The following is a 52,977-nucleotide window of genomic DNA, read 5'->3' as shown; positions in this document are numbered from 1 at the left end:
GCCGCCGTGGTGGGCAGCCCCGCCGTATAGATGTTGTCTTTGACGGCGAACGGAATGCCGTCCAGGGGCCCCAGGCGCCGTCCTGCCCGGGCACGCGTGTCCGCCGCCCGCGCCGCCGCCATGGCCGCGTCGCGATCGTGGCGCAGATACGAATGAATAACCCCGTCAACCGCCCGGATACGTTCGAATACCGCCTGCAGCAAATCGACCGACTGCCATTCGCCCGCCTCCAGCCCGCGGCTGGCGTCGGCCGCCGACAGCGATGCCAGGCCGGCGAATGTATTACTGACCAAAGTCATATATTTGTATAAAACATCAGTTTGAAATGATTGTTTTAATTATGATGTCGGGTATCGTGCGGACGCAAGCCGTATTTCGTCCGTGAAAACCCGCAACCGGCGGGCCCACCATTACGCCGCAGGGCACGATGCCAGCACTCGAAGACAGCGACACGCGCAACAGTCCCCGCCGCCAGGCCATCCTGGCCGCCGCCAAAGAACTGGTGGCGCGCAAGGGCCCCAACGGCACCACCGTGCGCGACATCACTGCGGCGTCGGGCGCCAACGGCGCGGCGGTGAACTATTACTTCCAGTCCAAAGACGGCCTGGTCGACCTGGCCCATCGCGAAATCACCGGCAACGTCAACCAGGAACGCCTGGCCCGGCTCGACGCGCTGGAACTCCGGGCCAAGGGCAAGCCCCTGAAGCCCCGCAGCATCCTGGCCGCACTGATCGAACCCATACTGACCATGTCGCGCTCGGCCGACGGCGGCAGCCTGTATGTACGCAGCGTGTTCCAGATGCGCATCGACACCCGCGCCGGCTACGACACCTTCGGCCTGAACCAGCACGTGCCGCGCCGTTTCGTCGACGCCATCGCCAAGGCCTTTCCCGGCCTCACCCGCGAAGAGGCCATCTGGCACTACGAGTTCGCGCGCGGCTCCGCCATCCACATGCTGGCCAACCTGGATCCTCTTTCGCGCCGCTTCGAATTGCTGGGCCGCGAACCCGGGCAGGCCTTGCCCGACTCGCCCGCTTATGAACTGGACCAGGCCCAGATCGACCGCGTCATTACCATGATCATGCCCGGCTTCGGCAAGCGCTCGGGGAAGGCTTGATGCCGGCGGCTCCCGGCCTTCCCGCCTTTTCCGCCCCGTCCCGCGCCATGCACAGGCGGCTTGTCCTGCTGTTTGCCGCGCTGGCCGGCCTGCTGCTGTGCCTGGCCAGCCATGCGCAGCACTCCGTCGAATCCGTGCCCAACCCCAAAAACCAGGGCAACGCGCATTACGTCAGCGATCCCGACGGCAACCTGGCCAGCGACACCCGCGCCCAGCTGGACGCCATCAGCGCCGCCATCGAACAGGCCAACGGCAGCGAGTTCGCCGTGGTGGTGGTCAACGACTACCAGGGCGACAGCGACTTCGATTTCGCGCTGGACCTGTTCAACCACTGGGGCATAGGCAAGCAAGGCAGCGACAACGGGCTGCTGCTGTTCCTGAGCATGGACAGGCGCGAATACCGGTACATCAGCGGCTACGGCGTTGAAGGCATCTTCCCCGATGCCCTACTGAAGCAGATAGGCGAAACCTACCTCGTGCCTCACCTGAAGGCCGGCAACACCGACATGGCCGTGCTGGCCGCCGCCAAGGCGGTGCAAAGCGTGTTCCTGTCGCCCACGCATCAGCTTGAGTTGGCCAATCTGCAGGCCTATCGGCCCACCTTCTGGAACCGTCACGCCGCCACGCTAGAACAAGGCCTGTCCGTGCTGGCACTGTATGGCTTCGCCATGGGCTGGATGACCATGGCGCGCAGGCGCGTACTGAAAAAGTACAAAGCCCGGCGCACCCCATACAAGTCGCATTCATTCTGGTTTGCCCTGTTCACCTACCTATTCCTGTTGTTTCTGACCCTGTTCGTGTTCGTTTTCCTGGAAGTGGTCGACCAGGTCTACCGGTTCAAGAACCTGCCCTACTTCATTGCCGCGTTCGGCACGCTGCTGCTGCTGTTCCACTACCACGGCTGCAGCCAGTACCTGAAGAAAAGCACCCGCGACCGGAAAACCGGCCTGGACATGCTAGTGGCGTACGCGCGCCTGAGCCTGGTGCCGCTGCTGTTGTCGCCGGTGGCCTACAAGGCCTATTACAACTTGGCCAGGCACCGCAAGAATGCCCGCCTGCGGGAAATCCCCCCCGCCGCGCCTGGCAACTGGTCGCGGGTCAATCGCGACAGCATCAAGCGCGCCGACGTGAAGCGGTACCTGACGGAACTGCAGATGCGCGAAGAAAAACTGGGCGCCAGATCGTATGAAATCTGGCTGGACAAGGCCGCGGGCCGTGTCCAGCTCATCGATTTCCCCGGTGAAAACACCAAGCGCTACAGCGTTTGCCCCCAGTGCCATGGGCAAACCCTGCAGAAACCGGACATCAAGGTGCGCAAGCGCGCCACCCGCAGCCAGGAAGGCGTGGGCGAGCGCATGCAGGAATGCGCCTTCTGCGACTACACCCTATCGCTGGGCATGGTGGCCTTGGCCAAGCTGCAAAGCAAATCCAGTTCCAGCAGCTCGGGCGGCGGCGGGGGCAGCAGCAGTTCCGGAGGCAGCTTTGGCGGAGGTTCCAGCGGCGGCGGCGGGGCCGGGGGAAGGTGGTGATAGAAGCCGCGCGCTTCACCGCCGCCGCATCGTCTCCACGTTCCCGCACACGCCCAGCGACTGCCCGCTGATGTGCCGGCCGCGCGGCGATGCAATGAATAGCACCAGATCTGCGATTTCCTCTTCGCTGGCTTTCTCACCCAGCGAGATCGTGTCCAGATAGCGTGCGTTCATGGCATCTTCGCTGATCCCCAGGCGCACGGCCTGCGCGGCAAGCTGGACGCGGTGCCGTTCCGTATCCACAATGCCGGGCAGAATGGCGTTCACCCGTATGCCGTATTCGCCCAGCTCCATCGCCAGTGTTTGGGTCAGCCCGACAATGCCCCACTTGGACGCGGCGTAGCTGCTGCGCAAGGGATAGCCCAGCCGCCCCGCCACGGACGACATGTTCACCAGGCTGCCGCCCCCGGCCGCCTTCAGCAGCGGCACCCCAAAGTGAGCGCAATTGAACTGGCCGACCAGGTTGACCGAGACTGCCCGGCTCCATTCGACGGGATCATTCTCGTCGACCGGACCGAAAGGCCCCGTGACGGCGGCGTTATTGACCAGCACGTCCAGCCCGCCCAGCGCCAGGCCCGCCCGCGAGAACAGCGCCGCCACCGAGGCTGGGTCCGCAACGTCCGCCTGAAACCCGATCAAGCCAGGATCGCTCTCCGAAAGCGGTGCCAGCGCGTCTTGGTCGTTGTCGCATACCGCAACCCGTGCGCCGTCGGCTGCAAATGCGCGGGCAATGGCCAGGCCGATGCCGCGCGCCGCCCCGGTCACGAGCACGCGCTGTCGTACCGGGACGGAAGCGGGGTTCATCATTGCTTCTTAAGGCCCAGGGTTTTGACCAGGTCGCCCAGCTCCGCGTATTCCTTGCGGATGTGCTGGGTGAATTCCTTGCGCCGCAGAATCTTCTTTTCCACTCCGGCGGTTTCAAAGAACTTGGCCATCTCCGGCGAATCGGCGGCTTTTTCGAAGGCATCGGCAATGCGCTCCACGGCCGCGTCCGGCGTGCCCGCGGGCACCACGATGCCATGCCACAGCAGCGTTTCTTTTTCGGGAATGCCGAGTTCTGTCAGGGTGGTGGCGCGCGGCAGGGCCTTGACCGGGTCGGCCCCGGTGGCCAGCAGGCACTTGATGTCGCCCTTCTTGTCCAACCCGGCAGCCGGCGGCACCGAGCCCACGTAAATATCCACCACCTTACCCAGCAGGGCCGGCATGGTTTCCCCCGCGCCCCGGTAGGGAATATCGCGCGCCTTCACCCCAAACGCCTGGAACACGCGCTCGGCGGCCAGTTGGCCGGGGCCGGCCACACCGTCGGTGCCGAAGGTGTAATGCCCGGGCTTGGCCTTCAACTGGTCCAGCAGCTCTTTGCCGTTATTCGCTGGAAAATCACTGCGCACGCACAGCACGTAAGGCGCGGCATCCAGCTGGATTACCGGTATGTAATCATCCAGCCCGTAAGTGGTGTCGATGGAATGCGGCGCCACGGTAATCGGCCCCATCCATACCCCCGCCATCGTCAGGCCGTCGGGCTTGGCGCGCGCCAGCTGGCCCACTCCGATGGCGCCGCCCGCGCCCCCTGCGTTCTGCACCACCAACGTGGCGTCCAGGTAAGGTTCGGCGTAGCGCGCAATTGCGCGGAACAGCGAGTCGGTGCCGCCCCCTGGAGCGGTGGGGATGATCATTTTCACCACATCGCTGGCCGCCGATACATTGGCCAGACCCGTCAGTGCCGCAAACAGCGCCGCGCCCAGAAGCTTATGCTTTCTCATAATGTTGTCTCCTAACCCACTTGGTGGATACTGAAAAATCGGCGGGCCCGGCAGGGCCCGCCTTGCTATGCGCCGAATCCGAACGCTTCGTAGGCGTTCTTTGTCAGGACCCGGTTGCGCATCTGCTCATCCGGCACGCATTCGAACAGCGACTCGATGCACTGCCGGTAGGTGATCTTGTCTTCATGGCCCACCCAGGGCCAATCCGTTGCCCACACCGCGCGCTCGCCGTTCGATTGCTGGATGATTTTTTCCGCCAACGCCGGCGCACGGCTGCCGCGCAGGCGGAACGGCGCCGACAGCTTCACCCAGGTATTGCCCGCCTGCAGCGCATCCAGCAGGGCCAGGAACCCCGCGCTTTGTATCCCATCGCTGCCGCCCGGGTTGCCGAAATGATCAACCACCGCGCGCGCGCCGCTGGCATTAATGGCGGCAAGAACCGGCGGCAAGTGTTCGCCTTCCAGATACAGCTCGATATGCAGCCCCAGGTTCCGCGCCTTCGCCAGCAGGCCCTGGTATTCGCTGGATCGGATGTCCGGCAATGTCTGCCGCTTCACCCAGTTCAGGCGGATGCCGCATACGCCTTGCGCCTGCATGCCGGCCAGCGATGCTTCACTGACATCGGGCTCCACGATCGCGGTACCCCGCAACCGGCCCCCGGACGCCTGCAGTGCCTCCAGCAGCACCTGGTTATTGGCGCCATAGAAGCTGGGGGCCGTCAGCAAGCCGTACGCCACCCCATGCGCCGTGAGCGTGTCCAGATAGTCCTGCATGGTGGCATCGCGGGCCGGCTGCGAATGCCTGTCGCTGACCAACTGCACCTGCTTCTTGATCACGTGCGCATGGCAATCGACCGATCCCGAAGGCAGTGCGAAAGGCGCATTGGCCGGACTACCCATGCGCCGCTCCCGCGGCGGCATGCACGGCACCCACCGGCCCGCGCCCGTACTTGGCGGCCTTCTGGGCATCGGTAAGAAACCGCTCTTCCAGGTCCTTCACTTCCGCCATGCCCATGATGTCGTTCAGTTCTTCGAAACTCAGCGCCGCGTCGGGGCGGTCCTCGGGCTTCCCGCTGGCCAGCGACTGGCCCAGAATCTCCAAGCCTTTCTTCATGCCGGCCAGGGCGCAGGCCGTGAGCAGGCGCGGGTAAATCACCACCGCCACCCCCAGGTCCTGCAACTGCGCGGCCGACAATAGCGGCGTGGTCGAACGCTGGCGTATCCCGAAACCCATGTTCACGCACAGCGGCTTGGGGACATTGGCCGCCACCGTGCGGATCTGTTCGGCATCCAGCAGCGCATCGGCGAACAGCAGGTCGGCTCCCGCCTCTGCGTAGGCATTCAGGCGCCGGATGACCTCGTCCAGGCCGTGGGTGGCCAGTGTGTCGGTGCGCGACTTGATCACGAAATCCTGGTCGGCGCGCGCCTCGCACGCGGCGCGCAGCTTCTGCACCATCTCGTCCTGCGGAATGACTTCCTTGCCGCGCATATGGCCGCAGCGCTTGGGCCACACCTGGTCTTCCAGCATGATGCCCGCCGCGCCCGCCTGCTCGAACGCGCGCACCGTGTGATACACGTTCACCGCATTGCCGTAGCCGGTATCCGCATCCGCCAATAACGCAAGATCGGAACATGCCGCAATGCTGCGCACCGCGGCCACGTTCTCTTCCATGCCCATGATGCCCACGTCCACCTGGCCCAGGCGGGTTTCACTGACCCCGCTGCCCGTGATGAACGCGCTGGTGTAGCCCATATGCTCTACCAGGCGCGTGCTGAACCCATCGAACACGCCCAGCTGCACCAATATTTCCGGCGCATGAATCGCATCCCGCAACCGCTTGGTCTTTGTCATCGTTGTCTCCGTAAGAAGCCGGATATGGGTATCCTAGCAACGCGCCGCCTATTAAACTAATTAAACTTTTTCGGCGAAATGCATAGGAAATACTGATGCGTCGATATTCCCTGGCACAGATCGAAGCGCTGGCGGCCATCGCCAAACTGGGCTCGTTCCAGGCCGCCGCGCGGCACATGAACATCACCCAGCCCACCGTGTCGCTGCGCGTGCGTGAACTGGAAGATGCGCTGGGCACCAAGCTATTCGAACGCGACGGGCGAGCCGCCAAGCTGAACGCCGAAGGCGCGGTGGCCCTGCACTACACCGACGAAGTGTTGAAGCTGCTGGATGAACTGGAAACCCGGCTGCGCACCGGCGACCCGCTACAGGGCACGCTGCGGGTGGGATCGTCCGAGACCGTCGCCATCGCCGTGCTGCCCCGCATCATCACCCTGCTGGGTGAACGCTACCCGCGCCTGAAAGTGGAACTTACCGTCAGCAATAGCTTTGTGCTGCTGGACGGGCTGGCCAGCAATCAGTTGGACCTGGCCATACTGGCCGATCCGGGCCACCTGGCCAACACCCAGGTCGAACCCCTGGCCCTGGCACCTGTGGCCTGGATGGGCAGCCGCGCCACCCAGCTGCCCACCCCGCTGGTCGACCCGCTGGCCCTGTCTGAATCCACCATTCTGTGCATGCCCGAGCCATCGCCGCTATACGAGATGATGGCCAACTGGTGGGACAAGGAAGGCGGCGTGGCGCTGAGGGTCAGCACCTGCAACAGCCTGGCCATGCTGGCGCGGCTGGTCACCGCGGGCGTGGGAATAGGCGTGCTGCCCACCTGCATCTTGCGCAACGAAATACAACGCGGTTCCGTCGTAAGCTACCGGCAGCAGTCGCCATTCCGGCCGCTGCAGATCTGCGCCGCATACCGCAACGCCTCCCGGTCGGAAGGGGTCGAGGCACTGGTTGGCATCGCGCGGCGGGTGATGCTGGATTCGCGGTATTTTGCGCCGTTGAAGTAATCAAGCCGCGGTCGGACGGGACGCTCGGCCGCGCCACCAGTGGAAAGCCAGCGCAATCAGCACCAGGCCGAACCCCGCGACATCGACCATCGCGCCCGGATACACCAGGGCGAATCCCGCAATGCAGAACACGATGCGCTCGAACACCGAGGCGCGCGCCAGCAGCCACCCCTGGAAGCCCACCGCCAGCGCAAAGATGCCCGCGGCGGCCGTGACGGTCACTTCCGCAATCGACCACCAGTTCGCCGCCGCCAGCGCCTTGGTCGAGCCCATCAGCAACAACCCTTGGCCGGTGGGGTCCAGCACGAAAATGAACGGCACCAGGAATGCCGGCATGGTGTACTTCCAGCATTGCATGGTGGTCTTGTAGGGGTCTCCGCCGGTAATCGCCGACGCCGCGAACGGCGACAACGCGGTGGGCGGCGACACTTCCGACAGCACCGCGTAGTAGAAAATGAACATGTGCGCGGCAAAGTCGGGCACGCCCAGCTTGATCAGCGCGGGCGCGGCAATCACGGCGCAAATAATGTACGAGGCCGTGACCGGAACCGCCAGCCCTATTACCCATACCACCAGTGCCGTATAGATGGCCGTCAGCAACAGCGAGCCGCCCGCGTAGTCGATGACGATGCCGCTGAACTTCAGGCCCAGGCCCGTCAGCGTCACCACGCCCACGATAATGCCGGCGCCCGCGCAGGTGGCGCCTACCCCCAGCATACCGACCGACCCGGCTTTCAGCGCCTGGATCAATGGCGACTGGAAGAAAAGCCTCGATACCGTCCCCCTGCCGCGAAACAGGTCATAGGAAATCATGGCCGTGTCGGCGCGCAGGAAGCTGGCCAGGAAGGCCACGACAATGGCCCAGAACACCGACAGCACAGGCGAAAACCCCAACATCATGAACGCCACGATAGAGATCAGCGACAGGAAGTGGAACCAATAATGCCGCGTCAGGTTCCACACCGTGTCCACCTTCTCGAACACGATGTTGCTCATGCCGTACTTGCGCACATCTATCTCTACCATCAGGAACAGCGCAAGATAAAACAGCGCGGTCGGGATCACCGCCATCAGCAGCACGTCCAGGTACGACATCTTCAAGAATTCAGCAATGATGAACGCCGCCGCGCCCATGACCGGCGGGGAAATGATCGCGCCCAGGCCGCCCGCCGCCAGCAGCCCCCCGGCGGCGTTGCGTTCGTAGCCCACCTTGGCCAGCATCGGCCACGCTACCGTGCCCAGCGTAACGGTGGTGGCCACGCCCGACCCGGACGGCCCGCCGAGCAGGAACGACGCCAGCACCACCGTGCGCCCCGCGCCGGCAGGCTTGCCGCCCATGGCCGAAAACGAAAAATCGATATAGAACTTGCCGGCGCCGGAATGCTGCAGGAATGCCCCAAAGATGGTGAACAGGATGATCAGCGACGACGACACATCCACCGCCACGCCATATATGCCCTCCAGCGTCATGTACATGAAACCGACGATACGGTCGACGCCGTAGCCCTTGTGCGTCCAGGGGTGCGGCAGGTATTCGCCCAGTACCGCATACGCCAGGAAGCAAATCGAGATAACGGGCAGTATCCATCCTATGGTGCGGCGCATGCACTCCAGCACCATCAGGATCAGCGCCACGCCGAACACGATGTCCCAGGTATTGGGGCTGGTGTTGCGGTCGGTGAAATCGTCGCCGCCCACGATCAGGTACACCGCCACGGCAATCGCCATCAGCGCGGCCGCCCAGTCCCACCACATGATGCGGTGCCGCAGCCGCTTGCAGACCGGAAACATCAGAAACGACAGGAACAGCACGAATGCCACGTGTATGGGGCGCAGCGTCTGCGTCGGCACGATGGCATAGGCGGAATACAGGTGGAACAGCGACATGACCACCGCCGCGGCGGCCAGGAATATGCCGCGCCAGCCGTCCATTCTGTTGGCCGCGCCCTCTTCTTCTTCGATGTACTGCTCGGCCTTGCGCAAGGCCTCGTCGCTGACGACGGCCGTGGAAGTCGGTTCGGCAGGTAGGTTCATACTGGATTTCCCCGAGATGAGTCCGGCATCTGCGTGCCTTGGCGTTGTCGTTGGCGAGCCGCGCCATGCCCCAACCGCGCGGGTTGGGGCATGATGAAACCCGGATCAATCGAGCTTGACGCCTTTCTCGGTGAAATACTTGATGGCGCCCGGGTGGAACGGAATCGGCGAGGCCGTGGCCTTCTGCTTTTCCAGCTTGAATTCCGCCGTGTCCTTGTGCACCGCGATCAGTTCGTCGCGGCTTTCGAAGATGGTCTTGACGATGTTGTACGCGGTCTGGTCGCTCATCTTTTCGTTGGCAACCAGAATGTTCATGACCGTGGCCTGCTTGTTGTCCTGCTCCATGCCGCGGTACGTGGCCTTCGGAATCGTGTCTTCCACGTACAGATTTCCGTACTTCTTGTTCATGGCCGCGACCAGGTCCGCGTTATCGATCATTTTTATCTTCGTGCCCGGCGTATTGGCAAGATCTGTCACGGCCGCGGTGGGCAGGCCGCCCACCCAGAAGAAGGCGTCGATCTTGTTGTCCTTCATGGCGTTTACTGATTCGGCAACGCCCAGCCGCTCGCGCTCGACATCGTCGTCTTTGTCCAGCCCGGCCGCCTCCAGCATCCGAAAGGCCATGACCTCGGTCGCGCTGCCGGGCGATCCGGTGGAAATGCGCTTGCCCTTCAGATCGGCCATTTTCTCGATGCCGCGCCCTTCCACCGTTACCACGTGCATCCGGTTCGGATACAGAATCATCAGGGTGCGCAAAGGCACCTTCTTGCCCTTGAATTTTCCTTCGCCCTTGAAGGCATCCGTCGCGGCATCGGACATGGTCAGCCCGATATAGGAAACATCGCCGTCGATCAGCTTCAGGTTGTCCACCGACCCGCCGGTAACCTCGGCGGTGGCCTCCATGCCGGGCACCTTTTTCGATAGCATCGACGCAATGCCGCCGCCTATCGGGTAATAAACACCCCCGGTACCGCCAGTGGCGATCGAGATATTCTCGGCCGCCGCGGCCTGGGCCAACCCCAGGCACACACACAGCAGGAACGCGAAACGTCGTATTGAAGTAGTCATCTTGTCTCCTGGCATTTTTGATGTTGCGCTGCGACTGCTACTGCGAAGCACTTTTTCTTTGATGCGGTCAGGTCGATGCTGCGTATACCTCGTCACGGTGTAACCGGTGAGCGTGGATACGTCAATCAGAGTTCCTGCTAGTATTCTTCGCCAGCCCGCACCCGCTGCACAGGCACGCCGTGGCCTTGGCCTTGCCCGGGAACGCTACGGCCTTCGCGCGAAAGGCAGGACGCGCGACAGGCTGATGCTGCTGCCCACTACCGCCAGGATCGTGCCGAACCATATCGCGGCTTCGATTCCCTCTTCCGGCCACGCCGACAGACAAAAAGCCACCGCCGCCGCGCCCACCGATTGCCCCAGCAGGCGGGAAGCAGCCAGGATCCCGCCCGCGCCTCCGCTGCGGTCACGCGGCGCGCTGCTCATCATGGCCACCATGTTGGGAGACTGGAAGAACCCGAACCCCACCCCGCACAGCACCAGGCGCCACGCGATATCGAAGGGGCCCGCGGCGTCCGGTATGGTGGCCAGCGACACCAGGCCCGCCGCGACGATAAGCAGCCCCAGGCCTCCCAGGACACCGGGAGTGATCCGCTCGGAAAGCGGCGCGGCCACCAAGGTCATGATGGCCAGCGTAACCGGCCACGGCGTTATCAGGAACCCGGCTTCCACCTGGCTATAACCCAGCTTGAACTGGAACAGAAAGGGCAGCACCACGAATACCAGGCCCTGGATGGCGAACGCACAGACGGCGGTGGCCGACGACAGCGTGAACAGCCGGATACGGAACAGATCGACGGCAAGAATGGGCGCGGCCAGCCCCGATTCACGCCGCCGCAGCCAGTACGCGCATGCCGCGGCGGCGATGAAGGCCGGAATCACATGCCGCCATCCCAAATGCGCCATGCCGGCAATGCCGTACAACAGGCACGCGAACATCCCGGCGCAAAGCAGCGCGGAAACCGCATCAAAAGACCGGACATTGCGCTCGGTGGGAGGCAGCCGCTTGAAGGCCAGCACAACCGCCAGCAATGCCACGGGAGCATTCAACAGGAATAGCCAACGCCATTCCACCGCCGACAGAATGGCCGAAGCGGCCGTGGGCCCCAAGGCAAATGCAATGCCGACGATCATCGCGTACAGGCCCAGCCCGCGCCCCAGCTTCGCCGCCGGATACAAGTGCTTGATCAGCGCCGGGGTCGTCGCCGATATCGCCGCCGACCCCAGCCCCAGCAAGCCCCTGCCCGCCATCAAGGTCGGCAGGGAAGATGCCAGCCCGCTAGCCAGGGAACCCAGGGCGAAGACGGCCAGCCCCGCCAGGAACACCCGCCGATGGCCGTAGATCTCGCCCAGCGCGGCCAATGGCAGCAGCGCCGCGATCACGGCCAGGTAGTAGATATTGATGATCCATATCGTGCTTGCGGCGGTCGAACCGATTCCCTGGGCGATGGCCGGCACCGCGGTGCTGGTCAGCGAAATGTCCAGGGTGATGACGGCCACGCCCAGCAGCACCGAAAAAAGTGCCGGCAGGTTGAATGGGGTTTGATGTGCCGTGGTTCCTGCTTGGGTCATGCCAGTGCTACCGGATCTTGGCGACGAACGCGATATCTTATCCGGTGATGGGTGGTGCGGTATCGGCCAACGCTTCCAGCCAGCGCTGGGCATCCAGCGCCGCCATGCACCCCGTTCCCGCGCTGGTGATGGCCTGCCGGTACACATGGTCCTGCACATCCCCGGCGGCAAAAACCCCGGGCACGGACGTCTGCGTGGCAAACCCCTGCGCGCCGCCCTGGGTCTGGAGATATCCATCCCGCATGGCCAACTGGCCTTCGAAAATGCCGGTGTTCGGCCGGTGCCCGATGGCAATGAACACCCCGTCGACATCCAGCGATTCCCGCGCTTCCGTCTGCGTGTGGCGCAAGCGCACGCCGGTCACGCCCGACGCATCCCCCAATACCTCGTCCAATTCGTGGAACACCTTCAGCCGGACCGTGCCCGCCGCCTGCTGCGCCATCAACCGGTCCACCAGGACAGGCTCGGCGCGGAACTTGTCGCGCCGGTGCACCAGCGTCACGCTGCGGCACAGGCCGGCCAGGTACAGCGCTTCTTCCACCGCCGTATTGCCGCCGCCCACCACCGCCACATCCTTGTTGCGATAGAAGAACCCATCGCACACCGCGCAGCCCGACACGCCGCGCCCCATGAACGCCTGTTCGGACGGCAGGCCCAGGTACTGGGCCGCCGCGCCGGTGGCAATGATCAGTGCATCGCAGGTATACACGGCCCCGCCATCGCCCTTCAGAACGAATGGCCGCCCCGACACATCGACCTGGACGATGTGGTCCAGGATGATCTCGGTATCCAGGCGTTCGGCATGGGCTTGCAGGCGCTGCATCAATTCGGGCCCCGGTATGCCTTCGCCATGGCCGGGCCAGTTCTCGACGTCCGTCGTCGTCATCAACTGCCCGCCCTGGGCCATGCCCGTAACCAGCACCGGCCGCAGGTTGGCCCGCGCCGCATAGACGGCGGCGCTGTAACCGGCCGGCCCCGAACCCAGAATCAAGACTTTGGCATGCTTGCCCACGCGTTTTTCCCCTGTTGTCAGGCCTGCGGCTGAATGTGCGCGGCCTTCACGATGGCGCCATACCGTTCCGACTCGGACTGGCAGAACGCCGCGAAACTTTCCTGCGTGCCGCCCAGCGGGTCCGCTCCCGCCTGCAACAGCTTGTCTTTCACGCCCGGATCCGCCAGCACCTGGTTCAGGGCCTGGTTCAACCGGGACACAATGGCCGCAGGCGTGCCGGCCGGCGCCCACACCCCGTACCACGTGGTAATGGCGAAGCCCTTCAATCCGGACTCGTCCAGGGTCGGCAGTTCCGGCGCCACCGCCGAACGCGCCGTGGACGTCACCCCCAGCGCCCGCAACTTGCCCGAGCGCACGAAATTAATGGACGACGGAGCGCTGTCGAACATCATGTCCACCTGCCCGCCCACCAGATCCGTCAGCGCCGGCGCGCTGCCCCGGTACGGCACATGCATCAGGCGCACCCCCGCCAACTGGCCGAACAGCTCCCCCGCCAGGTGACTGGGCGCGCCCACGCTGGACGACGCGAACGTCAGCGGCTCCTGCGACGCCTTGGCCTGCTGGACCAGTTCCGCCAGCGACTTCGCCTTCACCTTGGGCGACACCACCAGTATCTGCGGCGTGGACGCCAGCCCCACCACCGGCACGAAATCCTTCAACGGGTCGAAAGGCAGGTTCGTCTTCAGATAAGGATTGATGACATGGCCCGAATAATTCAGCAGCAAGGTATAGCCGTCTGCCGAAGCGCGCGCCACCTGGCTGGCGCCGATCACGCTGCTGGCGCCGGGCTTGTTGTCGATGACCACCGTCTGGCCCAGGTCTTCGGACAGTTTCTGCCCCACCACGCGCGCCACGATGTCTGTCGGCCCGCCCGCCGGAAAGGGCACCACGATGGTGATCGGCTTGTCCGGATACGCAGGCGCGCTCGAGGCCGGCCCCGCCTGCACAACGGCCGCCCAGCCCAGCAGCAGGCCCGCCGCGAATGTCATGGCTTTCATGTCTCGCTCCTTTGAAGGATTTGCTTGTCGTGTCGCGGCGTTATGCCGCCCCAGCGGGTGCCTGGCCCTGGCTGCCTGCCACCACCCCCTGTTCCATCAGCCGGTCGATGTCCGCCGGCTCCATGGCCAGCCACTCGCCCAGCACTTGCCGCGTATCCTGCCCCAGCCCCGGCGGCGCGTGGCGATATTCCACTGGCGTGCGCGACAGGCGTATCGGGCTGGCCACCGTGGGCACATTGCCCTTGTGCGCAGACGCGATGGAGCCCCGCGCCTGCCGATGCACCACATGGGCATCCGCGAACGCCTGTTCGATGGTGTTGATCGGCCCGCACGGCACGCCCGCCGCCTCCAGGGCCTGGATCCAGTGCGCCGTGTCCCGCTGCGCAATCACCTGAGCTATCCCGCCGACCAGCTCGTCGCGGTGCTCGATGCGCGCCGGGTTGGTCGCGTAGCGGGCATCGTCCGCCCATTCCGCCTGCCCGCATACCTGGCAAAACCGCCGGAACTGCAGGTCGTTGCCCACCGCCAGGATCAGGTAGCCATCGCGCGTACGGAAATCCTGGTAAGGCACGATGTTGGGATGCGCGTTGCCCAGCCGCCCCGGCGCCTTGCCGCCCACCAGATAATTCATGGCCTGGTTCGCCAGGCTGGCGATCTGCACATCCAGCAGCGACACATCCAGATGCTGGCCCTGGCCCGTGGCGCGGCTTTCCATCACCGCCGCCAGGATGCCCGTGGCCGCGTACATGCCTGTCAGCAGATCGGTGAGCGCCACCCCCACCTTCTGCGGCCCCGCGCCCGGCAGGCCATCGGGAACGCCGGTAATGCTCATCAGCCCGCCCATGCCCTGGATCAGGAAGTCGTATCCCGCGCGCTGCGCATAAGGCCCCTGCTGGCCGAAACCCGTGATCGAGCAATACACCAGGCGCGGATTCAAGGGCGCCAGGTCTTCATACCCCAGCCCGTGGCGCGCCAGGCTGCCCACCTTGAAATTCTCGATCAGCACATCGCACCGGGCCGCCATCCGGCGCACCAGATCCGCCCCCGCCGGCCGCGAAAAATCCACCGCCACCGACTGCTTGTTGCGATTGGCGCTAAGAAAGTACGCTGAATCCCGCTCGCCGCCCGATGGCGCATCGCGCCAGGGCGGCCCCCAGGCGCGCGTGTCGTCGCCCGCGCCGGTGCGCTCCACCTTCACCACCTGGGCGCCCATGTCCGCCAGCGTCTGCGCGCACCACGGCCCCGCCAGCACACGTGAAAGATCCAGCACCCGCAATCCGGATAGCGCGCCCATGATCAATCGGGCGTTCGATGGGACTTCAAGTATTCCTGCGCGGCCCCGCCTTGCGAACCCGTCCACACCGCCTGCGCCTGCGGCAGAATCTGCGACACCCGGTGCGCCACCTCTTCCATGGTGATCGAACTGACCGGGTGCGCGATGATGATGGGCTCCAGTTCGTGCATGCCCAGGGCCTCGCGCGTCAGCACCGTTTCTTTCACGAACTCGGTGGTCACGATCACTGCCGTGGGCACACCCTGCTGTTCCAGCGCGATCGCGTCGCGCAGGCAGCCCGACGTGCACGACCCGCAGTCGCCGATGGCCGTCAACACGATGTCGTTCTCCGCGATGATCTGCTCGATCAGTTCCGGTGCGGCGTCTTTCGAGAAACTGTGCTTCACGTAGTAGTTCACCGCCGCGAAGTCGATCTCTTTGCCCAGCGCCTCGATGGAACCGCGCAGCAGCTTGTTGGCGTTCCACTTGGAATTGTCCAGCACCCCCAGGCGCAGCCCGTCCAGGCTGGCGCGCCGCTTGGCCGTGGGTTGCGCCACCGAGCGGATCACCCCGCGGGGGTCGTACACACGCACCTGGCCGTTTTCTGTTTTCATCAACATGGTCGTCTCCCGATCAAAGTGAGCAAGTGCCGCTGGAACAATCCGGGCCTTCCGGCGCAACGGCCACATTCACCGGCCGCAATACCGGCGTGCTCATGTGCCCCCAGCCTGGAATCACCGCCGAGAACCGTCCCGCCTCGCCACCCATCACGAACAAGTGGATGTTGTCCGGGCTGTGGATGATCGGAATACGCGTGTCGTCTTCGCGCTTGTACCACTTGGGCAGATTGCGGTTGTAGACCTTGCCGTAGCGATGCCCGTAAGCCAGGTCGATGAACCGGTTGCCGTGGTTCATGAAAATGTAATTGCGGATGTCGGCCCGGTTCCAGCCGTGCTGGGCAATGGTCTTGGCATGCTCCAGCCCCAGCGCCACCGCCATGTGCCCGCCCAGCACCGCCGTGTTAGACGCAATGGTGCTCATCGCCGAGCAAATCGTGTCCAGGATCCCTTCCGGGTCGTTCGATACATGGTTGGTGGCGCTGTGCGGCGCCTCGGCCGCGATGACGAACACCGTCGAATCGTCCGGCTTGTAGCCGTGCTCCACGTGATACGGCGCCAGCGGGCTTTGCGCCTCGTTCTCGGCCACGCAATAGGTGTACTTGCCGGGATGCCCCAGCGTGCTCTTGTCCAGATCCCCCGGCCAGGCGCCGCCCACGTTCAGCATCATCAAGCGCACCGCGCGGCCGATGGTTGCGTTGGCGCGGTTGCCCGAACCAAAGGCATTCGCCCCGCCATTCATACCCAGCGCCTTGGCAATGGGCCCATTCACCACGATCAGCGGCGACGCCACGTGCGTGGTGGCCTGTACCCCGTTCAAATTGAACGCCGCGTCCGTCAGCGCCAGCATCGCCGCCCGCACCACCGGCGCGTATTCCGGCTTGCAGCCCGCCATGACCATATTGATGGCCAGCACCTCGCGCGTCAGCTCGCCCCAGCGCGGCGCCACCTTGCATTCCACGAAATCCGGATCGCCGCCCAGTACCTGTATGACGGCGTCGATTTTCTCCTGCGTCGGCGGCACCACCGGCAAGCCGTCGCTGAAGCCCTTTTCGTAGTAGTACTCGACCAGGTCGATGCCGGCATCGACCTGGTTTTCCTGCATGGCTGCGCTCATCTCTTGTGCTCCTTCAAGGGGATGAGCCGATCTTAGAGATTGCGCGTATTATTTCCAATCTGAATCTATTGACTTAAATAATTGCCAAAATCACATAAATAGAATGCGCCGCGGCCTCGGCCGTCTTTCGTTCAATTGTGTTCTTGCAGGCCATCGCCATGATCCATCCAGACCAGCCAGACCTGAGCGCCAAGGAACTGCTAGCCGTGAAAACCGTGGCCGACTACGGCAGCTTCAACGCCGCGGCCATTGCACTGGAAATTTCCCAGCCCGTGCTGACCCGCACCGTGCAGCGCGTGGAGCGGCAGATAGGGCTGACGCTTTTCAACCGCACCACGCGCAGCGTGGAGATCACCGATGCCGGCAAGGAATTCGTGGCCCTGGCCGAGCGCGTGCTGAACGACATGCAGATCTACCTGAAGGCAGTACAGGGAAGGTCCGCCGAGCAACGCGGCCAGGTGGTGATCGCATCGGTGATGTCGGTGGCCTGCACCGTGCTGCCCGCCATCGTCGCGCGGTACAAGCGCGACCATCCGGGCGTAAGTATCCATGTCTACGAAGGCGTGCACGGCAACGTGATCGAGAGCGTCAGGTCGGGCGTGGCGGATATTGGGCTGACCTACCTGGATGACATCGCCTCGATCTTCACACAAACGCCCTTGAGCACGCAGTATTTCCATGTGGTGCTGCCGAAGGGGCATAGGCTGGAGCAGCAGCGGCAAGTGGCCTGGAGCGCGCTGAAGAATGAGCAGATGGTGTCGCTGCCATCGGATTCGCGCACGAGAAGGCTGATCGATGCAACGGCGGTCACCGCCGGCCTGAACCTGGCGCACACCATTACGGTGACCCAGTTCACCACCATGATGCAATTCGTGGCCAAGGGCGTGGGGATAGGCATCGTGCCCGAGGGAACCCTGGCGGATGCGTTGAGCCTGGGGTTGGTGGTCAGGCCGCTGGTGCGGCCGAAGGTCAGCCGGGTGCTGGGGTTGGTGACTTTGAAGGAACGGGAACAAACGCCGGTGGCAAGGGGAATGGTGGAGCAGGTAGAGAGGGAGTGGAGGCTTCCGCAACGTTGATACCCCTCACGGTCATGAAAATGGTTATTATTAACATTTTCATCCATCTCCCACGCAGCCATGCCCGCAGGCCCGCTATCCCCTAGCCACGCTATCGAGGATCTGTACGCAGAGAATCACCTCTGGCTGCAAAAGTGGCTGCGCAGCAAGCTGGGATGCGTGCACCATGCGGCAGACTTGGCCCAGGACACGTTTGTCCGGATCCTGAGCAAAAGCGAAGTTATCCCTATCCGGGAACCGCGCTCGTACCTGGCGACCATTGCCAATGGATTGGTGTATGACTTTCGCAGGCGCCAGCGCCTGGAACAGCGCTATCTAGAGGCGTTGCAGCAGCTTCCCGAACCCTTGCAGCCCTCTCCGGAAACGCGGGCGCTTCAGTTGGAAGCGCTAAGCGCCCTGGACGCACTGCTAGACCAATTACCATCGGCGGTGCGCCGGGCTTTCCTGCTGTCGCAGCTTAGCGGATGGACACACGAACGTATCGCCACCGAGCTGCAAATCTCGGTGTCCACCGTAAAACGCCATATCGTGCGGGGGCTTACCCAATGCTGCCTGCTTCCGTAACGTAGCCAAGGCAGACATGGCATCGACCCCTTGCCCGGCCCTGGACCCCGGCCTTGTGCGCCGCGCGTCTCAATGGTGGGTCGACTTGCAGTCCGAGTCGGCCACCGCATCGCTGCGCCAGGCGTGCCTGGACTGGCGGCAGGCGGATCCGGAGCATGAACGCGCATGGCAACGCGTGCAGCAGGTAACTGGGCAATTGCATGGCGTTCCCGAACCCCTGATTCAAGCCACGCTACTGACGCCACGGCGCGCCGGCCGGCGCCAGGCCATCAAGACACTATTGTTGCTGGCTGGGGTAACCGGAACAGGGGCGGCAACCATCGGCCTGGCGCCGTGGACAGACTGGCGCGCCGACGAATCCACGCGAGTCGGCGAAATTCGCCGAATAAGGCTGCCAGACGGTTCACTGGTGGTGCTGAACACCCACACCGCCGTCGATATCCGCTATGGCGCGGCCGAACGCAGGCTGGTGCTGCTGCGCGGCGAAATGCTGGTGACGACCGCGGCAGATGCCTTGCCTGAGGCCCGCCCATTCCTGGTGGACACCGCCCACGGGACATTGCGAGCCCTGGGCACACGCTTCCTGGTGCGGCAACATGGCGATGACAGCGAGCTGCAGGTTTATGAGGGCGCGGTGGAAGTCCGCACAACGCGCAACGGCTCCGCGGCGGAAGTCGTGCATGCCGGCTTCCGCGTGCGCTTTGACGGCACGCGCGCTGCCCCTGCCGGCCCTGCCCAGGAAACCAGCGCCACATGGACGCGCAACATGCTGGTGGCCACGGCAATGCCCCTGCGCCAGTTCCTGCATGAACTGGCGCGCTACCGGCGGGGCCATTTAGGCTGTGAAGACGAAATAGCTGAACTGCAGGTTTCGGGAACATTTCCACTCGGGGACACGGATCGAGTCCTGCGCGCGCTGGAATATGAACTACCGGTGGACGTGCATCGTTACACGAATTATTGGCTTACGCTGCGTGCGCGCCGTTCGTGATTGCACTTTTCTTCAATTAAAGTGAGCTGTTTGGGTTTTTCGTTCGGCCTTACAGATAGAAGCCTCATTTTCTACCTGACCAAGGACGCCGATATGGCCCTGCGCAAGCTGAACAGAACGCTCTTCTTCACCACCCGCACCGCCGTCGGGCGGCACCTTGTCCGTCGCGCGTACCGGAATATGCTCGCCATGGGCGTGCCGGGGCTGGCGGCAATGTGGTTGGTGGCACCAGCGTATGCTCAAGCCGCCGAGGCTATCTACAACCTGCCTCCGGGCGATCTGGGGCAAGCCCTTGCGCGCTTCGGCAACGAGTCAGGGATTCTGCTGACGTTCGATCACACGCTGGTGGCGGGTAAACAGACAGCGGGTTTGCAGGGCCGCTACAGCGTGCCGCAGGCATTGGCGGCGCTGCTGGCAGGCACTCGACTGGAACCTGTCCTGCGTCCGGATGGCAGTTACTCATTGCGCGCACGCCCCGAAACAGGCGCGGCAGCGGAACTGCCGGCCGTCACGGTCGTAGGCGCAAGCAGCGACCGCCCGGACCTGCCCGCGCCGTATGCCGGAGGCCAGGTGGCGCGCGGCGCCGGAATGGGCGTGCTGGGCGACCGGGACATGCTGGACACACCGTTCTCGGTGAACAGCTATACGGTGCAAACCATCGAGAACCAGCAAGCGCAGAGTGTGGCCGACATCGCCACCAATGATCCGGCCATCTTGAATGTCGACCCGACGAATGCCAGCTATGCCAACACCTTCACGGTGCGCGGGCTGCTGCTGGGCAACGGATCGATCGGCTTCAACGGCCTGTTCGGCCTGGCGCCGAATAACCAGACCACCTTGACGGGCATCGAACGCGTCGAGATCATCAAGGGGCCCACCGCGTTCCTGAACGGCATGTCGCCCAGCGGCACCGGAGGGGCCATTAACCTGGTACCCAAGCGCGCGGCAGACACCCCCCTGACCTCGTTCACGGCCAGTTACCTGTCCGATTCGCAGTTCGGCGGCCACCTGGACCTGGGCCGCCGCTTCGGGCCCGAGAACCGCGTCGGCATCCGCCTGAACGCGATGTACCGGGACGGCGACACCTCGGTCGACCAGCAATCGCAACAGCTGGGCACTTTTACCCTGGGCCTGGATTATCGCGGCGACCGGTTTCGCGTGTCGGCGGACGTGGGCTACCAGAATATGCGCACCGACCGCGCGAACAGCACCATCGCCCCCGCCGTCGGGCAGCCCATTCCGAACCCGCCATCGGCCGGCAAGAGCTTCATGTCCCCCTGGAATTTCGTCGACACCGAGGACACCTACGGTATGCTGCGCGGCGAATTCGATATCAATAAAAAATGGACCGCATACGCCAGCGTCGGCCGCAGCAACACCGACTGGAAACAGGTACTGGATTTCGGCACCCAGTTGCAGGAAAACGGAGATTTCCTCAGCACCACCCGCATGAACTTCACGGGCATCGAGCGCACCGTGGGCGAAGCCGGGCTGCGCGGGCAACTGGATACGGGGCCGGTGCGGCATAACGTCAGCTTCAGCGTGAATGGCTACAAGGCAGACCGCACCAGCGCCGGGACGACAACGCTGGGTTCGATCAGTTCCAACATCTATGATCCCGTCTTCCTGGACAAACCCGACACCAGCGCCCCGTCACGCAACCGCATCAGCCGGACGGTGCTATCGGGCTACGCGCTGTCCGACACACTGTCCATCCTGGACGAGCGCGCCCAACTGACGCTGGGCGTGCGCAAGCAGAAGATCATGGCGGACAACTACAACATCGCCACCAATGCGCGCACGTCACGCTATGACAAGACAGCGTATACACCCGTGGTGGGCATGCTGTTCAAGCCGGCGGAATACGTGTCGTTATACGGCAGCTATATCGAGGGTATGCAGCAAGGCGCCGTCGTTGGCGCCAGTTACGCGAACGCCAACGAAGTCCTGGAACCGTATCTGTCGAAACAGTACGAAGCCGGCGTCAAGGTCGATTGGGGAAAACTGAGCACGACACTGGCTGCATTCCAGATCGAACAGGCGTCCGCCATTGCCGACCCAGTTTCCAATACATTGAACGCCGACGGCGAACAGCGTAACCGCGGCATAGAACTCAACGTGGCAGGCGAACCATGGCGCGGCGTGCGCGTCCTGGGAGGCTACATGCTGCTTGACGCGAAACTCACCCAGACCGCGGGCGGCGTCAATAATGGCAAGACGGCGCCCGGCACCTCGCGCCACCACGTCACGCTGGGCGTGGAATGGGACACGCCTTTTGCCACCGGGCTGACACTGACTTCCCGCGTGATGTATGCCAGCCGGCAATATGTGGATGCCGCCAACACCCAGTCCATCAAGCCCTGGACCACGATGGATCTTGGCGCACGCTATGTCCTGGAGCAGGCCGGGTATCCGATTACCCTGAGAGCCAACCTGCGCAACGTGTTCAACAAGAGTTTCTGGACCACGTATCCGGGAGCCGGTACGTTGAATGTGAGCGAGGGGCGCTCGCTGCTGCTATCGGCGACGGTGAATTTCTGAGGCGGCCCTTTGGTTGATGGGGATTCACCCCTCTTCGGACGGAGGGGCATACCTGGTTTTGCACCAGCGGGGTTGAACCCTCATAGAGCCAGGTAGAAATCCATGGGAATCAGTTCGACGGCCCACCCACCTTCTTCGCCCAGCGTGGCGGCCGGGTGCATGGATGCAATGCGCAACGCCTCGTCATGGCTGTCCGCATCAATAATGAACAGGCCGCCCACCACTTCCTTCGACTCGGTGTAAGGCCCGTCGGTGATGCGAGTCCTGCCATTGTTCGGGCGGAGCGTCCTCCAGTTCTCGAGATCGCCAAGCGACGCGGAAATCAGAACCTTGCCGGTCGCGCGCATTTTTTCATCCAAGTCCGGACATTGGCTCACCAGTTTCTTGACGTCATCCGGCGCCATCGCAGCGAATTTTTCGGGGGTGAAATAGGCCAGGCCGAGATATTTCATGGGAGATCCTTGGGGTGGTAATACACCAACGACGAATCTGATGAGCGGAAATCGACATGCACAGGGAAAGTTTGTCGCGGCCCTGGGCGGCCTGTTCGCCAGCCGCTTGCGGCAAGCCGTGCTCAGCCGCCGATGAATACGGTCTCTGAGCCTTCCGCGATCTGGCCTCCGCATGAAATCGGATCGCCTATCCTGCCAGCGGGCTTGCCGTTGATGAACACCGAGCTCGAGCCTGCCGCCAGGCTGCGTGCATGATCGGACTCGTCCGGGCGGGCGTGCGACGCGAAGGGGTCTCCTTCACGTACGGCGCCGCGGCCGTCGATGCTGACATCGGGCGAGGCGCCGGTACACGGCGTCGGCGGCGCACCATCATGGCCAGAGGCCTGATCGTTGAGTCTGCCTGCGGCTGGCATGATCGTGTCTATACTCCGGAACAGGTTGGGCCATACAGACAGGAGTGGCGCTCAGCGCCTGGCATCCGTCTGGACGAGCTTGATTTCCCGATGGGACAGGAACTGCTGAAAGTCCTTGGGCAGGGCATGCAGCGCTGCCGGCGAGCAATCCATCGACACCTGCTCGCAACGCGCTGCCAGCGATACACACACCTTGATCTTGTCCACCAAAAGATGGGGCACGAAAGACGACAGGGTCTGGCCTTCGAACAGGAACGCGGGGTTCATCGACCTGGCTGCGATGAAGAAGGCATCTTCGAAGGGCATCGCCGATGGCGAGGCCTCGGTCCATGCCTGCCATATCTGTTCCTCGCTGGCGCCGTCGCACCAGGACAGCGATGCTGCGCCGACATGCGTCCAGCCAGCCGCCGCGCACAGGCTTGCCCAGGACGCTGCCGGAATAGATTGCAATTCCCGCCGGATGGTTATCTCTCCTTCGCCAATCAGCGCCGAAATGCTTGCCGCCCGTTGAGGCTGTCCCGTTCTGACAAAGCGGGCGAACAGGTTGGCGTTCGAGTGTTGAATGCGCCACAGATCCGGCAAGCTCTGGCCGCCCTTGGAGAGTATGGCGCCGGCCAATGCCGGTTTGCTGGATTCGATTGCGCTTTGCGTATTCATTGCGTTACGGGACCGGTTGCTGCATGAGGCGCGCAGGATTGAACCTGGTTTCTTCCATCGAGCAGCCCGCGGGAGGCAGGCCCTGCAGATATGGATGAAGGTTGGGAATCCGCCGATAGGGCTGGTCGTAGCTTGGAGCGCTGTTTTCCACGACACAGCGCGCACGCGCGCTGGCGGCCAGCTCCCAGTAGAGATTGCGGGGTCCCTCGACGCTCCAGACGCCCGCGGATAATCCCACGCCACCTGCTATCAACCCCGTCCCAGCGTTGGCGACCGTGGCCCTGAAGAAAAAATCGCTCGTCAGACCGCCCGTTATGCCGTCGTAGCCTTCGATTCGATATATGCCCGCGGCACCGGCGGCCTCGATCTCGGCACCGGCGATGCCGCCAGGCATGCCCGCCAGGTCGTCGAACGAAAAGGGTTTGGTCGCGTAGATTAATTGAGGGATCGCCTTCTGCATGCGCTCGTACAGCGCCATGCCGCTGTTCGCTGCTCCTTGTTCGCGCTCCATGGTGACAGCATCGTCGACCTTTTTGGCGTTCCCGACGAGATCGTTGGCTTTCTCGAAGGCCAGGGCATCCCTGGCGGCACCGCCCACGGCCTTGAATATCTTGCCGATGGGGGCGCTCACGGTGATGCCGCAGTTCAGGATGTTCACCACGCTAATGGCCATGCTGTCCAGGCCAAGAAAAATGAAACTGTGGTAGCCGCATACGACGGCCAGGCTGCCTTCATAGGAAATGAGCCAACGCTGGGATTTCGCGCCCATGGTACCCACCCAATCCTCGGGCTTCATCAGGTCATTGCCAAACGGAAATTCAGTGTCGCTCATGTCACTGATCCGAGGGCGTCAGGAAGCAGTATTGTTTTTCTCTGAATTGCATTGCCAGATATCGACAACCACTCCAGTTCTCAGCCAAGCAGACCTGCTCGGGTTCCGCCATCTCGTTCATGGTGCATCTTTCACTTTTGCATACCGTCGTATACACCTTCCCCGTTTTCAGGTGACCAGCGGAAATGATGGTCTTGTCCTTTGGCAGGGTGAGTGCTCCAAAAGCGTCGACCATGGCTTGCTGCTGCTGGCGGGTGCCCGACGGCGGCTGCCTGCCGATAGTCGATTCTCCGGCCAGTACCATGTTCTTGTTGTATTCGGAATACTGCTCGCTGTCACAAGACAGTTGCCCTTGTGCCGAGGCCAGTGGCGGTTGGCTTTGCTCACCAAAAAAGTGCGACGCAATCAACACGCCGGCGATCACGAGCAACAATGCCCCACCCGAGATAAAAAACTGTCGCTTGTTGTGAATCATGATGATTGATGTGTTTGATGCGATTGAGTGAGCCTTGAAATGAGGGCAATCAATTGAGATTGATTTTCTTGGAAGAAAGAGCAATCTCGTTCGTAGCCTGCATTTCGATGCCGTTCTCGAAATTCAGAAAAAGCGTGTCTCCGCTTAATCGGATGAACCCATCGGCAGTCAAGCGCAGCTCGGATTTTCCGACCTGAATATGGAACTCGCCATTCGAGGTCATGGAAACCGTGTTCGCAGCGTCCACCGAGATGTTGGAACCCGACGTCAGCTGTATCGAATGACCGGCGCTTTCGACGATTGTGCCGCCCACCGTCACGGTCTTGGTCAGGCCCACGAACTGGGTCTTGACGCCGGCGGTGGCTTCGTTGATGGCCTGGTCCGCGAACAGGGAATAAACGCCGCGGCCCAGTTGGTTGATGCCGGGGATAGGCAACGACTTGGCCACGTCGGCAATACCCTCCACCAGCTTGCGGAACGAATTGGACAGCACGCGGCCCACGCCGCTGGGGCCGACGTGCAGCATCATGTTGCCGTGCACCGACTCACTGTGATTGCCATCGACCTCGATGGCCTTGTGTTTCCCCACGGACTGCACCCAGTTGTTGTCGATCCGCTCGGTATGGTTGTTCTTGGTCTTCTCGTTACGGTCCTTCTGCGCCAGGACGTAGATTTCCTCTTGGCCGGCCTTGTCCTCGAACCTCAGGGCATTGGCCGTGTGATAGTTGCCGCCGGGGCTGGAGCGCGTGTAGATGCCCATCTTGGTTTCGTTGTCAGGCAGCTTCCAGGGCGGCATCTTCGCCGCGTTGTATACGCGCCCCGTGATGATCGGGTAATCCGGATCTCCGTTCAGAAAATCCACGATTACCTCGTCGCCAATACGTGGCACCTGGATCGCCCCGAAATTGCCGCTGGCCCAACTGCTGGATACGCGAATCCAGCAGGAACTGTTCTCGTCGCGCTTGTCGTAGCGGTCCCAGTGGAAATGCACCTTGACCTGGCCGTACTTGTCGGTCCAGATTTCCTTGCCCTGCGGCCCCACTACCACCGCGGTCTGCGGGCCCCTGGTACGCGGCTTTTCGGTGATGCGGGGCGGCCGGAACGGCAGCTTCGCATCCTGCACCGTCAGGTTGAACAGACACTTGTGGCCCTGCGAGGCATCACCGCCCACGGAGCTGTAATTGTTTTCCTTCAGATCGTAGCGCGTGGCCAGCACCAGATACTCGCGATTATCTTCCGTGCGCGGGCAGCCGGTCAGGTTGAACAACGATCCGGTGGCCACGCCCCGGGCCGTGCTGCGCAACGTACGGGTGTCGCGCACGTGGTGCTGTTCCTCCATGCGCTGGCGTGCGTAGCGCTCACCCAGTAGCGTGTCGCCGTAGTTGCCGGGCCAGTCATATACCTCGGCCTGGCTGTGCTCATGGGGTAGCTGGATTTGCTGGAGGGCCTTCAGGTCGGCATTGGGCGTGACGAAGTTGTAGTCGTTGGTCGTGTACTGGCCGGGCCTCAGGCCCTGACGCACCCCTATCTGGGTCATGTAGTCCTGCCGCGGCAGCGTCAGCTTGTCCTCGGGGAAGTACCGGACCTGTTCATAGCCGGCCACGGTCTTGTGGTTCTGCACCTCGTCGCTCATTACCAGGGTGTGCCTGTCCTGGGCGTGCCGGAAGTAGTAGTGGATGCCTTCGGCTTCCAGCAGCCGGCTGACGAACTGGAAATCGCTTTCGTCATACTGCACGCAATAGACGCGCGGCTCGTAGTTCTCGGCCAACTCGAATTCGAACGCGTAACCGTAAGGCGCCAGCACCTGCTTGATGGTGTCCGGCACGGTCTGGTTCTGATAGATGCGGAATTCCCGCTTGTGCGTGGCCAGCCACAACCAGGGCACCACCACGGCCTCGTAGGCGAAATAGCGATCCGTGTCGCCGGCCTGGCCCACCAGTGCAAAACTGGCGATCACGCCGCCGAGATACCTGGGCGTGGCCGTGGCTTCTATCGTCAAGATAAGGGGCTGGCCCAGCAGGCTTCCAACGTCGACCTGCATCGAACGATGCAGCAGGCGCACCCGGTACTCGGACAAGATGGACAGGCCGTCCGTGCCTTGCATGGCGTCGAACATGAATCCGGAGGGCTCGGCACCGACCGAAACCCGGATCGTCCGTTCCGTATTCAGCATGTTTGATAGGTCTGCAATCGAAAGCATCTCACCCCGCGTGAACGAGCGGTACTCCTTTTCTGGACTGTGTGGTCATGAAACGGTAGCGGCCCGGCATGGTAACGGGCCGCGGCAGGCAAATTCCCTAAATTTGTTTGCAAATAGACACGCATACTTCCATATGTAACCGCACAAGGCGGAATATGCGAACAGCCGGGCTTGATACGACAAAATCAAATATTGGGCGCCAGCCCGGATGCTTATCTGTCACAAGGACGTCGATAGTGACAGCGGTATATATTTTGTTTCAACAAACGCTCGACGATCAGTGACTCGTCGCTATGCCGTCGTATCGCAACGAGCAGGAGTTTTAAGGACGACCTTGTACAAGGTCGAGGCCTGAGACGCTGGGGCTACGCTGGGATCCTATGCCCGGGTCCTGGCCGTGCTGGGTCTTGAAGGCGTGTTCTAAAGGAGCAAGCTGAGCAGGCCGTAGCAGCGGTGCAACACCACCATCGCGTCACGCATGCCGCTGCGCATCAGAACTGGTAGCGTGCCGACAGCGTCACGCTGCGCGGCTCGCCATAGACGTTGCTCGGAAAGCTCACACTGCCGGACAGCGCGTTGTAGTACTTCTTGTCAAAGACGTTGTTGATGTTGAGCTGCATATCCAGCTTCGGTGTCGCCTGCCAGCCCACTACCAAGTCGGCCAGGGTGTAGGCGTTTTGGGTGATACGGAATGGTACGCCGCTCGTGGTGCCCTTGTTGTAAATGGAGCCCTGACGGTAGACCGAGCCGCCGATGCGCCAGCCCTGCAGAGCGCCAGTCAGTCGGTACATCGTCGACAGCTTGAACAGGTGGCGTGGCGTGTCGGTATCGAACAGCTCGCCCACATTGTCGGGATTCGCATCCTTGCGATAGCGCGCGATGGCCACCGTATAGCCGAGGCTTACCTGCCAGTTGGGAGTGATGGTTCCCTGAACCTCAAATTCCACGCCCTGGCTGCGCACTTCGCCAGCGGCCGAATAGCAGGCGACTGTCGGGTAGCCGGCGCACTGAGTCTGATCGGTGCTGCGGAAGGCACGGTTTTTCTGGTCCATGCGGAACAATGCTGCCGAGGCATTCAGCGCGCCATCGAAGTATTCGCCCTTGATGCCGATTTCGTAATTTTTGCCGATCACGGGATCCAGCAGATTGTTGCTGGCATCCATGTAGTTTTGAGGCTTGAAGATGTCGGTGTAGCTGGCGTAGACCGAGTGCTGGTCGTTCAAGTCGTAGACGATGCCGGCGTACTTGGTCAGTTGACTATTGATGCTGTAGCGATTGTGCGCACTGACGGATGGCGTATTGGCGGTAAAGCTCGGATACGTGTTGACGGTGTCGTTGTAGTCGAACCAGTCCAACCGTCCGCCCAATATCAGCTTCAGCCGGTCCGCCAGATTGAGACGCGTCGTGGCGTATAAGCTTTGCTGGGTAATGTCGGCGTCCATCCAGTCCCGCAGCGGGATATTGGGATTGGCAACGGCGCTCGGGTCGAAGTCGTAGAGATCGAGATCATCGTAGAGAACCACGCCTTGGCGGCTGTTGCCGTCGAAATCGACGTTACGGTAGCTGGCGCCCAGCACCAGTTCATGCGTACGGCCCAGCAGTTCGAAGGGACCGTTGGCATACAGATCCACGCTGCTCTGCTTTTCCTTATGGGCGTTGCGCGCACCCAACTGGCGGTATTTGTCTGTGGTGACGTTGTAATTGAGATAATGGCCCAGCATGTCAACTTCGGCCTGCGCGTAATAGGCCGATAGATGCGTACGCCAGCCGTTGTCGAATCGGTGCTCGAGCCCCACGAAAGCCGAGGTGGTGTTTTTGTTCCAATGTTCCCAGTCATTGGCATAGGACGTGGACCGGGGCAGTCCCAGATCGCTGCCGTCGCGGCCCACGGGCAGGCCGGTGAAGCCGTTGCCATGCAGCCGGTTTTCCTGGTGCAGCGCGCTGAGCGTGAGCGTGGTGGAGGCAGCCAGATCCTTTTCCAGGATCCCGTAAAAAGTCTGGCCGCTACTGTCTTCGCCGCGCTTGTAGCTTCCGAAATCCTGAGTGGCGATCACCGCACGACCGCGCAGACTGCCGTCATCTGATAGCGGACCAGACGCGTCCAACTCGGCTCGATAGTGGTCCCAGCTGCCAGCGCTCACGCCGGCGGACACCTGCGGCACATCGGTTGGCCGCTTGCGCACCAGGTTGATGGCGGCCGACGGGTTACCTGCGCCCTGCACCAGTCCCGTGGCGCCACGCACGATCTCCACGCGATCGTAGATGGCCATGTCGGTGGACAACAAGTCCTGCGACAGGTTCGAGCTGTCCAAGCTCACGGGCAGACCGTCGAACATGATGTTGTCCACGTGCATGCCGCGCGCGTAGAAGGAGGCGCGCTCTGGCCCGAAACGCCGGAAGGTCAGGCCGGGGGCTGCCTGCACCACGTCGTTGATCGTCTGCAGGTTCTGATCCCGGATGAATTCGCGAGTAATGACGGTGACCGACTGCGGCGTCTCGCGCATGGACAGGTTGAGCCGGGTGGCCGTGCTCATGCTGCTGGTGGTGTACGAGCCCGTACCCTCGGTAGTGCCGTTGGCGGCTGTGCCAGTCACCGTGACCATAGGCAGCGTGGCGGCGTCGGACGCGGCGGATGAAAGCGTCTCGTCGACTCGCAGCACGAACGCGCCATTGTCCAATTGCACGGCCCGCAGGCCGCTACCGGCGAGCAATAGGCTCAGCGCGCCGGCGGCGGGATGCCGACCGTTCACGCCGGCCGTGCGCTTGCCCTCGGTTTGCTCGGCGGTAAAGGTCAACATGATGTTGGCCGTGCTGGCCAACTGACGCAAGGCTGGTGCCAGCGGCCCGGCGGCAATCCTGAAGTCGACCGCGGCGGTCCCTGCCGCAGGCGTGGCGCCTTGCGCAAGCACGGCGGCCGGAGCGCCGGCCGCGAGGGCGACGGTCAGCGTCAGGGCGGCAAGCGCAGTAGACGATGGATATAGGCGCTCCGAATCGTGGGCGCGGCGCAGGTTCGGCATGTTCTTCCTCTGGATTGGACCTCCGAAAATTCCGGTCCCTCATAGGTAGGTGCCGCGAACATGCCAATCGGGCAGTCAATTCGAAAAATTTTTTCCCAGGCCTCAGTCGGCCGGTACGATCGTCGCCCAGAAACGGGTACGCCACTGCACGCGTACCGGCAGCACGCTGGGCAGCGTAGCCAGAATGCGATCGGTGTCGGCCAATGGAAAGACACCCGAAAGCCGCAGGCTCGCGATTTGCGGATCGACGCGCAGCACGCCCGTCCGATAGCGATCCAGTTCGGCAGCGAACTTGTCCAGCCGCTGCTCGTCAGCCACCAACTGGCCCCGCGCCCAGGCATCCGCCTGCTCATTGATGGAGCGCGGCGCCTCGACGGCATCGCGGCTGAACAGGGTCTGCTGGCCGGCGTGCAGCAGACGTACACTGCCGGACCCGGCCCAAGGAGAGACTTCCACCGCGCTTTCCAGAACCGCCACACTGGTCCGTCCAGCATGCTGCCGTACCGTGAACCGCGTTCCCAGCGAACGGATGCGGCCCTCGGCGGTCGCCACCGAGAGCGGCCGCGGATCAGCCGGCCCCGGGCCATGGCGGGTGGCAATCATGATCTCGCCCGCCACCAGCAGGATGCGGCGCTGGTTCGCATCAAAGCGCACATTTACCGCACTATCCGTGTTCAACGTCAGCCGGGTACCGTCCTCTAGTGTGAAGTCGCGTTGCTCACCGGTGTTGCTGCGGTGGTCGGCCGTGCGGACCTGCCAGGTGTCAGTGCGCGAAGCGAGCAACCCGGCGCTGGTGGCTACCCCCGCCCACAGGAGCATTCGGGTGACCCGTCGGCGGGCAGCGGAGGACGGCTGATCGGTCGTGCCATAGGAGGACAGGGCCGCATAAGCCGGAGCACCCTCCAATGACTTCATTCGGCCCGTGACAGATTCGACGTGCTGCCAAGCGGCCTCATGGTCAACATGTGCCTGGCGCCATCGGCGCCATTGGTGTTGCTGCGCATCGCCAGCTTCTCCGGACATCAGCAGCGTGAGCCAGTCCGCCGCAGCATCCGCCGTGGCCCGGCTGATGACCCGGCCACTGGGCAGAGTCAGAGTGTCTCTACGGGAGTCCATGGCGTCAGACCGTCAACGCGAACATGCATTCGCGGTTGGCCCTGGTCAGATATTGCTTTACCGAACTGCTCGAAGTGCCTAACCGCTCGGCAATCTCGGCGTAGCTCAGTTCGACTAAGTGGGCCAACAGAAAGGCTTCTCGCACCTTGGGCGGTAGACCATCGAGCACGCGGTCGATCTGCTGCAAACTCTCGACGGCCATTAGCTGAGCTTCCGGCGAGGGAGTCACTTCCTCCGGAAGGCAGGCGAGAGCCTCGAGGTAAGCGGTTTCGAGCAACTGCCGGCGGTGGCGGTGTGCAAGTAGCCGACGGGCGACCGTCGCCAGGAACGGACGCGGCTCCCGGATCTCGACAGCCGCCGTCTTGCGGTCTAGCAGGCTTAGAAAAGTGTCTTGCGCCAGGTCGGCTGCCGCAAAAGTGTCGCCTACGCGCCTGCGCAGCCAACCCTGGAGCCATTTGCCATGCTCGACATACAGCCCCGCCACATCATCGGTAATAGGTAGATCCTGGGCTGGCATGAGAACAGAACAAGGAACACGATCAAATGAGAATTAATATCATTATATAGCCGAACGCATCGATCCTGCTGTCCCGTGCAGCCTCGCCATCGAATGAGTACGGTGAAGGGAATCGCACTCAGTGCCTAACCCTTTGATTTTTAAAGGGGTGATCGCTGCGGGAATGCAGAGATGGACTTGATTATGGACTTGCTTTGGAAGGGGTAGCAAGGGCCTGGAAACAGCCTCTCATTTCTCAAATAATTGCTCCAATAGGAATTCTTATCTATAATTTAAGCTCCTTTGAGAGCACTTAAATGGATCTCCCCATCCCCCTCCCCGTCGAACGAGCGATCCGGAAGCTCGGCGGCGACATTTCCCTGGCCCGTAGGCGGCGCCATATCTCCCAGGCGTCGCTTGCCGAGCGCATGGGGGCATCCTTGTCCACGGTGCGCCGCATGGAGAAAGGCGACGTCCGCGTGCCCATCCACTTTTTCGCCCGTGCGCTGCACGTCTTCGGCGAGATCCAAGCGCTGGAGCATCTGCTAGACACACCGAACGACGAGATTGGGCTCACGCTGATGGACGAGAACTTGCCAAAGCGCGTGCGCAACAAGTCCGGCGGATCCTCGGGAGCATTGTGATGGCTACTGCCGCACCGATCCGCCAGCAAGTTCAAGTCTGCATCGGCAAGGCTGGGCTACCGCTCGGCTCGCTGATATACGTCCAGCAAGGCCGGCGCGAAAACTGCGCCTTTGCCTATGACGAAGCGTGGCTGGTCAACCCCGAGCGGTTCAACGTATCGGCCGATCTGCAACTGATGCCAGGCCACCAGCCACACAAGGCTGCCTCGCCCCACGACTCCGTATTCCACGGTGCGATCGCCGATACCACCCCAGACGCCTGGGGCCGGCGCGTCATCGCCCGCGACCATGCCAAACGACGCCGAACCGATCCCAAATTACCGGCATTGACGGAGTTGGACTATCTATTGGCGGTCGATGACTTCAGTCGCGTTGGCGCGCTGCGCCTACGCGGTCCGGACGGGACCTGGCATCGCACAGTGCCTGAAGGCCGACGCACGACCCCACCGTTGATCGAACTCGAACACATCTATCAAGCCAGCCGAGCTGTCGAACGTGGGCAGGAAACAGCCGAAGACTTGCGCTACCTGCAAGGCAAGGGCACCTCGCTTGGCGGCATGCGCCCCAAGTGCACCATGGTGGACGAAGACGGCTGGCTCGCGATCGGCAAGTTTCCCAGTGTGAACGACACGCGCAGTGTCACCCGCGGGGAGGTCTTGGCTCTAAAGCTGGCGACGCTGGCAGGCATCGACGCGGCACCCGCGCGCATCGTCTCTCTAGCAGACGTGCCGATAGCCGTCATCCGCCGATTTGATCGCGACGGCGCCGATGGCCGCATTCCATACCAGTCAGCCGCATCGTTGCTGCAGGCTTCGCGCGAGGAAGATCGCAGCTACACGGAAATCGCGGATGCCATCCGCTCCCACGGCCATGAACCCACCCGAGACTTGCACCAGCTATGGCGTCGCCTTGTATTCAATCTGTTGATTACGAACGTAGACGACCACTTGCAGAATCATGGTTTCCTGCATGTAGAGCATGGACTGTGGCGTCTTGCGCCCGCCTTCGACGTCAACCCCTTTCCGGACAAGGAACGGGAATCCAAGACCTGGCTATCTGAAACAGATGGCCCGATCAACGATGTGCAAATGCTGCTGGCTCGCGCGGCCTACTTCGCACTGGATAAGGAAGAGGCATTGGGCGTCTTGGCAGAGGTCCATGCAGCCGTCGTGAATTGGCGACAGGCCGCTCTTGGAGCGGATGTCGGACTACGCGCGAACGAACTGGATGATTTCGCGGCGGCTTTTGAGCATGAGCAGATGGATGCTACGGCTGCGCTGCTCGGAACGCAAAAATAGGAACGCATAGCGTTCCTACTTCTGGCCACTGCCAAAAATGGGGGATTACCCCACGCCTTGCCACCTTTGGCGGATACGAACAACGACAATCCGTCATAGTCGCCCAGGGTGTAAGCCTTTCCCGTCTCCTTCACAGCCCGGACACGCAATTCGGTGAGCGCCATGCTCCAACTTCAAATCTCCAATTAGACGAGATCGAGTCATGGACAATGACCCGACAAAGTCAGCGCCGTTACAGCATCGGAACCACGGCCCGAAAATGGACTTAAAAACGCTGGATGCTGGTGGACGCCAGTGGACTGTGCGTCTGCACATACCAAGCCGAAAGGAGACCCGCCACCCCAAGTTCCGAGACCGTGCAACGCCTCTCCATAGACGTCAACGGGCCTCGACAGACGCACGCGAACAAGCCGCCAATGCATCAAAACGATGGCCAGAAAAATGTACTTATCCAGGGTAAAAACTGACGAATATTCCTGAACGCCGGAAAAGGTCAATTTTCAGAAATTCGCTGAACATCAAGGACTTAGTCAACTTCCCAAAGTCTCTCAGCGGGTTTGTAGATGCAAAATGAGCGGGTGAAGGGAATCGAACCCTCGTATGCAGCTTGGGAAGCTGCCGTTCTACCATTGAACTACACCCGCATCGTAGGCCGCGGCCAGCTTGGAACTGGCCGGGGCTGGAATTATAGCCATACTTTGGGTGGGGCATTTTTCGCCGCCCGGGAAGGCCAGCGCCATGCGCCATCCATGCTTGCGGGGTCAGACACGCAAGGCGTCTGACCCCTAGGCGAACCCAGGCGCCGCGGGCAGGATCAGTTTCCCTTGATGCCCGCCGCTTTCACCACTTTGCCCCAGCGCTCGTACTCTTCCTTGGTGTAGTCCGCCAGTTTCTGCGGCCCCATGAATTCGGCTTCGGCGCCCTGCTCGGCGGCCTTCTTGCGGAAGGCGTCGGTCTTCATGATTTTTTCGATGTTGCCGGCCAGCTTGTCCACCACGGCCTGGGGCGTACCGGCGGGGGCATACATGGCGAACCATGACGACACCAGCAGGTCGGGGTAGCCGGCTTCGGCGGCGGTGGGTACGTCGGGCAGGGATTCCAGGCGCTTGGGGCCGGTAACGGCCAGGGCGCGCAGTTTGCCGGCGGCGATGTGGCCCAGCAGGGGCGGCGGGGTGGTAATGGTCATGTCCACGGCGCCGCCTAGCAGGTCGTTCAGCGCCGGGCCGGTGCCCTTGTAGGGAATGTGTTCGATCTTGACGTCCGCCATCTGCTTCAGCAGTTCGGTGGCCACGTGCTGCAGGGCGCCGTTGCCGGACGAGGCGTAGTTCAGCTTGTCCGGGTTGGCCTTGGCGTAGGCCACCAGTTCTTTCAGGGTTTTGACGGGCAGGTCGGGCCGCACCACGATGACTTGCGGGGCCGACAGGATGTTGGCGATGGGCGCGAAGTCCTTGATGGGATCCCAGTCGGTTTGCGGCTGCACGTGCGGGGAAATGGCGTTGTAGCCGGAGTACTGCAGCAGCAGCGTGTAGCCGTCGGGCGCGGCCTTGGCCACGGCGGATGTGGCAATGCTGCCGGATGCGCCGGGCTTGTTGTCCACCACCACGCTTTGCCCCAGGGCCTCGCCCAGGGGCTGGGCGATCAGGCGGGCGGCCAGGTCGGTAGTGCCGCCGGGCGCGGCGGGCACCAGCAGGGTAATGGGGCGGTCGGGATAGTCGGCCAGGGCGGCGGCGGGGCTGGCGGCGATGGCCAGGGTGGCGGCGGCCAGGCAGGCGCGCAGGGGTTTGGGCAGGAAGGGAATGCTCATGGTTGATGTCTCCTGGGGATTGTTATGGGTAGGAAGGAACAGCGCCTGAAAACGCCCGGGTCAGGCGGGCCCGAACCGCTCAGCCAGCCAGGCGGGCGGCGCGTGGGTGGCCAGCCGGTGGCCGGCGGACAGCAAGGGGGTGGAAAAGTCGCGCTGCACCAGTTGCGGCAGGCCGCGCACGATGGCCAGCAAGGCCTGCAGGTCTACGCCGGTGGCTATGCCCATGCACTGGAACATGTGCACCAGTTCTTCGGTATTCACATTACCGCTGGCGCCGGGGGCGTAGGGGCAGCCGCCCAGCCCGCCGGCGGCGGCGTCGAAGCGCACGATGCCGGTCTGCCAGGCCGCGATGGCGTTGGCCAGGGCCATGCCGCGCGTGTTATGCAAGTGGGCTGTCAGCGCGATGCCGGGCACGGCGCGGGCCACTTGTTCGCACACATCGGCCACCTGGCTGGGGTAGGCCATGCCGGTGGTGTCGCACAGGGTGATGCCGGTGGCGCCGGCTTCGACGAATTGGGTGGCCAGGCGCAGTACTTCGCTGACCGGTACGTCGCCGTCGAAGGGGCAGCCGAATACGGTGGACAGGGATACATTGCAGGGCACGCCCGCGGCCCGGGCGGCCTGCAGGATGCTGGTGAGTTCGGCCTGCGACTGGTCCCGGGTCATGCGCAGGTTGGCGCGGTTGTGGGTTTCGCTGCTGGACATGACCAGGTTCAGCTCGTCGGTGCCCACTTCCACGGCGCGTTCCAGGCCGCGTATGTTGGGCACCAGCGCGGTGTAGATGACGCCCGGGCGGCGGCGGATGGCGCGCATGACGTCTTGCGCGTCGGCCAGGGCCGGGATGGCCTTGGGCGAGGTGAAGCTGGTGACTTCGATGCGGGCGTAGCCGCAATCGGACAGGGCGTCGACGAAAGCGATTTTTTCTTCGGTGGGAACGAAGGCTTTTTCGATTTGCAGGCCGTCGCGCGGGCCGACTTCGTTGATCTCGATCCTGGGGGCGCCGGTGTTCATGCGATGACTCCGCGGGCGCGCAGTTGCGCGCGTTGTTCGTCGGACAGGCCGGCGGCGGCCAGCACGTTGTCGGTGTGTTCGCCCAGTGTGGGGGCGCGGTCGTGGATGGCGCCGGGGTTGGCGGACAGCATGGGGAAGACGGCGGGCATTTCGACGCGCACGCCGCTGGCTCCCTGGATTTCGGCGATGGCGTTGCGGGCGCGGTAGTGGGGGTCGCGCGCGATATCGGCCACGTTGTAGATGCGGCCGCTGGGCACGCCGGCTTCGCGCATGGCGTCCAGCACTTCGTCGATATTGCGCCGGGAGGTCCAGGCGCCAATGGCGGCGTCGATGTCCTGCACGCGGGCGGCGCGGCCGTCGTTGTGGGCCAGGGCGGGATCCTGGCCCAGGTCGTCGCGGCCGATGCGGGCCATCAGGCGCTGGTAGATGGCGTCGCCATTACCGGCGATGAGCACGTAGCCGTCGTTGCAGGGATACGCGTTGGACGGCGCGATGCCGGGCAGCGACGCGCCGGCCGGTTCGCGCACGGCGCCGAAGGCGGTGTATTCGGGCAGCAGGCTTTCGGTCAGGTTGAACAGGCTTTCGTACAGGGCGGCGTCGATTACCTGCCCTTCCCCGCCGCGGGCGTCGCGCTGGTACAGGGCCAGCAGCACGCCCAGGGCGCCATGCAGGCCGGCAATGGTGTCGCCCAGCGACAGGCCGGCGCGCACGGGCGCGCGGCCGGGTTCGCCGTTCAGGTAGCGCAGGCCGGCCATGGCTTCGCCAATGGCCGCGAAGCCCGGCTCGCGGGCCTTGGGGCCGGTCTGGCCGTAGCCCGAGATGCGCAGCATGATCAGGCGCGGGTTCAGGGCGTGCAGGGCTTCCCACGACAGGCTCCATTTTTCCAGAGTGCCGGGACGGAAATTCTCGATCAGCACGTCGGCCTGGGCGGCCAGCAGGCGGATGATTTCCTGGCCTTCCTGCTGGCGCAGGTCTACGCACACCGATTGCTTGTTGCGCGACTGGGCTTCCCACCACACGGAAGTGCCTTCGTGCAGCAGGCGCCATTTGCGCAGGGGGTCGCCCAGGCCGGGGGGTTCGATCTTGACGACCTGCGCGCCGAAGTCCGCCAGGGTCTTGGCGGCGAAGGGCCCGGCGATCAACTGGCCCAGTTCCAGCACGCGTATGCCGGCGAGTATCTGCCCTGCCATGCCTGCTCCACACATCTATATGAATACGAGGCAGGCAGTGTGCCGCGAAACGGCGGCCAGCCGGAATGGCTATTCCGGGAAACGGGGGTTCCCCAAATGCGAAAGCCCGGCCGGGCTCAGTTCTCGTCGCTGCGCAAATGGGCCAACAGCAGGCGTGCGGCCACGGTCAGGGTCTCGGTGTCGCGCACGCCCAGCAGCAGCCAGCGGTGCGCCCAGTCGTCTTGCAGCGGGATCAACCGGATTGACATAGAGCGCGCATGGGGTTCCGCGGCAAGGCGCGGCAGGATGCCGACGCCGCCGGTGGCCACGGCCATACGGCACATGGCATCGAAGCTGCGCACCTGGATGCGCAGCCGCATGGCCTTGCCCAGGCGGGCGCTTTCTTCGGCCAGGCGGGTGGCCAGCGAGGTGGCGGTGGGCAGGCTGACGTAGGCGTAGTCCAGCGTGTCATGGAAGCTGACGCGCGGCAGGTTGGCCAGGGGGTGGCGCTGTGGGGTGACCAGCACCAGTTCGTCGCGGCGGTACGGTACGGTCAGCAGGCCGTTGGCCGGCGTGCGGTCGGCGAATACGCCGATGTCGGCGCGGTTTTCCAGCAGGGCGGTGACGATTTCGGTGCTGTTCTGTTCTTCCAGGTCGATGCGCACCGCGGGGTGCTCGTCCATGAAGGTGGCCAGGTCTTCGGGCAGGAACTGGGTCAGCGCCGAGGTGTTGGCGGCGATGCGCACCTGGCCGCGCACGCCCTGGGCGAATTCCGACAGGGTGCCGGCCATTTGCTCGATTTCCTGCAGCACGCGCTGGGCATGCGACAGGCAGGCCTGGCCGGCGTCGGTAAGCTCGACGCCGGCGGGGGTGCGGTACAGCAGGGACGTGCCCAATGCGGCTTCCATGTCGGAAATGCGCTTGCTGGCCGCGCCCACCGCCAGGTGCGACTGGCGCGCCCCGGCGGAGATGCTGCCGGCGCGCGCCACGGCGACGAACAGGGCCAGCGTGGTCAGGTCGAAACGGGCGAAATTCATGCGGCAGATGCTACCCCACAAACAGGCTGGGCCGACACCTGGAGCGGCGCGCCTACTACAATCCGCCTTATGAATACGAACACCCCCGAATCCCAGGGTGGCGCCCCGGCGTCCGCCCCCCTGTCGGACAGCACGCGGGCCGCGCTCGAACCGGCCGCCCAGGCGCCCAACAGCCCTGGTGCCACCCATATCCGCAGCTTTGTGCACCGCCGCGGCCATATCACCCAGGGCCAGCGCGATGCGCTGGAGCAGTTGCTGGGCAAATGGTCCCTTCCCTACGCCAACCGCCGCCTGGACACGGCGGCGGCGTTCGGCCGCCAGGCCCCCACCGTGCTGGAGATCGGCTTCGGCATGGGCGAAACCACCCAGCAGATCGCCCTGGCGCGTCCTGGCGACAATTTCCTGGGGGTAGAGGTCTTCAACGCCGGCGTGGGTTCGCTGCTGCGCCGCATTGAAGAATCGGGCCTGCAGAACCTGCGCATCGTGCAGCACGACGCGGTGGAAGTGGTGCGCGACATGATCGCGCCCGATTCGCTGGCCGGCGTGCACGTGTATTTTCCGGACCCCTGGCCCAAGAAGCGCCACCACAAGCGGCGCCTGATCCAGCCGCCGTTCGTGGCGCTGCTGGCCAGCCGCATCAAGCCGGGCGGCTATATTCATTGCGCCACCGATTGGCAGGAATACGCGGTGCAGATGCTGGAAGTGCTGGGCGGCGAGCCGCTGCTGCAGAACACCGTTGCCGATTACGCGCCGCGGCCCGACTACCGCCCCCAAACCAAATTCGAGACACGCGGCCTGCGCCTGGGCCACGGCGTGTGGGACCTGATCTTCAAAAGGATCGCCTGAATGCTGTATCCCGCCATCGAGCCCTACCGCCACGGCATGCTGGACACCGGCGACGGCCACCATGTGTATTGGGAGCTTTGCGGCAATCCGCAGGGCAAGCCGGCGGTGTTTCTGCATGGCGGCCCGGGCAGCGGCTGCTCACCGGTGCACCGGCAGCTGTTCGACCCGCAGCGCTACCACGTGATGCTGTTCGACCAGCGCGGCTGCGGCCGTTCCACGCCGCATGCCAGCCTGGAAAACAACACTACCTGGCACCTGGTGGCCGACATCGAGCGCCTGCGCCAGGAAGTGATGGGCGCGCAGAAATGGCTGGTGTTTGGCGGGTCGTGGGGTTCGACGCTGGCGCTGGCATATGCGCAGGCCCACCCCGAACAAGTCAGCGAACTGGTGCTGCGCGGCATTTTCGGCCTGCGCCGCGCCGAACTGCAATGGTTTTACCAGGACGGCGCATCGTGGCTGTTTCCGGACCGCTGGGAAGCCTATGTGGAACCCATTCCCGAGGCCGAGCGCGGCGACCTGATCGGCGCCTACCATAAGCGCCTGACGGGTGACGACCCGGCCGAGCAGATGCGCGCGGCCAAGGCCTGGAGCAAATGGGAAGACAGCACCATTACCCTGCTGCCCAGCCCGCGCCACCAGCAAAGCCATGCGGCCGACCGCGCCGCGCTGGCCTTTGCCCGCATCGAGAACCACTATTTCATGAATGGCGGCTTCATGGAAGAAGGCCAGTTGATCCGCGACGCCTACAAGCTGCACGGCATACCCGGCACCATTGTGCAAGGGCGCTATGACGTATGCACCCCGGCGCGCACCGCCTGGGACCTGCACCGGGCCTGGCCGCAGGCGCAGTTCCATCTGGTGCCGGACGCGGGCCATGCCTTCGACGAGCCCGGCACGCTGGCCAGGCTGATCGAAGCCACCGATGGCTATGCGGCACGGTAAGGAAACATCATGCACATTACCCTGAACGGCGATGCCCGCGAGTTTCCGCTGGACACCAACGTAACCGAACTGCTGCACACGCTGGGCTATGCCGGCAAGCGCGTGGCCGTGGAACGCAATGGCGAGATCGTTCCCAAGAGCCAGCACCAGGCCACCGTGCTGAAAGACGGCGACCAGGTGGAAGTGGTGGTGGCGGTGGGCGGCGGCTGAGGCGGCAAACGCCACACAATGTGAAATTGTTCAACGGTGCGCTACTTGCGCCCCTTTATGGCTTGCGCGCGCCGCGTCGCGTAGTACCCTGACGCCTGTGTTCGATGCCGGTGAACGGCTGGCGGCAACGCCCGCGGTGCACCGGCTCCTTCGCTGGAGTTGCCTGCATGCCGTTCAAAACCCTGGCCGGAGACCTGTCCGGCCTGCCTTTTGGCTCGATGTTGTTCCGCATGGCCGGAGCCGCGGGCCGGGCCACCGGCAACGCCGCCGGCCGAGTCGCCCAGCAATCCTGGGTTGCGGAACGTATCCGCTTCTTGCGCGCCTGGCGCGCCAACCCCAAAAGTATCGGCGCCATCTGGCCTTCCAGCCCCCGGCTGGCGGCCGCCATTACGCGCGGCATCGATGCCGGCACCGGCCCCTGCCTGGAACTGGGCGCGGGCACGGGGGCATTCACCCGCGCCCTGCTGGCGCGCGGCGTGCCGCCCTGGCACCTGACGCTGGTGGAAATGGACCCGCAGTTCGCGCACCAACTGCGGCACGATTTCCCCGAGGCCTATGTGCACCAGGGCGACGCGGCCAGGCTGGCTGAACACACCCTGTTCGACGACGGCCTGGCCGGCGTGGCCATTTGCGGCCTGCCGCTGCTGAATATGCCGGTGAAGCAGCAGATCGGCATTCTACGCAGCACCTTTGCCCAGTTGCGGCCCGATGGCGCGGTGCACCTGTTTACCTACGGCCCGCGCTGTCCGGTGCCGCGGCGCGTACTGGACCGCCTGGGCCTGCGTGCCCGCCGCACCGAAACCGTGCTGGCCAACCTGCCCCCGGCCCATGTCTGGAAACTGACGCGGCGCACGGCGGCCGGCGCCCTGCACGCCCCCGCGCCTTAAACAACTGTTACACGTTAGCCGCGCCTTGCGGCCACGCGCTGCACATATTCGGCCCATAATCGGTTCGAAGCGGGCGGAATTTCCGTCATCTTCTTGTTTTGCGTGCTTAACGTTTCTTAACAGCCAAAGGACAAATCATGGGTCTGCTCAGCTTTATCAAAGACGTCGGTGAAAAACTGTTCGGTGCCAACGAAGCCCAGGCAGCGTCGGCCGATGACCTGAAGAAGGAACTGGACAAGCATGGCCTGAACGCCGACGGCCTGGACATCAAGGTCGACGGCGACAAAGTGACAGTATCCGGCGAGGCCGCTTCCACCGAAGAAGCCGAGAAGATCGCGTTGGCGCTGGGCAACACCATCGGCGTGGCCGCGGTGGACAACCAGCTGACCGCCAAGCAGGCGGCGCCAGAGGCGCAGATGTACACGGTGCAAAAGGGCGACAACCTGTGGAAGATCGCCGAAGCGCAGTACGGCAAGGGCCAGGGTGCCAAGCATACGGTGATTTTCGAGGCCAACAAGCCCATGCTGAGCGACCCGGACAAGATCTACCCGGGCCAGGTGCTGCGCATTCCGCCGCTGAACTGAACCCGACAGCACAAACCGGCAAGCCCCGCAGCGTTTGCCGGTTTGCATCGGGGCGGGCCTTCCCCGTTCGCCCCGATCAATTCGGCCAGGCCATGCCTGGCCGTTTTTTTCCCTTTTTCCTTTCCCCGGAACGCAGGCAGCCCTATTGAAACGCTACACCTGGCGCGCCTTGCCGCTCCACACACGCTGAGGCGGCTCTCCGAACAGCCGCATCGCGATAGCATCCGCCGAGCGTATGACCTCGCGCGCGAAGAACGCGATGCGATGACGCTTGAAGCGATGCGCCGGCCCGGAAACACCTATGGCGGCGACAGCGCGGCCGTCATGGTTCAGGATGGGCGAGGCAACTCCATAGACGTCCTTGCGCCATTCACCACGATTCACCGCCACGCGCTTGGCGCGCGTCAACTGCATTTCTCGCAGGAACGCTGCCTGGATGTCGCCATGCCCGGCTTCGCCATGAGGCAGTTGCGCATGAATGCGCGCCTGGTCATCGGCGCTTAGAAACGCCAGCATCGCCTTGCCGGTGGCCACCAGCGCGGCCGGCATGCGGCCGCCGATCTGGCTGTAGGCACGCACTGGATTATCGCTTTCCACCTTGTGCACATAAACGATTTCATGTTCTTCGAGTACCGACAAGTGCACGCTTTCGCCGGTGGTCTCCATCAGCCGCAGCATCTCGCCTTCCGCGGCTGTCCTCAGGCTCATCTGGCGCAGCACCGCCGAACCCAGCGTCCATAGCTTGATGGACGCGTAATAGCGCCGCGTACCGGGTTCCTGCATGACGTATTGCGCCTGCATCAAGGTTTGCAGCAGGCGATGCGCCTTGCTATTGCCCATGCCAAGCGCCGCCGCAATCATCGTTAAAGGCTGCGGATGCTGGGCATTGGCCAGTAAATCGATCAGGCGCAGGCCGTCGCTGAGAGTGGTGTTATTTCTTTCTGGCATATGGAAATAAATTCTATATCCTGGAAAGATTGTAGTTCCTGTCTCAACATCCGAGAATGATTGCCCGCTGCGGCCATCAGCAAGGCTGCAGCGGCGCATCAAAACCAAACTGCCATGCAGCCTGATAACAAGTAGAGAGACAACGATGCCCAACCGAATTTGCAACAGCAGAATCAACCGCCAGATCGGCGCAGCGGCACTAGCCGCCATGGCGTGGTTTGCTGCACCCGCCTTGGCCGCGGAAAGTGCGCCGCCCTACCCAAGCAAGCCCATCAACCTGATCGTTTCGTATCCCGCTGGCGGCAGCGTGGACGTGGCCGCGCGGATACTGCAAGACCCCCTGGGCAAGATCCTGGGGCAGACCATCATCGTCGAGAACAAGGGCGGAGCCGGGGGAACCATTGGCACACGTTATGTGGCCGGGGCCGAGCCGGATGGCTACACCCTGCTGATTACGCTGTCTTCCCACACCATCAACCCGGCCATTTACGACCAACTGCCATTCGATACCGAGCAAGATTTCGAGTCGGTCAGCATGGTGGCCTCGGCGCCGCAAATATTGGTCGCGAACCCTGCCTTCCCGGCGTCGTCGCTTCCTGAACTGATCGAGTACGTCAAAACCCAGAAGGAAGTGCCATATGGTTCCGCGGGCACCGGTTCGCCCAGCCACATTGCCGGCGAGCTACTGAAGCTCAAGACCGGCCTGCCGCTCATGCACATTCCCTACCGCGGCGGCGGCCCGGCCACGGTGGACGTGCTGGGAGGGCAGATCCCGCTGCTCTGGGTGTCGTTGCCGGCGGTAGCCAGCCATGTCAAATCGGGCAAGCTGAAGGCCATCGCGGTATCGACCGCGAAGCGCACGCCCGTGCTGCCCGACGTGCCTTCCGTTGCGGAAACCGTGCCGGGATTCAATGTGGATTCGTGGTACGCCATGTTTGCGCCTGCCGGCACGCCGCAGGCAATCGTCGACAAGGTGCAGTCCGCGGTGGCCGCGGTGGCCAGCGACAAGGCGGTTCAAGACTCATTCATTGCACAGGGCGCCGTGGCCGTCGGTGGTACGCCAGCCGAGCTCGATGACGTGGTCAAGACCGAGATATCGGCGTGGAAGAACCTGGCCAAAGAGGCCAATATTTCGGTCAAGTGACCGAACCGGCCAGGCTGCGCGCCTGGCCTTTCTTCCGCGCCGGGCTTAGCGCAGCCCGCCGAAGCGGCCCAGGCCTTTCATGCCGCCCATGGCGCGCATCATCTTGGACATGCCGCCTTTTTTCATCTGCTTCATCATGCCCTGCATCTGCTCGAACTGGGACAGCAGGCGGTTGACTTCCTGCACCGGCACGCCAGAGCCCGCGGCGATGCGGCGCTTGCGGGACGCCTTGATCAGTTCGGGCTTGGCGCGTTCGGCCGGCGTCATGGCGTTCAGGATGCCTTCGGTGCGGCGCAGCTGCTTTTCGGCCTGGCCGCCCTGCAGTTGGCCGGCGGCCTGCTGGAATTGCGCGGGGAGCTTTTCCAGCAGCGAACCCATGTCGCCCAGCTTTTTCACCTGGCCCAGTTGCTCGCGGAAGTCGTTCAGGTCGAACTTGCTGCCCGACTTCAGCTTGGTGGCCAGCTTCTGGGCTTCGGCGATGTCGATGTTTTTCTGGGCCTGCTCGACCAGCGACACAATGTCGCCCATGCCCAGTACGCGCTGGGCCATGCGGTCGGGATGGAAGGGTTCCAGCCCGTCGAGCTTTTCCGAGACGCCCACGAATTTCAGGGGCTTGCCCGTGACGTGCCGCACCGACAGGGCCGCGCCGCCGCGCGCGTCGCCGTCCAGCTTGGTAAGCACCACGCCGGTCAGGGGCAGGGCTTCGGCAAAGGCGCGCGCGGTATTGACCGCGTCCTGGCCCTGCATGGCGTCGACCACGAACAGGGTTTCAACCGGCTTGACCAGGTCGTGCAGGACGCGGATTTCGCGCATCATGGCTTCGTCGATGCCCAGGCGGCCGGCCGTGTCCAGGATCAGCACGTCGTAATGGTGGCGGCGCGCGTGGTCGATGGCATTGCGGGCAATGTCTTCGGGCTTCTGGCTGGGGTCGGACGGCAGGAAATCGATGCCGGCCTGCTGCGCCACGGTTTTCAGCTGGTCGATGGCGGCCGGGCGGTAGACGTCGGCGCTGACCGTCAGCACTTTTTTCTTGCCGGTATTGCGGCCGTTCTGGACATGCAGGCCCTGGGCCAGCCAGCGGCCCAGCTTGCCTGTGGTGGTGGTTTTACCCGCACCCTGCAGGCCGGCCATCAGGATGACCGCCGGCGGCTGCACCGCCAGGGAAAGCTCGCCGGCGCCAGCGCCCAGGTCGCCGCCCATGAGGGCGGTGAGCTCTTTACTGACCACGCCCACCAGGGCCTGGCCGGGGCTGAGGCTACCCGCCACTTCTTCGCCCAGGGCCTTTTCCTTGACGCGGGCCACGAAATCGCGCACCACGGGCAGCGCCACGTCGGCCTCGAGCAGCGCCATGCGCACTTCTCGCAGCATTTCCTGCGTATTGGCTTCGGTCAGGCGGGCTTCGCCGCGCAGCGTCTTCACGACGCGCGACAGGCGTTGAGTCAGGTTATCAAGCATGAGAGGCGTTTCCGCTTACACTAGTTGATTGAACGGTGGCCCGGGCAGGCGGCTTTTTGCGCCAGCCGGCGACTAGCGCCCAGGGGCCCCATCCAGACAACGGGTTTTATGTCATTAGGCATTGTATTTCACGCCGTGGCCGCCCTGGCTTACGCCGTGCTTGCCGCCGTACTATGGCGGCGCCTGCAAGGGGCGGGCAGTGTCGAAAAAGCCGGCCGCTACGCCCGGGCATACCTGCTGGGCGCCCTGGTGCTGCACGGCATCGGGCTGCAACAGGCCATGCTGGCCGGCCCGCACATGTTCATTGGCTGGGCGCTGGCGCTGTCGGCCGCCGTATGGCTGGGCCTGGTGGTGTTCTGGCTGGAAAGCCTGCTGGTGCGCATCGACGGGCTGCAATTGCTGCTGGTGCCCGCCGCCACCCTGGTGTGCGCCCTGGCGGCGCTGTTTCCCCAGGGCCAATTGGTCCCGCATGCCGATAACGGCTGGCTGCGCCTGCACCTGCTTATCGCCCTGGCCGCCTATGCCCTGATTACCGTGGCCGCCCTGCACGCCCTGCTGATGGCCCTGCTGGACCGCCACCTGCACCGCCCCCTTGAAGCCCCCGCCCAGCGCAGCATCGTGGGCCGCGTGCTGGATGCCCAGCCGCCCCTGCTGATGCAGGAACGCCTGCTGTTCCGGGTGATCTGGATCGGCTTCGTGGTGCTGACGGCTGCCGTCGTGTCCGGCTCGATCGCCTCCATGCAGCTGACAGGCCGGGTATTGCCCTTCGACCACAAAACGGTTTTCACACTGTTGTCATGGTTGACGTTTGGAGTGCTGCTCCTGGGCCGCCACATACGCGGCTGGCGCGGCCGCGTGGCGCTGCGCTGGACGCTGACCGGGTTCGCCTTCCTGATCCTGGCGTATACCGGCAGCCGGTTCGTCCTGGAAGTCATTCTTCATCGGAGTTGAAGTGGGCAAGTTGTTACTTTGGGTTGTCATCATCCTGGTGGTCATGGTGGCGGCCCGCATCATCGGCGCGCGCGCCAGCGCGCGGCGCAACGCACCCCAGTCACAGGCGCGCCACCAGGGCCGTCCTCCGGCCAGCCAGCAGTCCGAATCCATGGTGCGCTGCGCGCATTGCGGGATCCACCTGCCGCGCTCGGAAGCCGTGCTGCTGCAAGGGCAGGTATGGTGCAGCCACGAGCACGCGCGGCTGGGCGCCAAGTAGCCCCTCTCGCAATAACGAAAACGGGTTTTCCCCGGCGCCACCACGGCCCGGGTAACAGCCTGGGCGCACGGCGCCCCCCGGCACCCGAATTGGCCTGGCCGGCAAGGCATGCATAATGATGCCTACGTTTCCCCCATTTCGATGAGCCGCATTCATGCCCTTGAAGCTTGATCGACACGGGTGGCTGGCGCCCGGGCCGGGCGTGCGGCTGCTGTCTTCCCCCAATTGCGATGCCCGCCCCGCCGGCATGCCGGTTTCGTTGCTGGTGGTGCATAACATCAGCCTGCCGCCGGGCGAATTCGGCGGCCCGCACGTGGCCCGGCTGTTCCAGAACCGGCTGGATTACACCGCCCACCCGTGGCTGCACCGGCTGCGGGGCCTGCGCGTGTCGGCGCATTTTTTCGTGCGCCGCGACGGGCAGATCGTGCAGTTTGTTTCCACCGAGGCCCGTGCCTGGCATGCCGGTGTATCGCGCTTTGGCAACCGCGAACGCTGCAACGATTTTTCGCTGGGCGTGGAACTGGAAGGCACCGATACCCTGCCCTATACCGATGCCCAGTACACTGCGCTGGCCCGGCTGGCCAAGATGCTGCGCACCCGCTATCCCTTGCGGGCCGCCTGGGGCCACGAACATATCGCCCCGGGCCGCAAGACGGACCCAGGCCCCGCGTTCAACTGGACGCGGTTCGGCCGCGCGGCAGGTTTTCCGCGGCGCCAGCTGGCGCCGTGCTAATCAAGGAATCGCCATGTTGAAGATCTGGGGACGCCTGAGTTCGGTAAATGTGCAGAAGGTAATGTGGACCGTGCGCGAACTGGCCCTGCCGCATGCCGCTGAACAGGTGGGCGGCAAGTTCGGTGGCCTGGACACGCCGGAATACGGCAAGATGAACCCCAACCGCAAGGTGCCGGTCATCGACGACGGCGGCCTGGTGCTATGGGAATCGAATGCCATCGTGCGCTATCTGGCGGCCCGCTATGGCGAAGGCTCGCTGTGGCCCACCGACCTGGCCGTGCGCGCCCAGGTCGACCGCTGGATGGACTGGACCGCCACCGAATGGCAGCCGGCCATGGTACCGGCCTTTCTGGGCCTGATCCGCACGCCCGAGGCCGAGCGCAACCTGGCCGCCATCGAGACATCCACCCGCAAGGCCAACGACCTGGGCCTGATGCTGGAAAGCGCGCTGCAAGGGCGCGAATACATCGCGGGATCGCACTTCACCATGGGCGACATCGTGCTGGGCAGCGTGGCGCACCGCTGGCTGGCCATGCCGATTGAACGCCCCGGCACGCCGGCCATGTCGGCCTGGTACCGCCGCCTGATGATGCGCCCCGCCGCGCAGGGCGTGCTGACGCTGCCGCTGTCGTAATCCGCCGTGCGCCTGGCGGCATGCCGCCGGCGCGGGCCTGGCTTGCGGTCAGCCCAGTTTGCCCAGCAGGGCGATCAATTGGTGCCGTTCGGTGGCCGACAACCTGGTGCTAATGCGCTGGTCGTGCTGCCGCACCGCGCGTGTAATGTCGGCATGGGCGCGCCGCCCGGCCGGCGTCAGCGCCAGTGAATAGGCCCGCTTGTCGCCCGCCGCCTCCTGGCGTTCTACATAGCCCAGCGCCTGCAACTGGTCTACCAATTGCACCGCCCCGGAACGCGCGATGCCCAGGATGCTTGCCACCTGGGTCAGCTTCAGTTCGGCATTGGCGGCAATGAGCGTCAGCGCGGAAAAACGCTGCGGCGTGATGTCCCAGGGTTCCAGCGCCGCCAGGAAATCTTCGTAGATCAGGATCTGCGCGCGCCGGATGGCGTAGCCCACCAGTTCGTCGAGCGCGCCGTACTCGACGCCCGCCACGTGGGGGTCGAAGTGTTCTCCGCGGGCCTGGGGCCGGCGCGCGCGCAGCGTGGGGGTATTGGGCATGGCGGTGGCAGCGTCGAAAGGGACTCCACACTACCCCAGACGGGCAGCCTGCGCCGCCCGGGTTTATCCCAGTGGGAATCGGGCCGGCGATTTTGTTATGGTACATAACAAAATAAATCGCACTACCGGATCCTGGAGAGACCATGCATATTGTGATTGCCGGCGCCGGCATCGGCGGGCTGACGCTCGCGCTGATGCTGCACCAGCGGGGCATTGCCTGCCGCGTGTACGAAAGCGCGCAGGAATTGCGGCCGCTGGGCGTGGGCATCAACCTGCTGCCCCACGCCGTGAATGAACTGGAACAGCTGGGCCTGCTGGATACGCTGGCGCAGCGGGCCATTCCCACCTCGTCCCTGCACTACTACAACAAATTCGGACAGCCCATCTGGCAGGAACCGCGCGGCCTGCAGGCGGGCTACCCGTTGCCGCAGTTTTCGATACACAGGGGTGAATTCCAGATGCTGCTGGCCGACACGGTACGCGCTCGCCTGGGGCCGGACGCCATCGTGGCCGGCATGGCGCTGGAAGCGGCCGACCAGGACGGAGGCAAGGCCTGCGCGTACTTCCGGCGGCGGGCCGACGGCACACTGCAATCGGCCAGCGGCGACGCGGTGGTGGGTGCTGACGGCATCCATTCGGCATTGCGGCGCCAGCTATATCCCACGGGCGATGAGCCGCGGTTTTCGGGCCGCATGCTGTGGCGCGCCGTAACCGAAGCCGAGCCGTACCTGGATGGCTGCACCATGTTCATGGCGGGCCACCAGGACCAGAAATTCGTCTGCTACCCCATTTCCGGACCCTTGCGCCACCAGGGACGTTCGCTGATCAACTGGATTGCCGAACTGGCCATACCCGATGCATCGCTGCCGGCCACCGACTGGAACCGCAAGGTGGACAAATCGGTGTTTGCGGAACGCTTCGCCGACTGGCGCTGGGACTGGATCGATATTCCCACGGTCATCGATGGCGCACAGGCCATTTACGAGTTCCCGCTGGTGGACCGCGACCCGCTGCCGCGCTGGACGCGCGGCAGGCTGACCTTGCTGGGCGATGCGGCACACCCCATGTATCCCATCGGTTCGAACGGATCGGCACAAGCCATTCTGGATGCGCGCTGCCTGGCCGACTGGCTGTCGCAGGCGCGGCGCGGCCAGGTACGGGCCATGGAAACCGCCATGCTGGAATACGAAGCCGAGCGCCTGCCGCGCACCGCCGCCATCGTGCTGCGCAACCGCCTGAACGGGCCCGAGCAAGTCATGCAGATGGCGCAAGAGCGCGCCCCGCAAGGCTTTGCCAACATCAACGATGTCATCGCCCAAGATGAACTGGCCGCCATTTCACTGCGCTACAAGCAGTTGGCGGGATTCGACCCCGCCACGCTGCGCCGCGCCACCGGAGCCAAACCATGACGCATCCCCCCGCCCCGCAACTGGAACATGTGGCCACGCTGCACGTGCAGGTGGGCCCGCCGCAGGAAGTGGGCGATACGCCCCATGGACGCCGGCGCGTCATTCCCATTCTGGGCGGCAAAGTAGAAGGCCGGCTGAACGGCAGGATCCTGCCGGGCGGCGCCGATTTCCAGTCGATACGCTCGGCCACTTACACCGACATCCACGCCCGCTATGTGATCGAAACGCTGGATGGGCATCGTGTGTATGTGGAAAACACCGGCATACGCACCGGCAGCGCCGACGACATTGCGCGCCTGGCGCGCGGCGAGCCGGTGGATCCGGCGCGCATTTACTTCCGCAGCTACCCGCGTTTTGAAACCGCGGCACCAGAGCTGGCCTGGCTGAACGAACAATTATTCGTTGGCACGGGCGCGCGCTTTCCGGACCGCGTGGAGCTGTGCTTTTACCGTATCTGCTGACCCTTCCCCGATTTACTCATGCACAACTCTGCCGGCCATGTACCGGCAGCCCCAAGGAGACTGACCATGCCATCGCCCCTGCGCCGCCTGCTGACCGCGGCCTTGCTGTGCCTGCCCGTTGCCGCTGCCGCGCAATACCCTGAAGCGCCTGTCCGCCTGAACGTGGGCTTTCCGCCCGGCACCGGGCCCGACATCGTGGCGCGCACACTGTCGCAGCAATTGGGTGAACGGCTGGGCCAAAGCGTGGTGGTGGAAAACCGCGCCGGAGCCGGAGGCCAGATTGCCGCGCAGGCAGTGGCACGCAGCCCCGCCGACGGCTACACGCTGCTGCTGGGTGAGGTGGGATCCATCAGCATATCGCCCGCCACGTACAGCAACCTGAACTACAACCCGGCCAAGGATTTCGCCCCGATTTCGGAGGTGGTGCGCGCCGACTTCGTGCTGGTGGTGCCCGCCAGCTCGCCCCACCAGGACCTGGCGGCATTCGTCGCGGCCGGCAGGCAGTCGCCGGACCGTGTGAACTTCGGCACCTTCGGCGCCGGCACGCCGGGGCATTTCGGCGCCGAGCTGTTCGCGCGCGAGGCCGGCCTCAAGATCGAGCCGGTGCACTACCGCTCTACCGGCGACGCGGTGTCGGCCCTGATATCCGGCGGCGTGCAGGCAGCGTTCGTCACCACCGCCATGGCGGCCCCGCAGGTCAAGGGCGGCAAGATGCGGGCCCTGGCCATTACCGGCGCACAGCCGTCGGCCGCGCTGCCCGGCGTGCCCACGTTCAAGCAGGCCGGCTACGGCAAGGTGGATTTCGGCGCCTGGTTCGCGCTGTTCGCCCCGGCCGGTACGCCGGACGCAGTGCTGGACAAACTGCAGGCCGACAGCGCGGCGGCCCTGGAATCGCCGGCGGCCGCCAAGACCCTGGCCGATGCGGGTTTTACCGTCATTGCATCCAGCCGCGCCGACCTGCAGCGCCTGCTGGATACGGAAAACAAGCGGTGGTCGGAAATCGTGAAGGCCACTGGCTTCAAGGCCGATTGACGGGTGCCTGTATCGGTGGTGCTACCTTAGCCGCCGCGGCGAGCTTGCGCCCGCACTGCCAGGTGTCCGGCTCCCGTCAGGGTGCCGGACACCGTGCAACTGACACAGTCGTGGCACACAGCGGTGTCAGGCACCCTGCGGGAGCCAGACACCCGGGCGCTGCCAAGACCTGCCCGGATCAGCCCTCGACGACTTCGTCGCGCTCCAGGTCGTACAGGTCGGGATCGCGTTCCAGCAGCATGTCTTCGAAGGCATCGGCGCCATGCTCTTCCAGGTACCCCAGTTCGGCTTCGCCAATGGGAATGCCTTGCAGCCAGTTCACCATGCGGCCTTCGGCGGGCAAGCGGGGAAACTCGCCGTCCTGCCACGAGAAGGGCACGCACAGGTACAGGTGCGGCACGGTGGTGTCCGGGTAGTACTCGGACACGCAGTCGGCCACCACGCTGCCCGGGCCGATGGCCTGGCCGCTACGCAGGATGCTGAACGCGGCGGTGCTGAGAATGTTGCCCCACAGGTCTTGTTCCTGGGGCGCCTCGGCGCACAATTCAACGCCGGTGGCCATGGGCTCGCCGTCGTCGTGCCGCAGGTCGGCTTCGAACAGCCCCAGGGTGCTGTAGGAAACCAACCCGTCGTCGGGGCTGTCGTCGACCTCGAGCAGGTCGATGGACATATCGACTTCATCGTGGTTATACGCATGCACCACCGGTTCGCCGCCGAAAACCGACAAGGCATGGCGGGCCACCGCTTTGCGCTGCGGCGAGGGCGAGGGGGAAGTAGGATCAGGGGCCAAAGTAGTCATCCGTTTTCAGTTCGCCGCGATGGCTGCGATTGGATTTGGGCAGTTCGGGCCGGTAGTGCGAAGGGTCATTGTATTCATCCAGAAACTGCTTGCGGTCGATATTTCGCCGGCTGGCGCTTTGCACGTGCTTACGGTGCTCCATGCCGGGCCGGTGCCCCATATCCCAGGGCTCGTCCTTGTTCATGCGGCGGCCGGTGACCGGATCGCGCACCACGCCGTCCTTGCTTTTGGCGGCTTCCTTGTCCCACACCTTGTCGCGCACGCCTTTGCGGAACTTGCCGCGCTTGTAGCGGGAATCGGGCTTGCCCTTGGAGCTGGCCTTGGCCGGCCTGGCCGGGCGCGTGGATGGCGAAGACCGCCCCGTGGTGGGCCGGGTGGAAGCGCCGCCGCGGCCCGCG

General features: G+C 63.9%; 53 protein-coding genes and 1 tRNA gene. 22 read left to right on the top strand and 32 right to left on the bottom strand.

Translation table 11 applies throughout. From position 1 onward, the window contains the following. The coding region (locus LPZ50_RS01195) for an amidase family protein (RefSeq protein WP_268903117.1) at window positions 1–299 on the bottom strand (299 nt) is incomplete at its 3' end. 128 nt (window positions 300–427) lie between these two features. On the opposite strand from LPZ50_RS01195, the gene LPZ50_RS01190 reads away from it, so the two are divergent. Together LPZ50_RS01190 and LPZ50_RS01185 are read left to right on the top strand one after the other, a co-directional pair. Beyond that, window positions 428–1,117: a TetR/AcrR family transcriptional regulator gene (locus tag LPZ50_RS01190; RefSeq protein ID WP_230656682.1), complete on the top strand. Its 690-nt coding sequence runs from the start codon at window positions 428–430 to the stop codon at window positions 1,115–1,117. A gap of 47 nt (window positions 1,118–1,164) precedes the next feature. Continuing rightward, window positions 1,165–2,646 carry a TPM domain-containing protein gene (locus tag LPZ50_RS01185; RefSeq protein WP_230656680.1) on the top strand — a complete coding sequence of 494 codons (1,482 nt, stop codon included), beginning with the start codon at window positions 1,165–1,167 and terminating at the stop codon, window positions 2,644–2,646. Between the two features lie 15 nt (window positions 2,647–2,661). On the opposite strand, the gene LPZ50_RS01180 is transcribed toward LPZ50_RS01185, so the two are convergent. The 4 genes from LPZ50_RS01180 to LPZ50_RS01165 form a co-directional block, all read right to left on the bottom strand. After that, window positions 2,662–3,453, bottom strand: a complete 792-nt coding sequence (locus LPZ50_RS01180; RefSeq protein WP_230656678.1) for an SDR family oxidoreductase — start codon at window positions 3,451–3,453, stop codon at window positions 2,662–2,664. Continuing rightward, on the bottom strand, window positions 3,450–4,406 hold the full coding sequence (locus tag LPZ50_RS01175) for a tripartite tricarboxylate transporter substrate binding protein (protein WP_230656676.1): 957 nt from the start codon (window positions 4,404–4,406) through the stop codon (window positions 3,450–3,452). The genes LPZ50_RS01180 and LPZ50_RS01175 overlap by 4 nt, the downstream gene beginning before the upstream one ends. A 65-nt stretch (window positions 4,407–4,471) precedes the next feature. After that, complete coding sequence (locus LPZ50_RS01170) at window positions 4,472–5,305, bottom strand: amidohydrolase family protein (protein ID WP_230656674.1); 834 nt, start codon at window positions 5,303–5,305, stop codon at window positions 4,472–4,474. Further along, window positions 5,298–6,257, bottom strand: a complete 960-nt coding sequence (locus tag LPZ50_RS01165; RefSeq protein ID WP_230656672.1) for an isocitrate lyase/PEP mutase family protein — start codon at window positions 6,255–6,257, stop codon at window positions 5,298–5,300. Before LPZ50_RS01165 ends, LPZ50_RS01170 begins: the two co-directional genes overlap by 8 nt. A 95-nt stretch (window positions 6,258–6,352) precedes the next feature. Here LPZ50_RS01165 and LPZ50_RS01160 point away from each other — a divergent pair, with 95 nt between their 5' ends. Then, the gene (locus LPZ50_RS01160) at window positions 6,353–7,264 is read left to right on the top strand and encodes a LysR family transcriptional regulator (protein WP_230656670.1); all 912 of its coding nucleotides are present in this window, start codon (window positions 6,353–6,355) and stop codon (window positions 7,262–7,264) included. Here the strand turns inward: LPZ50_RS01160 and LPZ50_RS01155 are convergent, their stop codons facing one another. The 8 genes from LPZ50_RS01155 to LPZ50_RS01120 form a co-directional block, all read right to left on the bottom strand. Next, window positions 7,265–9,298: a TRAP transporter permease gene (locus tag LPZ50_RS01155; protein WP_230656668.1), complete on the bottom strand. Its 2,034-nt coding sequence runs from the start codon at window positions 9,296–9,298 to the stop codon at window positions 7,265–7,267. It abuts the gene before it with no gap. 105 nt (window positions 9,299–9,403) lie between these two features. Next, window positions 9,404–10,366 (bottom strand): TAXI family TRAP transporter solute-binding subunit, encoded by a 963-nt coding sequence (locus LPZ50_RS01150; protein WP_230656667.1) that lies wholly within the window; start codon window positions 10,364–10,366, stop codon window positions 9,404–9,406. 204 nt (window positions 10,367–10,570) lie between these two features. Further along, window positions 10,571–11,935 (bottom strand): MFS transporter, encoded by a 1,365-nt coding sequence (locus LPZ50_RS01145; RefSeq protein WP_230656665.1) that lies wholly within the window; start codon window positions 11,933–11,935, stop codon window positions 10,571–10,573. Between the two features lie 37 nt (window positions 11,936–11,972). After that, a complete protein-coding gene (trxB, locus tag LPZ50_RS01140) occupies window positions 11,973–12,947 on the bottom strand; it encodes a thioredoxin-disulfide reductase (protein WP_230656663.1) in 975 nt (324 codons plus the stop codon). Window positions 12,948–12,964: 17 nt separating this feature from the next. Continuing rightward, complete coding sequence (locus LPZ50_RS01135; RefSeq protein ID WP_230656661.1) at window positions 12,965–13,945, bottom strand: Bug family tripartite tricarboxylate transporter substrate binding protein; 981 nt, start codon at window positions 13,943–13,945, stop codon at window positions 12,965–12,967. Window positions 13,946–13,985: 40 nt separating this feature from the next. Next, the gene (locus LPZ50_RS01130; RefSeq protein WP_230656659.1) at window positions 13,986–15,239 is read right to left on the bottom strand and encodes a CaiB/BaiF CoA transferase family protein; all 1,254 of its coding nucleotides are present in this window, start codon (window positions 15,237–15,239) and stop codon (window positions 13,986–13,988) included. A gap of 2 nt (window positions 15,240–15,241) precedes the next feature. After that, window positions 15,242–15,838, bottom strand: a complete 597-nt coding sequence (locus tag LPZ50_RS01125; RefSeq protein ID WP_230656657.1) for a UGSC family (seleno)protein — start codon at window positions 15,836–15,838, stop codon at window positions 15,242–15,244. Between the two features lie 13 nt (window positions 15,839–15,851). Further along, window positions 15,852–16,952, bottom strand: coding sequence for a hypothetical protein (locus LPZ50_RS01120; RefSeq protein ID WP_230656655.1), 1,101 nt, complete (start codon window positions 16,950–16,952; stop codon window positions 15,852–15,854). A 158-nt stretch (window positions 16,953–17,110) separates the two neighbouring features. Here LPZ50_RS01120 and LPZ50_RS01115 point away from each other — a divergent pair, with 158 nt between their 5' ends. The 4 genes from LPZ50_RS01115 to LPZ50_RS01100 all read left to right on the top strand — a co-directional run bounded on the left by LPZ50_RS01115 (window position 17,111) and on the right by LPZ50_RS01100 (window position 22,124). Further along, a complete protein-coding gene (locus LPZ50_RS01115; protein WP_230656653.1) occupies window positions 17,111–18,028 on the top strand; it encodes a LysR family transcriptional regulator in 918 nt (305 codons plus the stop codon). Window positions 18,029–18,088: 60 nt separating this feature from the next. Next, on the top strand, window positions 18,089–18,592 hold the full coding sequence (locus LPZ50_RS01110) for a sigma-70 family RNA polymerase sigma factor (RefSeq protein ID WP_230656651.1): 504 nt from the start codon (window positions 18,089–18,091) through the stop codon (window positions 18,590–18,592). 16 nt (window positions 18,593–18,608) lie between these two features. Next, window positions 18,609–19,583: a FecR domain-containing protein gene (locus tag LPZ50_RS01105; protein WP_230656649.1), complete on the top strand. Its 975-nt coding sequence runs from the start codon at window positions 18,609–18,611 to the stop codon at window positions 19,581–19,583. Between the two features lie 93 nt (window positions 19,584–19,676). Then, complete coding sequence (locus LPZ50_RS01100) at window positions 19,677–22,124, top strand: TonB-dependent receptor (RefSeq protein ID WP_230656647.1); 2,448 nt, start codon at window positions 19,677–19,679, stop codon at window positions 22,122–22,124. An 80-nt stretch (window positions 22,125–22,204) separates the two neighbouring features. Here LPZ50_RS01100 and LPZ50_RS01095 read toward each other — a convergent pair whose 3' ends face one another. The 9 genes from LPZ50_RS01095 to LPZ50_RS01055 all read right to left on the bottom strand — a co-directional run bounded on the left by LPZ50_RS01095 (window position 22,205) and on the right by LPZ50_RS01055 (window position 31,803). Beyond that, complete coding sequence (locus tag LPZ50_RS01095; RefSeq protein ID WP_230656645.1) at window positions 22,205–22,576, bottom strand: YciI family protein; 372 nt, start codon at window positions 22,574–22,576, stop codon at window positions 22,205–22,207. Window positions 22,577–22,698: 122 nt separating this feature from the next. After that, entirely contained in the window at window positions 22,699–22,989 is a 291-nt protein-coding gene (locus LPZ50_RS01090) for a PAAR domain-containing protein (RefSeq protein WP_230656643.1), read from the bottom strand. A 51-nt stretch (window positions 22,990–23,040) separates the two neighbouring features. Then, entirely contained in the window at window positions 23,041–23,646 is a 606-nt protein-coding gene (locus tag LPZ50_RS01085; protein WP_230656641.1) for a hypothetical protein, read from the bottom strand. Window positions 23,647–23,650: 4 nt separating this feature from the next. Continuing rightward, window positions 23,651–24,478, bottom strand: a complete 828-nt coding sequence (locus tag LPZ50_RS01080) for a hypothetical protein (RefSeq protein WP_230656639.1) — start codon at window positions 24,476–24,478, stop codon at window positions 23,651–23,653. Window position 24,479: 1 nt separating this feature from the next. Beyond that, window positions 24,480–24,953: a hypothetical protein gene (locus LPZ50_RS01075; RefSeq protein WP_230656638.1), complete on the bottom strand. Its 474-nt coding sequence runs from the start codon at window positions 24,951–24,953 to the stop codon at window positions 24,480–24,482. 49 nt (window positions 24,954–25,002) lie between these two features. Then, complete coding sequence (locus LPZ50_RS01070; RefSeq protein ID WP_230656636.1) at window positions 25,003–27,069, bottom strand: type VI secretion system tip protein TssI/VgrG; 2,067 nt, start codon at window positions 27,067–27,069, stop codon at window positions 25,003–25,005. A 575-nt stretch (window positions 27,070–27,644) separates the two neighbouring features. After that, on the bottom strand, window positions 27,645–30,170 hold the full coding sequence (locus tag LPZ50_RS01065; protein ID WP_230656633.1) for a TonB-dependent siderophore receptor: 2,526 nt from the start codon (window positions 30,168–30,170) through the stop codon (window positions 27,645–27,647). Window positions 30,171–30,272: 102 nt separating this feature from the next. Continuing rightward, complete coding sequence (locus LPZ50_RS01060) at window positions 30,273–31,286, bottom strand: FecR domain-containing protein (protein WP_230656631.1); 1,014 nt, start codon at window positions 31,284–31,286, stop codon at window positions 30,273–30,275. Window positions 31,287–31,290: 4 nt separating this feature from the next. After that, window positions 31,291–31,803, bottom strand: a complete 513-nt coding sequence (locus LPZ50_RS01055; RefSeq protein WP_230656629.1) for a sigma-70 family RNA polymerase sigma factor — start codon at window positions 31,801–31,803, stop codon at window positions 31,291–31,293. Window positions 31,804–32,099: 296 nt separating this feature from the next. Between LPZ50_RS01055 and LPZ50_RS01050 the strand changes: the two genes are divergently transcribed. Together LPZ50_RS01050 and LPZ50_RS01045 are read left to right on the top strand one after the other, a co-directional pair. After that, window positions 32,100–32,426 (top strand): helix-turn-helix domain-containing protein, encoded by a 327-nt coding sequence (locus tag LPZ50_RS01050; RefSeq protein ID WP_230656627.1) that lies wholly within the window; start codon window positions 32,100–32,102, stop codon window positions 32,424–32,426. Continuing rightward, window positions 32,426–33,724: a type II toxin-antitoxin system HipA family toxin gene (locus LPZ50_RS01045; protein WP_230656625.1), complete on the top strand. Its 1,299-nt coding sequence runs from the start codon at window positions 32,426–32,428 to the stop codon at window positions 33,722–33,724. The genes LPZ50_RS01050 and LPZ50_RS01045 overlap by 1 nt, the downstream gene beginning before the upstream one ends. A gap of 573 nt (window positions 33,725–34,297) precedes the next feature. Here the strand turns inward: LPZ50_RS01045 and LPZ50_RS01035 are convergent. From LPZ50_RS01035 to LPZ50_RS01015, 5 genes are all read right to left on the bottom strand, one after another. Further along, a tRNA-Gly gene (locus tag LPZ50_RS01035) sits at window positions 34,298–34,368 on the bottom strand. A 170-nt stretch (window positions 34,369–34,538) separates the two neighbouring features. Further along, window positions 34,539–35,528, bottom strand: coding sequence for a Bug family tripartite tricarboxylate transporter substrate binding protein (locus LPZ50_RS01030; protein WP_230656623.1), 990 nt, complete (start codon window positions 35,526–35,528; stop codon window positions 34,539–34,541). Between the two features lie 60 nt (window positions 35,529–35,588). Then, window positions 35,589–36,539 (bottom strand): hydroxymethylglutaryl-CoA lyase, encoded by a 951-nt coding sequence (locus LPZ50_RS01025; protein ID WP_230656621.1) that lies wholly within the window; start codon window positions 36,537–36,539, stop codon window positions 35,589–35,591. Then, window positions 36,536–37,729: a CaiB/BaiF CoA transferase family protein gene (locus LPZ50_RS01020; RefSeq protein ID WP_230656619.1), complete on the bottom strand. Its 1,194-nt coding sequence runs from the start codon at window positions 37,727–37,729 to the stop codon at window positions 36,536–36,538. Before LPZ50_RS01020 ends, LPZ50_RS01025 begins: the two co-directional genes overlap by 4 nt. 116 nt (window positions 37,730–37,845) lie before the next feature. After that, window positions 37,846–38,745, bottom strand: coding sequence for a LysR substrate-binding domain-containing protein (locus tag LPZ50_RS01015; protein WP_230656617.1), 900 nt, complete (start codon window positions 38,743–38,745; stop codon window positions 37,846–37,848). Window positions 38,746–38,814: 69 nt separating this feature from the next. Between LPZ50_RS01015 and trmB the strand changes: the two genes are divergently transcribed. The 5 genes from trmB to lysM all read left to right on the top strand — a co-directional run bounded on the left by trmB (window position 38,815) and on the right by lysM (window position 42,214). Continuing rightward, on the top strand, window positions 38,815–39,591 hold the full coding sequence (trmB, locus tag LPZ50_RS01010) for a tRNA (guanosine(46)-N7)-methyltransferase TrmB (RefSeq protein ID WP_230656615.1): 777 nt from the start codon (window positions 38,815–38,817) through the stop codon (window positions 39,589–39,591). Further along, window positions 39,592–40,533: a prolyl aminopeptidase gene (gene pip / locus LPZ50_RS01005; protein ID WP_230656613.1), complete on the top strand. Its 942-nt coding sequence runs from the start codon at window positions 39,592–39,594 to the stop codon at window positions 40,531–40,533. It abuts the gene before it with no gap. A gap of 9 nt (window positions 40,534–40,542) precedes the next feature. Beyond that, a complete protein-coding gene (thiS, locus tag LPZ50_RS01000; RefSeq protein ID WP_230656611.1) occupies window positions 40,543–40,743 on the top strand; it encodes a sulfur carrier protein ThiS in 201 nt (66 codons plus the stop codon). 167 nt (window positions 40,744–40,910) lie between these two features. Further along, on the top strand, window positions 40,911–41,630 hold the full coding sequence (locus LPZ50_RS00995; protein WP_230656609.1) for a class I SAM-dependent methyltransferase: 720 nt from the start codon (window positions 40,911–40,913) through the stop codon (window positions 41,628–41,630). A 137-nt stretch (window positions 41,631–41,767) separates the two neighbouring features. Next, window positions 41,768–42,214, top strand: coding sequence for a peptidoglycan-binding protein LysM (gene lysM / locus LPZ50_RS00990; RefSeq protein ID WP_230656607.1), 447 nt, complete (start codon window positions 41,768–41,770; stop codon window positions 42,212–42,214). A 153-nt stretch (window positions 42,215–42,367) separates the two neighbouring features. Here the strand turns inward: lysM and LPZ50_RS00985 are convergent, their stop codons facing one another. After that, the gene (locus tag LPZ50_RS00985; RefSeq protein ID WP_230656605.1) at window positions 42,368–43,372 is read right to left on the bottom strand and encodes an IclR family transcriptional regulator; all 1,005 of its coding nucleotides are present in this window, start codon (window positions 43,370–43,372) and stop codon (window positions 42,368–42,370) included. 22 nt (window positions 43,373–43,394) lie between these two features. Here LPZ50_RS00985 and LPZ50_RS00980 point away from each other — a divergent pair, with 22 nt between their 5' ends. Then, window positions 43,395–44,306 (top strand): tripartite tricarboxylate transporter substrate binding protein, encoded by a 912-nt coding sequence (locus tag LPZ50_RS00980; RefSeq protein WP_230656603.1) that lies wholly within the window; start codon window positions 43,395–43,397, stop codon window positions 44,304–44,306. A gap of 45 nt (window positions 44,307–44,351) precedes the next feature. On the opposite strand, the gene ffh is transcribed toward LPZ50_RS00980, so the two are convergent. Next, window positions 44,352–45,761: a signal recognition particle protein gene (gene ffh / locus LPZ50_RS00975; protein WP_230656601.1), complete on the bottom strand. Its 1,410-nt coding sequence runs from the start codon at window positions 45,759–45,761 to the stop codon at window positions 44,352–44,354. 108 nt (window positions 45,762–45,869) lie between these two features. Between ffh and LPZ50_RS00970 the strand changes: the two genes are divergently transcribed. The 4 genes from LPZ50_RS00970 (at window position 45,870) to LPZ50_RS00955 (ending at window position 48,338) form a co-directional block, all read left to right on the top strand. Continuing rightward, window positions 45,870–46,712 carry a cytochrome C assembly family protein gene (locus LPZ50_RS00970; RefSeq protein ID WP_230656599.1) on the top strand — a complete coding sequence of 281 codons (843 nt, stop codon included), beginning with the start codon at window positions 45,870–45,872 and terminating at the stop codon, window positions 46,710–46,712. 1 nt (window position 46,713) lies between these two features. Then, window positions 46,714–46,971 (top strand): PP0621 family protein, encoded by a 258-nt coding sequence (locus LPZ50_RS00965; protein ID WP_230656597.1) that lies wholly within the window; start codon window positions 46,714–46,716, stop codon window positions 46,969–46,971. Between the two features lie 154 nt (window positions 46,972–47,125). Next, complete coding sequence (gene ampD, locus LPZ50_RS00960) at window positions 47,126–47,704, top strand: 1,6-anhydro-N-acetylmuramyl-L-alanine amidase AmpD (RefSeq protein ID WP_230656595.1); 579 nt, start codon at window positions 47,126–47,128, stop codon at window positions 47,702–47,704. 13 nt (window positions 47,705–47,717) lie between these two features. Further along, window positions 47,718–48,338, top strand: a complete 621-nt coding sequence (locus LPZ50_RS00955) for a glutathione S-transferase family protein (protein ID WP_230656593.1) — start codon at window positions 47,718–47,720, stop codon at window positions 48,336–48,338. A gap of 48 nt (window positions 48,339–48,386) precedes the next feature. Here LPZ50_RS00955 and LPZ50_RS00950 read toward each other — a convergent pair whose 3' ends face one another. Then, window positions 48,387–48,878: a MarR family winged helix-turn-helix transcriptional regulator gene (locus LPZ50_RS00950; protein WP_230656591.1), complete on the bottom strand. Its 492-nt coding sequence runs from the start codon at window positions 48,876–48,878 to the stop codon at window positions 48,387–48,389. A gap of 143 nt (window positions 48,879–49,021) precedes the next feature. Between LPZ50_RS00950 and LPZ50_RS00945 the strand changes: the two genes are divergently transcribed. The 3 genes from LPZ50_RS00945 to LPZ50_RS00935 all read left to right on the top strand — a co-directional run bounded on the left by LPZ50_RS00945 (window position 49,022) and on the right by LPZ50_RS00935 (window position 51,780). After that, the gene (locus LPZ50_RS00945; protein WP_230656589.1) at window positions 49,022–50,287 is read left to right on the top strand and encodes a flavin-dependent oxidoreductase; all 1,266 of its coding nucleotides are present in this window, start codon (window positions 49,022–49,024) and stop codon (window positions 50,285–50,287) included. Next, complete coding sequence (locus LPZ50_RS00940) at window positions 50,284–50,748, top strand: DUF3237 domain-containing protein (RefSeq protein ID WP_230656587.1); 465 nt, start codon at window positions 50,284–50,286, stop codon at window positions 50,746–50,748. The genes LPZ50_RS00945 and LPZ50_RS00940 overlap by 4 nt, the downstream gene beginning before the upstream one ends. A 66-nt stretch (window positions 50,749–50,814) precedes the next feature. After that, the gene (locus tag LPZ50_RS00935) at window positions 50,815–51,780 is read left to right on the top strand and encodes a Bug family tripartite tricarboxylate transporter substrate binding protein (protein ID WP_230656585.1); all 966 of its coding nucleotides are present in this window, start codon (window positions 50,815–50,817) and stop codon (window positions 51,778–51,780) included. A gap of 178 nt (window positions 51,781–51,958) precedes the next feature. Here the strand turns inward: LPZ50_RS00935 and LPZ50_RS00930 are convergent, their stop codons facing one another. Both LPZ50_RS00930 and LPZ50_RS00925 read right to left on the bottom strand, forming a co-directional pair. Further along, window positions 51,959–52,579 carry a suppressor of fused domain protein gene (locus LPZ50_RS00930; protein WP_230656583.1) on the bottom strand — a complete coding sequence of 207 codons (621 nt, stop codon included), beginning with the start codon at window positions 52,577–52,579 and terminating at the stop codon, window positions 51,959–51,961. Continuing rightward, on the bottom strand, window positions 52,560–52,977 hold a 418-nt coding region (locus LPZ50_RS00925), incomplete at its 5' end, for an HNH/ENDO VII family nuclease (protein ID WP_230656581.1). The genes LPZ50_RS00925 and LPZ50_RS00930, both read right to left, overlap by 20 nt.

It is taken from the genome of Bordetella petrii, from assembly GCF_020991325.1.
In the GTDB taxonomy this organism is placed as follows: Bacteria; Pseudomonadota; Gammaproteobacteria; order Burkholderiales; family Burkholderiaceae_B; genus Bordetella_A; species Bordetella_A petrii_E.
Note: the sequence above shows the minus strand (reverse complement) of the source record. Positions and strands in the feature narration are given on the sequence as shown.

What these genes read in the sequence shown, in the direction of transcription:
- LPZ50_RS00935 (WP_230656585.1), top strand. Translation starts at nt 50,815, where the DNA reads ATGCCATCGCCCCTGCGCCGCCTGCTGACCGCGGCCTTGCTGTGCCTG.
- LPZ50_RS01165 (WP_230656672.1), bottom strand. Translation starts at nt 6,257, where the DNA reads ATGACAAAGACCAAGCGGTTGCGGGATGCGATTCATGCGCCGGAAATA.
- ampD (WP_230656595.1), top strand. Translation starts at nt 47,126, where the DNA reads ATGCCCTTGAAGCTTGATCGACACGGGTGGCTGGCGCCCGGGCCGGGC.
- LPZ50_RS01075 (WP_230656638.1), bottom strand. Translation starts at nt 24,953, where the DNA reads ATGATTCACAACAAGCGACAGTTTTTTATCTCGGGTGGGGCATTGTTG.
- LPZ50_RS01090 (WP_230656643.1), bottom strand. Translation starts at nt 22,989, where the DNA reads ATGCCAGCCGCAGGCAGACTCAACGATCAGGCCTCTGGCCATGATGGT.
- LPZ50_RS01190 (WP_230656682.1), top strand. Translation starts at nt 428, where the DNA reads ATGCCAGCACTCGAAGACAGCGACACGCGCAACAGTCCCCGCCGCCAG.
- LPZ50_RS01020 (WP_230656619.1), bottom strand. Translation starts at nt 37,729, where the DNA reads ATGGCAGGGCAGATACTCGCCGGCATACGCGTGCTGGAACTGGGCCAG.
- LPZ50_RS01065 (WP_230656633.1), bottom strand. Translation starts at nt 30,170, where the DNA reads ATGCCGAACCTGCGCCGCGCCCACGATTCGGAGCGCCTATATCCATCG.
- LPZ50_RS01080 (WP_230656639.1), bottom strand. Translation starts at nt 24,478, where the DNA reads ATGAGCGACACTGAATTTCCGTTTGGCAATGACCTGATGAAGCCCGAG.
- LPZ50_RS01085 (WP_230656641.1), bottom strand. Translation starts at nt 23,646, where the DNA reads ATGAATACGCAAAGCGCAATCGAATCCAGCAAACCGGCATTGGCCGGC.
- LPZ50_RS01095 (WP_230656645.1), bottom strand. Translation starts at nt 22,576, where the DNA reads ATGAAATATCTCGGCCTGGCCTATTTCACCCCCGAAAAATTCGCTGCG.
- LPZ50_RS01100 (WP_230656647.1), top strand. Translation starts at nt 19,677, where the DNA reads ATGGCCCTGCGCAAGCTGAACAGAACGCTCTTCTTCACCACCCGCACC.
- pip (WP_230656613.1), top strand. Translation starts at nt 39,592, where the DNA reads ATGCTGTATCCCGCCATCGAGCCCTACCGCCACGGCATGCTGGACACC.
- LPZ50_RS00970 (WP_230656599.1), top strand. Translation starts at nt 45,870, where the DNA reads ATGTCATTAGGCATTGTATTTCACGCCGTGGCCGCCCTGGCTTACGCC.
- LPZ50_RS01030 (WP_230656623.1), bottom strand. Translation starts at nt 35,528, where the DNA reads ATGAGCATTCCCTTCCTGCCCAAACCCCTGCGCGCCTGCCTGGCCGCC.
- LPZ50_RS01025 (WP_230656621.1), bottom strand. Translation starts at nt 36,539, where the DNA reads ATGAACACCGGCGCCCCCAGGATCGAGATCAACGAAGTCGGCCCGCGC.
- lysM (WP_230656607.1), top strand. Translation starts at nt 41,768, where the DNA reads ATGGGTCTGCTCAGCTTTATCAAAGACGTCGGTGAAAAACTGTTCGGT.
- LPZ50_RS01060 (WP_230656631.1), bottom strand. Translation starts at nt 31,286, where the DNA reads ATGGACTCCCGTAGAGACACTCTGACTCTGCCCAGTGGCCGGGTCATC.
- LPZ50_RS00985 (WP_230656605.1), bottom strand. Translation starts at nt 43,372, where the DNA reads ATGGCGGCTAGTGCCGCTGCGCCGATCTGGCGGTTGATTCTGCTGTTG.
- thiS (WP_230656611.1), top strand. Translation starts at nt 40,543, where the DNA reads ATGCACATTACCCTGAACGGCGATGCCCGCGAGTTTCCGCTGGACACC.
- LPZ50_RS00950 (WP_230656591.1), bottom strand. Translation starts at nt 48,878, where the DNA reads ATGCCCAATACCCCCACGCTGCGCGCGCGCCGGCCCCAGGCCCGCGGA.
- LPZ50_RS00930 (WP_230656583.1), bottom strand. Translation starts at nt 52,579, where the DNA reads ATGACTACTTTGGCCCCTGATCCTACTTCCCCCTCGCCCTCGCCGCAG.
- LPZ50_RS01180 (WP_230656678.1), bottom strand. Translation starts at nt 3,453, where the DNA reads ATGATGAACCCCGCTTCCGTCCCGGTACGACAGCGCGTGCTCGTGACC.
- trmB (WP_230656615.1), top strand. Translation starts at nt 38,815, where the DNA reads ATGAATACGAACACCCCCGAATCCCAGGGTGGCGCCCCGGCGTCCGCC.
- LPZ50_RS01105 (WP_230656649.1), top strand. Translation starts at nt 18,609, where the DNA reads ATGGCATCGACCCCTTGCCCGGCCCTGGACCCCGGCCTTGTGCGCCGC.
- LPZ50_RS01120 (WP_230656655.1), bottom strand. Translation starts at nt 16,952, where the DNA reads ATGAGCGCAGCCATGCAGGAAAACCAGGTCGATGCCGGCATCGACCTG.
- LPZ50_RS01130 (WP_230656659.1), bottom strand. Translation starts at nt 15,239, where the DNA reads ATGGGCGCGCTATCCGGATTGCGGGTGCTGGATCTTTCACGTGTGCTG.
- LPZ50_RS01070 (WP_230656636.1), bottom strand. Translation starts at nt 27,069, where the DNA reads ATGTTCGACGCCATGCAAGGCACGGACGGCCTGTCCATCTTGTCCGAG.
- LPZ50_RS01150 (WP_230656667.1), bottom strand. Translation starts at nt 10,366, where the DNA reads ATGACTACTTCAATACGACGTTTCGCGTTCCTGCTGTGTGTGTGCCTG.
- LPZ50_RS01175 (WP_230656676.1), bottom strand. Translation starts at nt 4,406, where the DNA reads ATGAGAAAGCATAAGCTTCTGGGCGCGGCGCTGTTTGCGGCACTGACG.
- LPZ50_RS01160 (WP_230656670.1), top strand. Translation starts at nt 6,353, where the DNA reads ATGCGTCGATATTCCCTGGCACAGATCGAAGCGCTGGCGGCCATCGCC.
- LPZ50_RS01045 (WP_230656625.1), top strand. Translation starts at nt 32,426, where the DNA reads ATGGCTACTGCCGCACCGATCCGCCAGCAAGTTCAAGTCTGCATCGGC.
- LPZ50_RS01125 (WP_230656657.1), bottom strand. Translation starts at nt 15,838, where the DNA reads ATGTTGATGAAAACAGAAAACGGCCAGGTGCGTGTGTACGACCCCCGC.
- LPZ50_RS01110 (WP_230656651.1), top strand. Translation starts at nt 18,089, where the DNA reads ATGCCCGCAGGCCCGCTATCCCCTAGCCACGCTATCGAGGATCTGTAC.
- LPZ50_RS01145 (WP_230656665.1), bottom strand. Translation starts at nt 11,935, where the DNA reads ATGACCCAAGCAGGAACCACGGCACATCAAACCCCATTCAACCTGCCG.
- LPZ50_RS01185 (WP_230656680.1), top strand. Translation starts at nt 1,165, where the DNA reads ATGCACAGGCGGCTTGTCCTGCTGTTTGCCGCGCTGGCCGGCCTGCTG.
- LPZ50_RS01055 (WP_230656629.1), bottom strand. Translation starts at nt 31,803, where the DNA reads ATGCCAGCCCAGGATCTACCTATTACCGATGATGTGGCGGGGCTGTAT.
- ffh (WP_230656601.1), bottom strand. Translation starts at nt 45,761, where the DNA reads ATGCTTGATAACCTGACTCAACGCCTGTCGCGCGTCGTGAAGACGCTG.
- LPZ50_RS01115 (WP_230656653.1), top strand. Translation starts at nt 17,111, where the DNA reads ATGATCCATCCAGACCAGCCAGACCTGAGCGCCAAGGAACTGCTAGCC.
- LPZ50_RS01135 (WP_230656661.1), bottom strand. Translation starts at nt 13,945, where the DNA reads ATGAAAGCCATGACATTCGCGGCGGGCCTGCTGCTGGGCTGGGCGGCC.
- LPZ50_RS01015 (WP_230656617.1), bottom strand. Translation starts at nt 38,745, where the DNA reads ATGAATTTCGCCCGTTTCGACCTGACCACGCTGGCCCTGTTCGTCGCC.
- LPZ50_RS01155 (WP_230656668.1), bottom strand. Translation starts at nt 9,298, where the DNA reads ATGAACCTACCTGCCGAACCGACTTCCACGGCCGTCGTCAGCGACGAG.
- LPZ50_RS00995 (WP_230656609.1), top strand. Translation starts at nt 40,911, where the DNA reads ATGCCGTTCAAAACCCTGGCCGGAGACCTGTCCGGCCTGCCTTTTGGC.
- LPZ50_RS01050 (WP_230656627.1), top strand. Translation starts at nt 32,100, where the DNA reads ATGGATCTCCCCATCCCCCTCCCCGTCGAACGAGCGATCCGGAAGCTC.
- LPZ50_RS00945 (WP_230656589.1), top strand. Translation starts at nt 49,022, where the DNA reads ATGCATATTGTGATTGCCGGCGCCGGCATCGGCGGGCTGACGCTCGCG.
- LPZ50_RS00955 (WP_230656593.1), top strand. Translation starts at nt 47,718, where the DNA reads ATGTTGAAGATCTGGGGACGCCTGAGTTCGGTAAATGTGCAGAAGGTA.
- LPZ50_RS00940 (WP_230656587.1), top strand. Translation starts at nt 50,284, where the DNA reads ATGACGCATCCCCCCGCCCCGCAACTGGAACATGTGGCCACGCTGCAC.
- LPZ50_RS01170 (WP_230656674.1), bottom strand. Translation starts at nt 5,305, where the DNA reads ATGGGTAGTCCGGCCAATGCGCCTTTCGCACTGCCTTCGGGATCGGTC.